This is a genomic window from uncultured Litoreibacter sp., from assembly GCF_947487515.1.
GTDB lineage: Bacteria > Pseudomonadota > Alphaproteobacteria > Rhodobacterales > Rhodobacteraceae > Litoreibacter.
Window position 1 is genome coordinate 112,274 of record NZ_CANKWO010000003.1, and the last position, 56,485, is coordinate 168,758.

Sequence of the window (56,485 nt, forward strand, 5' to 3'; positions counted from 1 at the left end):
GAAATTTTGCGCCCCGACGGGTCCGAGGCATTGAGCGATGCGGAGACGTCTTCTATCGAGGACGCCGCAGAGATGGGCCGCGCTGTTGCCGACCGGCTAACCGCCCGCGCGCCTGAGAATTTCTTTGACTGGCAGAGCTGAAGCGCGAGAGGTCTAGGTTAAATGTCCGCGTTTGAGTTCTGGCCCGAGTGGATGTCAGAATGCAGATTGCAGGAAGAGCGGGTAATCGTACGGGGACCTAAACCTTGGTCGCGTTGATCAGGTTCGCAAGCGTGACAAGGTAAATTGAGTCCTGCCAGAGCAGTGCTGCCGTCTCTCCTCTGGTTGCAATGACCGGTCGTTCGACTGGCTTACCGTCGACTGTCAATTCGACCAACAGCCCTTTCCTCGATCTGAAATCAAAGAGGTAGACGCCATCGCCGTCATAGCTCCCGAAGAAGGCGATATGACTGCCACCAACCAAGATTGCCTTGGCGCCTTTGACGGGACACCTTTCAACCACGACCTCTACGGCGCCACTCGAAATTCGCGCAAGATAAAAGTCTGTATACGGATAAACCCAAATATCGCCCTCTAGGTCCAAATGCATCGCGTAGAGATCGAAAATGTCATGACCAGACGAATTGTTGAAATCATATAGGAGGTCGCCAGTGTCGGAGAACTCACGCAATCCCAATGGGTTCTCATCAAAGTAACCGACCCAAATTCCACCCTTTGTATCGACAAGAACTTGCTCGATCGCGTCGTCCAATCGGAATTCGCGAAGGAGTTCCATGTCTTGCGAGAAAACTCGGGCGTTGTTTTCGGCTTCTCTACAGCGCTTATCAGCTATTAGCCATCGCCCATCTGTAAACCTTTGGACGGTGGGAAACTGGAAACCTAGGTGTTTGAATTCCGAAGGCTCAAGATGGCTTCCGACACAATCGACGAAGATTGACCCGCTTTTGTCCAACCATGACAAAAGCAGCTCTCCACGCGCATCAAAATTAAGGGAACGGTAGACCTCAGTGGGCAACGGCACGACGCCCGCTTGCTTCGTCAATTCCAGAGTTGATTTTTTCATGGTCATCCGTTCCTAGTCGTGCACCAGTCCACACCTAAATCATCTATGAAGGATACGTTAGCCTGTTGATTCCGAATGGACTAAAGCAGCCGTTGGAATACAAATGCCGAATTTCAGCTATGTCCGCACAGCGGACATTGGGCCTCGATACCTTCATGTCGCCGCCCCAAATGAAAAAGCCGCCCCCGAAGGAGCGGCTTTTGAATTTTAGCAAAACACCGAAGCGCTCTAGCTTAGCCCAAAGGATTAACCTTGGCGGGCTTTAAAGCGAGGCTGGGTTTTGTTGATCACGTAAACGCGGCCCTTGCGGCGCACGATCCGGCAATCCCGGTGGCGCGACTTCAGGGAGCGAAGTGAGTTCTTAACCTTCATGTCTCTTCTCCTATTCGTCCAGCGCGGTGGGGCGCCTTCAATTAAAACCGTTCAGATGGTGCGCACTACTGGGATCGAACCAGTGACCACTTCGATGTCAACGAAGTGCTCTACCGCTGAGCTAAGCGCGCATCTGACCTACAATTTCGACCGTTTCTCACAGTTAAGGAGCCGCAGCCGAAGCACGTTGGTCCGCGCTCTATAGAAGGAGTCGGAAAGCGGTTCAAGGGCTTTTGAAGTGACAAGTTTTCGCCCTATACTCTTTGCAACAGGAGCAGGCATGACGAATGACGCCTATACATTGACGCAACCGCAGGTGCAGACCAGCTGTATGGTTTTCGCCAGCCCCCATAGTGGCCGCCACTATTCGCGTGAATTCTTGCGACGCAGCATCTTGGATGACGTGCAGATTCGGTCCTCGGAGGACGCGTTTGTTGATAAATTAGTGGATTCTGCCCCACAGTTCGGGGCCCCTTTTTTGGCGGCACGCATGCCACGGGCCTATCTGGACCTGAACCGCGCCAACGACGAATTGGACCCCGCTGTGGTGAGCGGCATTCGGCGCCCCGCTCATAACCCGCGCATTACATCCGGCTTGGGGGTGATTCCCCGTGTTGTGGCGCATGGTCGGGCGATTTATTCGGGGAAGATGTCGCTGGCCGAGGCAAACATGCGCATAGAGAAATATTGGAATCCCTATCACCAGCAACTCGCCGCGCTTATGGAAAGCACGAAGCGCCGGTTTGGCCGCGCTGTTTTGGTGGATTTTCATTCCATGCCTCATGAGGCGGTTCGCTCGGTCGGGCGGTCCGGAAACATGCGGCCGGATGTGGTGCTTGGGGACAGATTTGGTGCAGCGGCCGCAGGCGACATCGTTGAGCGCATCGAGACGGTGTTTCTTGAGGCCGGGTTGCGCGTCAGCCGGAACTCGCCCTTTGCGGGGGCGTATATAACGCAAGCCTACGGGCGCCCGTCGCGCGGGCAGCACGCGCTGCAAATCGAAATTGACCGCGCGCTATATATGAACGAGCAACATATCCGCCCAAACGGCAACTTCGACAATTTTCGCAAGCTCATGACGCAAGTCGTGGCCGCAATTGCGGACGTGGGGCGAGACAACGTCAGGTTGGCTGCTGAATAACTAGCGCAAGGCACGACCCTTTTTGATCGCGTCACTGCCGAACTTCTCGCGGATTTTGTCGGTGGCGCGTTCTGCACTTGTGCGTTTGGCGGCGTCGGGGTCCAGCAAGTCCGGTGTGCGATCTGCATCGGCTTCGGGTGTGAGATCGGAAATGCCAACCCCCAGCAATCGGTAGGGCCCTTCGTTCACATTGGCCATCATGTCGCGCGCAGTTCGGTAGATGCGATCTGCCAGTTGCGTCGAATCGCGCAAGGACTGGCGTCGGGTGACCAACTTGAATTTCGCGGTTTTCAACTTCAACGTCACCACGCGCCCTGCAATCTGTTTGGCCTTGGCGCGGTCCGCGACTTTCTCCGCCATGCGCCACAAGTGGCCGTCCAGCAAATCGGCATCTGCGGTGTCGACGTTGAAGGTGGTCTCATTCGAGATGCCTTTGACCGGCTCATGGGCAGAGACGCGGCGGTGATCTTGCCCGCGTGCGAGGTGCCAAAGCCGTTCACCCAGAGTGCCAAAGCGGGCGTGCAGGTCTTGGCGGTCCCACCGCAGCAGGTCCTTGAACGTGCGAATGCCGGCTGTTTCCAAAGTTTCGCGCCCCACCGCGCCAACCCCCCAAATCATCGACACCGGTCGGTCGCGTAGGAAATCGTCGGTCTCTGCCTTGCCGATCACGGAAAACCCGCGGGGCTTGTCCAGATCAGATGCAACCTTGGCCAGAAACTTGTTGTGGCTTAGCCCGATGGAGCCGCTGATGCCGATCTCGCTTTCCATCCGGTTCACTAGTCGCGCCAACATGACCGCAGGTGGGGCGTGATGCAGTTTTGTGGTGCCTGTCAAATCAAGGAAGGCCTCGTCCAATGACAGGGGCTCAATGGCAGGGGTTAGTTCTTGCATAAGGGCGCGAATTTGGCGCGAAACGTCAACGTAGACATCCATGCGCCCGCGCACCACTTCGGCCTCTGGGCACAGCTTCAACGCCTGAAACATCGGCATGGCTGAACGCACGCCCTTTATGCGCGCGATGTAGCAGGCCGTCGACACAACGCCACGCCGCCCACCCCCAATGATCACCGGCTTATCGCGGAGCTCTGGGTTGTCGCGCTTTTCCACAGAAGCATAAAACGCGTCACAATCCATATGCGCGATGCTGAGATCGAATAGTTCCGGGTGTGACATCACGCGGGGTGAGCCGCAGTCAGGGCAGCGGGCTCCCTGATCGTATTGGTGGAAACATGTGCGGCACAGTGATGGCATAGGGGAAGTGATACGTTACCCCGCAGGTTGCGGCAATAATGTGCTAAGGAGAAGTATGGAATTTCACGGCGCAAAAGTTGCGATATTTATCGGGGATCAGTTGTTGGTCCTTCTGCGCGACGACTTCGATCATATCCCCTTTCCCGCATGTTGGGACTTCGCGGGCGGCGGTCGAGAGGCGGGAGAAACGCCCGAGCAATGCGCCCTTCGCGAGGTGAAGGAAGAATTCGGCCTCACGCTGGCCGCCTATCAGTTGGTTGGCAAAGTCGCATATGAGACGACCAACCCCAAAGGGCTCGCCGCCTTCTTTGCAGCGCATCTTCCCTTAGGGACCGAGGAGGGCATTTCCTTCGGAGAAGAAGGTCAGCGATGGGAGTTAATGTCGCCCGATGACTACCTGACACGCAACGATGCGATAGCGCATTTGCAGGGGTGTTTGCGGGTGTATCTGGAAAGACTCTCACAGCACGGATTGGCGGGATTTCGCGGTTTATCTCTTTAAAAATGGTTACTTGATCCCCATATAACCATCAGGACAGTAAAAGGAATTTGTTTATGGAAGACATAGTTTTAGGATTTTTAGGGAACAACGCGATCTTCTTGGTGTTGTTTGTCTTTCTGGTTGTTGTCGTCTTTGCAGGCGTGCGGATTGTGCCGCAAAGTGAAAAACATGTGGTCGAACGGTTTGGCCGCCTACGCTCGGTGCTTGGGCCAGGGATCAACTTCATTGTTCCGTTTTTGGACCGTGTTGCACATAGAATCTCCATTCTGGAGCGCCAGCTGCCAACCAACCGTCAAGACGCCATTACCTCTGACAACGTGTTGGTGCAGGTTGAAAGCAGCGTGTTCTACCGGATTACAGAACCGGAAAAGACGGTCTACCGTATTCGGGACATCGATGCCGCTATTACGACAACTGTTGTGGGTATTGTGCGGTCCGAGTTGGGAACGTTGGAGCTGGACCAAGTTCAATCCAATCGCGGCCAACTGATCGAGCGTATTCAGCAGTCACTTGAGAAAGTCGTGGATGACTGGGGCATCGAAGTAACCCGCGCAGAGATTTTGGACGTGAACCTTGATGACGCAACGCGCGCAGCAATGATGCAGCAGCTAAATGCGGAACGCGCACGTCGTGCGCAGGTCACGGAGGCCGAAGGGTCCAAACGGGCCGTAGAGCTGAACGCCGACGCGGAGCTCTACGCCGCCGAGCAATCCGCCAAAGCCCGCCGCATCGAAGCCGAAGCGGAAGCATATGCCACCGAAGTGGTCGCCGTTGCGATCAAAGAGAACGGTGTTGAGGCTGCACAATACCAAGTGGCGCTAAAGCAGGTCGAAGCCTTATCCGAAGTGGCAAAAGGATCCGGCAAGCAAACCGTTTTGCTTCCCTCTGCCGCGCTTGATGCCTTTGGTGACGCGTTTAAACTTCTTAAAGGGAGGACTTAATGGAGAGCTATATTCTATGGAACCAATATTGGGTTTGGTTCACCTTCGCGCTTGTTCTTGGGGTGCTTGAGGTCTTGATGCCCGGATACATCCTGCTGGGCTTTGCCCTTGGGGCCGCTGCCATCGGTGTGGTTTTTGCCTCGGGTGTTTGGCCCGCGGAGGCCATGATGCAGTCCTTGCCGGTCACCTTGGCAGTCTTTGGTGCGGCGTCCTTGCTGGTTTGGTTAGGGTTGCGCCAATTCTTTGGCCGCCGCAACGGGCAGGTGAAAGTTTGGGATAAGGACATCAACGAAAACTGACCCCTTCAAAAATGTTGAGTTGAACGAATCCCCGCATCGCAATGATGTGGGGATTTTTCGTTTCAGATGGAAATATTACAAAAACCAATTGCGCAAAGGCCCGTTCTCACGTGGCCGTGATGTGTAGGGCTATGGTGAAGGTCTTGTGTGCGTAATCGCACCAAATTTAGGTAATTTTGCGATATGTGAGCATTGAGGCGCAGATCAGTTGCCGTCATATTAGGTTCATCAACGGCAACACGCCGAACACAACATACATCTTACGGAGTACTAGAAATGAAAGCTGTAATCGCAACTTTGATCGCCCTGTCCGCAACCGCACCTGCATTTGCTGACGTATCTGACGCTCAGGCCTTCTTCGCATTGGGCAACGACTCTGCCGCCGAGCGCGTGGTTGGCGAAACATCCACAGGCGACGCAAATGCTGCACTGTGGTCCGGCGTTTCCGCAAACGAAAGCGCAGCCGAGCAGAACATCACCCTGCGGGGCAATGACGTTTCCCGCAACATTCACGCCTTCTTCGCACTGGGCAACGACTCCGCCGCTGAGCGTATCGTTAAGTAAAACACACAGGCTCTAACCTTTGCAGAGCTTAACGCGGGCCCTTCTGAAAAGAGGGGCCCGTTTTTATGGCAGCTCGTCCAAAATGGCCTGTGCAGCTTCCCGCGGGTTTGCGGCCTGCCAGATGGGGCGCCCAACAACGATGTGATCCGCCCCGTCCTCAATAGCGCGCGCAGGTGTTGCGACACGCTTTTGGTCGCCAAGTTCTGCTCCGGCAGGGCGCACGCCAGGGGTTACGATCAACCGGCCCGCCGCTTCGGGCAAGGCACGGATCATCGCGGCTTCTTGCGGCGACGCAATCACACCATCCGCACCGGCTTCAAGCGCTTTGGCCGCGCGTTCCAATGTGATGTCATGAATGTCACCGGCCTTGATGCAACCTGCATCCAAATCGGCGCGATCGAGGGACGTCAAAACCGTTACCCCAAGGATTTTCATGTCGGAACCCGAGGCTCCTTCCTTGGCAGCGCGTACAATATGCGGATCGCCGTGAACCGTCAAAAAGTCGTGCCCAAACTGCGCAAGCCCGCGCACGGCGGCTTCGACCGTCGCCCCAATGTCGAAAAGCTTCATGTCCAAAAAGATGCGCTTGCCATGCTCGTCTTTGAGTTCATTCGCCAAGGCCAGACCGCCTCCGGTCAACATCCCAAGGCCAATTTTATAGAACCCGACACTATCTCCTAGGTTTTGGGATAGCTGTAGCCCGCCAAGGGCATTCGGCAGGTCAATTGCAACGATCAGACGGTCATCAGACATGGGTTTAGGCCTTTGCAGCTAGAATTTGGCCTTAGCTGCCCGTCTGATGTGCTGCCGTCAAGCGGCGGAGTGGATATCTCCGAGGCCCATCGTGGTTTTGAACTCACGGATCATGTCGTTCAGGTGGACCAATTTGCCGGCTTTTTGCGCTGATGAACGCGCCATCAATAGCGCGCGCCCTTTGGCACGATGGGCCTTGGCACGAGCAACCAAAGTGGTTGAAACATCCTTAAAGTCGGCCGTGATCGGCAGCGGGGCAGAGATAGGGACTTTCCGCGTTTCACGACCCTCGTGAAACACCACCAAAGCTTGAAAGCTGCGGGTTGCGGCATTGTAGTTCAAATTTTGCACTTCTGTTCGATAACTGCTCATCGTTACCTCCTTTACGTTAACAATAACGTAGGGAGGCATGTGGTCCGTTGCCACTCAGGCTTTTTCACAAAGGGGTGAATCGCTGTAACCTGCGATTTTTACGGCGGCATGCCTTGAGGGAAGCACGCAGCCACCCCATTTAGGATTTGAGGTTTGTCAAAGTATGGTGCTGCCTAGCGGGCCATAATCAGGCAAAGGCTTTAGGAAAGGAACGTGACTATGGATTTGGAAAAATTCACCGAGCGCGCCCGCGGATTCATCCAGGCTGCGCAAACAATCGCAATGCGTGAGGACCACCAGCGCCTTGCACCAGAGCATCTTCTCAAAGCGATTATGGACGATGAGCAAGGGCTCGCGACCAATCTGATATCCGCCGCCGGTGGTGCACCCGCACGGGTCAAGGAGGCCGTTGAACTGGCCGTAGGGAAAATCCCCAAAGTCACAGGCTCTGGCGGGCAGGTCTATTTGGAATCGCAAACCGGAAAAGTTCTGGCCGAGGCGGAAAAGCTGGCGAAGAAAGCGGGCGACAGCTTTGTACCCGTGGAGCGTTTGCTCTGTGCCTTGGCGCTGGTCAAAAGCCCCGCAAAGGATGCACTGGATGCGGGCGCGGTCTCTGCCCAAAAACTGAACTCCGCGATCAATGACGTACGCAAGGGGCGCACCGCAGACAGCGCCAATGCCGAAGACGGCTATGACGCATTAAAGAAATACGCCCAAGACCTGACCGAAGCGGCCCGCGAGGGCAAGATTGACCCGATCATCGGCCGCGACGAGGAAATTCGCCGGACGATGCAGGTTTTGTCGCGCCGTACCAAAAACAACCCCGTTTTGATTGGGGAACCAGGTGTTGGTAAAACTGCGATTGCCGAGGGCCTCGCGCTGCGCATTGTGAACGGCGATGTGCCGGAATCGCTGCGGAATAAGCAACTGATGTCGTTGGACATGGGCGCGTTGATCGCGGGGGCCAAATATCGTGGCGAGTTCGAAGAACGGCTGAAAGCCATCTTATCCGAGGTCACCACCGCCGCCGGCGAGATCATCTTATTCATTGACGAGATGCACACATTGGTCGGCGCAGGTGCCAGCGAAGGATCGATGGATGCCTCCAACTTGCTGAAGCCCGCCTTGGCGCGGGGTGAATTGCACTGCGTCGGGGCCACAACCTTGGACGAGTACCGCAAACATGTCGAAAAAGACGCGGCTCTGGCGCGGCGCTTTCAGCCCGTGGTGGTGGCGGAACCCACCGTGGAAGACACGGTTTCCATTCTGCGCGGCATTAAAGAGAAATACGAACTGCACCACGGCGTGCGGATATCCGACAGCGCATTGGTAACGGCAGCAGAGCTGTCGCACCGCTACATCACCGACCGTTTCTTGCCCGACAAAGCCATCGACCTTGTGGATGAGGCCGCATCGCGGCTGCGGATGGAGGTCGATAGTAAGCCAGAAGAACTGGATGCACTGGATCGTCAGATTTTGCAGCTGCAGATTGAAGCCGTCGCCTTGGAAAAAGAGGATGACGCTGCCTCGGTAGATCGATTGGACAGCCTGCAAAAGGAGCTGTCTGACCTGCAAGAACGGTCACGCGAAATGACGACCACATGGCAGGCGGAACGTGACAAGTTGGAAGGGGCGCGTGACCTCAAAGAAAAGCTGGATCGCGCACGGGCTGAATTGGACATCGCCAAACGGGATGGCAACTTGGCCAAGGCGGGGGAGTTGTCCTACGGCGTGATCCCAGAGTTGCAAAAGGCCTTGGGCGAGGCGGAAAACCGCGAAGAAACCCAAATGGTAGAGGAAGCCGTGCGCCCAGAACAAATCGCCAGTGTGGTAGAGCGTTGGACCGGAATCCCGACCTCCAAAATGCTGGAAGGTGAGCGCGACAAGCTCCTGCGGATGGAAGATGAGTTGGGCAAACGGGTAATCGGCCAACGAAACGCTGTGCGCGCATTGTCCAACGCGGTGCGCCGCGCGCGTGCAGGCCTGAACGACGAGAACCGCCCGCTTGGCTCTTTCCTGTTTCTGGGTCCTACCGGCGTGGGCAAAACAGAGCTGACAAAAGCAGTGGCCGAGTTTTTGTTCGACGACGACGGCGCCATGGTGCGCATCGACATGTCGGAGTTCATGGAGAAACACGCGGTCGCACGTTTGATCGGTGCCCCTCCGGGGTATGTCGGATATGATGAGGGCGGGGTTCTCACCGAAGCCGTCAGGCGCAAGCCCTATCAGGTTGTGTTGTTCGACGAAGTTGAGAAGGCCCACCCAGATGTGTTCAACGTGCTGTTGCAGGTCCTAGATGACGGCGTGTTGACCGATGGGCAGGGGCGCACGGTGGACTTCAAGCAAACGCTGATTATCCTGACCTCGAACCTTGGGGCTCAGGCGCTTAGCCAACTGCCCGATGGTGCCGATGCGGCAAATGCCAAACGCGATGTGATGGACGCGGTGCGTGCGCATTTCCGCCCTGAGTTCCTGAACCGTCTGGACGAAACCGTGATCTTTGACCGCCTTGCCCGAGAGGACATGGACGCGATTGTGGATATTCAGCTTGCCCGTTTGGAAAAGCGCCTTATCGGCCGGAAAATTGCGCTGAAGCTGGACGACGATGCCAAGCAGTGGCTGGCGGATGAAGGCTATGATCCGGTCTTCGGGGCACGCCCTTTGAAGCGCGCGATCCAACGGGCGTTGCAAGACCCGCTGGCCGAGATGATCTTGGCTGGCGAAGTACTGGATGGCACATCTGTAGACGTGAGCGCGGGGCCGGACGGGCTATTGGTCGGCGGGCGTGTGAGCGCTTCGAACAGGCCTACACCTGATGATGCCGTCGTGCACTGACACCGAAAAGGGCGCTCACGGGCGCCCTTTTGTATGACGCTTCAGGCGCTGCGCAGGCACAGCTTGTAATGCCCCACAAAGATCGCGGCAGTGGCGATGTTGATGATGATCCACAGCAGCTTGAACAGATGGACGGGGATCAGCGGGTTGAACAATAACGCGATGAACCCAAAGGCCCAGACATAAGAGTTTGGGGCATTGTCGTTCAGCGTATATTCCTTCCACGCCAGAAAGGCCGCCGCCGCCGCTACGATCCATCGCATACCGATGTAGTAGACATAAGGAAGCGGAAGGATGGCAACCAAAAGGACCGCTGCGGGAAGAAACCATACCCACTTCGAAATATCGGTCTCCGGCCGCAAGCCTTCAGGGGTGATGCGCGGTGCGTTGGTCATATCATTATCCAGATTGTGCATCACATTGATATCAGCGCAAGGTTGGAGTGGGCAAGGCGCAAACAGATACTCACGGGGCTGTCACTTGCACCTTCACGGCCTACAGATGATTGTGGGGAAATAACAAACAGAGGGAACGGATATGTGGATGTTTGACTGGGCTGGATGGGTGATCGAAGTCATGGCACTTGCGTTTATTGGTGTCATTGGCGTGGTCGCGCTTTTGGTGGTTGTCATGTTCGTCGTTGATCGCTCTCAAACCGGTGACGCGATCCGGCGGAACTATCCGGTCATCGGACGGTTCCGGCATATCTTCACCGAGCTCGGCGAGTTCTTCCGCCAATATTTCTTCGCGATGGACCGCGAGGAGCTGCCGTTCAACCGTGCGCAGCGTGACTGGGTAAAGCGCGCGATCAGTGGCAAGGGAAACACGGTGGCCTTTGGCTCTACGCGCAATGTCGCGGTGGTGGGAACGCCCCTTTTTGTGAATGCCGCCTTTCCTCCGTTGGATGACCAATTCGCGAAGTCCGAACCGATGGTGATCGGTGCCGCCGCGCGCCACCCCTATGAAGCGCAATCCTTCTTTAACTTGTCGGGAATGTCATATGGGGCAATTTCAAAACCGGCCGTGACGGCGTTATCACGTGGGGCCAAAGAAGCAGGTATCTGGATGAACACCGGCGAGGGCGGGGTGAGCCCGTATCACTTGGAGGGTGGCGCCGACATCGTGTTCCAGATTGGCACAGCCAAATACGGGGTTCGCAACAAAGACGGCTCGTTGAACGACGACAAGCTGCGCGAAGTCGCGGCGCATCCACAGGTGAAGATGTTCGAGCTAAAACTCGCGCAAGGGGCCAAGCCGGGCAAAGGGGGGATACTTCCGGGTGCCAAGGTGACCGCAGAGATCGCAGCCATTCGCGGGATTGACGAGGGCGAGGACAGCATTTCCCCAAATCGGCACATAGAGGTGTCCAACTTTGACGAGCTGCTGGATCTGGTCGCCCATATCCGCGAAGTCACTGGCAAGCCTACGGGCATCAAGACGGTCTATGGCTCCGACGCGCCATTTCGCGAATTGTTCACCCTGATCTTGCAGCGTGACGAAGCCCCCGACTTTATTACCCTTGATGGCGGTGAAGGCGGGACGGGGGCGGCACCGCTACCGTTGATGGATTTGATGGGGGTTACGATCAAAGAAGCCCTTCCCGAAGTGGCGAACCTGTTGCGCGAATACGGGTTGAAACAGCGCATCCGCCTGATCGCGTCGGGCAAGCTGATGGTGCCAGGTGACGTGGCATGGGCGCTGGCTGCGGGGGCGGACTTTGTGACATCTGCGCGGGGCTTCATGTTTAGCCTTGGCTGCATTCAGGCGCTGAAATGCAACAAGAACACCTGCCCCACAGGGATCACCACACATAACCCTAGGTTCCAAAAAGGCTTGGTACCGGAGGACAAATACAAAAAGGTCGCGCGCTACGCCAAGGACATTGTCAAGGAGGTGGAACTCATTGCCCATTCCGTAGGCGTGCCCGAACCGCGCCAGTTGCGGCGTGAACATGTGCGATTGGTTCAAGACAGCGGCAAGTCGGTGCCGATGGATGTGCTGTATCCGCTGAGGGAGACGTAGAAAGCGCTATTGCTCAATGCGCCATGGCGGGAAGCGGCGCTCTGGGCCTGCGTGGTACAAGCACAACTTGTTTCCCGTAGGGTCTGACAGCCGTGCCTCGCGCCATCTCCAGTTTTGGTCGGTCGGGGGGCTGTCAAACTTTATGCCGCTTTCGCATAGTAAGTGGTGCCGCTGATCCACGTCATCTACTTCGAAATACACCACGGTGTTTCCGGGACACGGCGATTGGGCGACATGTAGGGAAAGCGTGCTCGCGCCAGAGCCCAATTCAAATCGTGCATATTCGTCTCTGGCCGATACGATAAGTTTCAGGCCAAGCTTGGTGTAGAACACCACGCCTTCATGGAAATCGCGCACTTCTAGTGTCACTTGGTTCATATCCACGGGCTGTCCCTTCCTTGGCTGGGCTGTTGGTTCACGATGTGATGACATTCACCCAACAGTTTCGTGAGGAGGCCTCATTTGGTTTTGAGCATAGTCGCAGGTAGGTCATAAGGGAAACACGCAAAGGCGAGGACACTATACTATGGCCAACCGGTTCAAATCTGATCTGACATGGGGCGACGTGACGCCTGAAAACATTTTCCTGAACCGGCGGGCCTTTATGGCAGGTGCCTCGGCTATGGCGGCGACCGGCATTGCGGGGCCCGCGTTGGCCGCGAAATATTCCACCGACGAAGAGCCGAACGCGTGGGAAGAAATCACCCAGTACAACAACTTTTATGAATTTGGCACGGGCAAATCCGACCCTGCGGAATATGCCTCCGAGATGACCACCGACCCTTGGGAAGTGGAGATTGGCGGCTTGGTCGACAAGCCAGGAACATATTCCTTCAAAGACATCATGGCCGCGATGACCGTAGAAGAGCGGATTTACCGCTTCCGCTGCGTGGAGGCTTGGTCGATGGTTATCCCGTGGAATGGCTTCGAGCTGGCGGATTTGCTGAATATGGCGGGCATTCAGTCCGGTGCGAAATATGTGGCGTTCGAGACGTTGCACCGCCCCGAAGAGATGTGGGGTCAAAAGCGCAATTTTGTCCCATGGCCTTACCGCGAGGGGCTGCGCTTGGATGAAGCGATGCACCCGCTGACCTTTATGGCGACAGGGATTTACGGAAAAACCATTCCGAACCAGAACGGCGCGCCGATGCGCTTGGTGGTTCCGTGGAAGTATGGCTTCAAGTCGATCAAGTCGATTGTGAAGATTACGCTGACTGATACTCAGCCCCCCACCAGCTGGAACATGATCAACGCACCTGAATATGGCTTCTATAGTAATGTGAACCCGCAGGTGGATCACCCGCGCTGGTCGCAGGCCTCCGAGCGCCGCGTGGGCGGCGGGCTTTTGGCCAAACGTATTCCGACACTGATGTTCAACGGATACGAGAAAGAGGTCGCAAGTCTTTATGAGGGCATGGACCTCAAGAAGAACTTTTAATACCACTTAGACATGTCTCACCCAATAACGCCTTCGGAGCGGATCAATGCCGTGCTTCGCCCCATACCCACTTGGTTGGTGTATTTGCTCGGCGCGCTTCCGGGGGTGTATATCGTTCTTGGGATTACGCTGGCGTTGACGGGCACCTATGACCTGTTTGGCCATAGCCTAGGTGTGGATCCGTCTCGTACAATTGAACGTTGGCTGGGGGAGCTGGCGCTTCAGTTCTTTATCGCGACTATGGCAATCTCGATCCTGCGCGACCGCTTTCGCTTGAAGCTGATCAAGTTCCGCCGGCCCTTAGGGCTGTTGTCGTTCTTCTATATCGTGTTGCATCTGGCTGTGTGGCTTGGCCTTGATCTTCAGTTTCGCTGGGGTGAGGTGTGGTCGGATATTCTCAAGCGCCCCTATATCACGATCGGGATGGCAGGTTTCTTGATGCTCATCCCTGTGGCTATCACCTCTAACAATGCCATGATCCGCAAGCTCGGCCCGATGAAGTGGCAAAAGCTGCACAAGCTGACCTATCCTGCGATCCTGTTAGGCGGGGTCCATTACGTCATGGTTCAAAAGATCTGGGAGGTAGAGTCCCTGACCTACCTAGGTGTCATCGTGGTTCTTTTGGCTTTCCGGTGGAAGCGCTTGCTGCCCTGATTGCCTCGGGCGCTACGAATGACGGCCTTTCAGCTACGCGCAACCAATGCGCTCTTCCGCAGGGGGCTGAGTCACGGAATGGAATCGAGTCGCGGTGATTCACAGGTGAGTCTTTGGATTCTGGGGGAATTCACGCGCAAATAACGTCTCATCTGTGGATAACCCGCTTTGAAGCCGCAAAAAGCCGGAACGTCTGAACCGCAAAAACCTGCAAAGGCGTGAAGTCGCTGCCCTCTCGTTAGTCTAACCTGTTGTTTTTGTTTGGTTTTGCGTTGATTGTGTAAGAAAGTTTGGAAAAGATGAAAAAAGGTGTTGCGGGTGTCGTTGAGTAGGCCTAGAACCCACTTCACCGGCGGCGCAGAGATGCACCAAGGGGACGCGGGACGGTTCGCAAGGACAAGAAAGCGGTTAAAAAACAGAGACTTATGCAGGCAGTTGCGCCCGACGATTTAGGCGCTACGGTTTGTTTTTGTCTCTACGCTCTTTGAAATTGATAGAATAAACATGAAGAGATATGTGGGCGGTTTGGCCATTTCGATGGATCAACCTCTTACATATCCACCAACCTAGGCTTCGGCCGATTATGGTTGGGTCAGCTTCACTGTTTGGACGGCCTTCGGTTATCTTTGATAACTGAAAGCACAACAAACAGAGAATGGTCATTAGGTTTCAGTAAGGCCTAATGATTGATATGTGCAGAGGTTCGACGTCAAGGTTAAGCAAGCAATTGCTTTTCAACTTGAGAGTTTGATCCTGGCTCAGAACGAACGCTGGCGGCAGGCCTAACACATGCAAGTCGAGCGCACCTTCGGGTGAGCGGCGGACGGGTTAGTAACGCGTGGGAATATACCCAAAGGTACGGAATAGCCTCTGGAAACGGAGAGTAATACCGTATGTGCCCTTCGGGGGAAAGATTTATCGCCTTTGGATTAGCCCGCGTAAGATTAGATAGTTGGTGGGGTAATGGCCTACCAAGTCTACGATCTTTAGCTGGTTTGAGAGGATGATCAGCAACACTGGGACTGAGACACGGCCCAGACTCCTACGGGAGGCAGCAGTGGGGAATCTTAGACAATGGGCGCAAGCCTGATCTAGCCATGCCGCGTGAGTGACGAAGGCCTTAGGGTCGTAAAGCTCTTTCGCCAGAGATGATAATGACAGTATCTGGTAAAGAAACCCCGGCTAACTCCGTGCCAGCAGCCGCGGTAATACGGAGGGGGTTAGCGTTGTTCGGAATTACTGGGCGTAAAGCGTACGTAGGCGGATTAATCAGTCAGAGGTGAAATCCCAGGGCTCAACCCTGGAACTGCCTTTGATACTGTTAGTCTTGAGTTCGAGAGAGGTGAGTGGAATTCCAAGTGTAGAGGTGAAATTCGTAGATATTTGGAGGAACACCAGTGGCGAAGGCGGCTCACTGGCTCGATACTGACGCTGAGGTACGAAAGTGTGGGGAGCAAACAGGATTAGATACCCTGGTAGTCCACACCGTAAACGATGAATGCCAGACGTCGGGGGGCTTGCCCTTCGGTGTCACACCTAACGGATTAAGCATTCCGCCTGGGGAGTACGGTCGCAAGATTAAAACTCAAAGGAATTGACGGGGGCCCGCACAAGCGGTGGAGCATGTGGTTTAATTCGAAGCAACGCGCAGAACCTTACCAACCCTTGACATGTGTATCGAGATTTCTGGAGACAGATTTCGTCAGTTCGGCTGGATACAACACAGGTGCTGCATGGCTGTCGTCAGCTCGTGTCGTGAGATGTTCGGTTAAGTCCGGCAACGAGCGCAACCCACATCCTTAGTTGCCAGCAGGTTAAGCTGGGCACTCTAGGGAAACTGCCCGTGATAAGCGGGAGGAAGGTGTGGATGACGTCAAGTCCTCATGGCCCTTACGGGTTGGGCTACACACGTGCTACAATGGCAGTGACAATGGGTTAATCCCAAAAAGCTGTCTCAGTTCGGATTGGGGTCTGCAACTCGACCCCATGAAGTCGGAATCGCTAGTAATCGCGTAACAGCATGACGCGGTGAATACGTTCCCGGGCCTTGTACACACCGCCCGTCACACCATGGGAGTTGGTTCTACCCGACGACGCTGCGCTAACCTTCGGGAGGCAGGCGGCCACGGTAGGATCAGCGACTGGGGTGAAGTCGTAACAAGGTAGCCGTAGGGGAACCTGCGGCTGGATCACCTCCTTTCTAAGGATGATCTTAGCAGCTAGAACTTGTTCTAACTCGTAGATCACTTAGCAGTGCTTTAAGCACATAAGTCGGCACTCTTCGGAGTGACTGACATTCGGTTCAAGCCGTCCTCATATCTCTTCATGTAAGTGTAGCGCCGAAGGCGATGCACGTAAGTCGCGGCAGTCGTTTGCATCGCAAACGATGAGAGCGGCCTACAACAGTAGCGAGCCACCGGCTCGTGACATCGCGGCCCTTTCGGCAGGTTTTGCACGCAAAACCGCCTGTCGGGCAACGTCGATCTTGCTTTGCAAGATCAACTGGGTCGGTAGCTCAGGTGGTTAGAGCGCACGCCTGATAAGCGTGAGGTCGGAGGTTCAAGTCCTCCTCGACCCACCATATCCCTTCGGGATAAAACGGGGCGTTAGCTCAGCTGGGAGAGCACCTGCTTTGCAAGCAGGGGGTCATCGGTTCGATCCCGATACGCTCCACCATATCCCAGCCCTGCTCGATTGCACCGGCAAGCACTAGTTTAGTGTTTGCCCGTCCAATCGGACGAATTGACATCGTATAGAGAGATACAAACATCAGTTTTTAACACTGATCTGGCGCGTAAGTCAGGTCGATCAGCTTCGAGCTGAAAGGTGTTAAGAATTATATAGTGTTCGTATGATTTGGGAGCCTTCCCGGCACCCTTATCTTGGGCTTTGAGCCCGAAGTACGAACACAATCCAAGTCAAGTAAACTAACCAAAGATATAAGCCCAACAAGCTTTGAACCAGATTGTTGGGTTTGGGAAAATTTACTCTTTTGATTAAGAGGTTCCTGAAAAGGGCCTCACCCCGAGAGCTTACAAAAGGGCTTTTGGGGCGCGGAAGAAGTCTGACTTCTTCTGGATCAAATCAAGCGCGAGAAGGGCGATTGGTGGATGCCTTGGCAGTAAGAGGCGATGAAGGACGTGATACTCTGCGATAAGTCGTGGTGAGCCGAGAATAGGCTTTGACCCACGAATTTCCGAATGGGGCAACCCACCTGATACTTTGTTATTGTTATCCCTTCGGGGAGTTCAATAATGAGGTTAACCAGGTATTTTTAACCTGAATACATAGGGTTAAAAAGGCAAACCCGGGGAACTGAAACATCTAAGTACCCGGAGGAAAGGAAATCAACAGATACTCCCCTAGTAGCGGCGAGCGAACGGGGACCAGCCGAGCTGTGAATGTGATTAGAATGGTCTGGAATGGCCAACCATAGTGGGTGACAGTCCCGTATAAGAAGCATGATCGGACGTATTAAGTAGGGCGGAACACGTGAAATTCTGTCTGAACATGGGGGGACCACCCTCTAAGGCTAAGTACTCCTTACTGACCGATAGTGAACCAGTACCGTGAGGGAAAGGTGAAAAGCACCCCGACAAGGGGAGTGAAACAGTTTCTGAAACCGGTCGCCTACAAACAGTTGGAGCCCCCTTGAGGGGTGACAGCGTACCTTTTGTATAATGGGTCATCGACTTGGTCTATCTAGCAAGCTTAAGCCGTTAGGTGTAGGCGCAGCGAAAGCGAGTCTTAATAGGGCGCATGAGTTAGATGGATCAGACCCGAAACCGAGTGATCTAGGCATGATCAGGATGAAGGTTAGGTAACACTAACTGGAGGTCCGAACCCACACCTGTTGAAAAAGGTCGGGATGAATTGTGCCTAGGGGTGAAAGGCCAATCAAACTCGGAGATAGCTGGTTCTCCGCGAAATCTATTTAGGTAGAGCGTCAGACGAATACCCCGGGGGGTAGAGCACTGGATGGGTAATGGGGACTCACCGTCTTACTGATCCTAACCAAACTCCGAATACCCGGGAGTAATATCTGGCAGACACACGGCGGGTGCTAACGTCCGTCGTGAAGAGGGAAACAACCCTGACCTACAGCTAAGGCCCCTAATTCATGGCTAAGTGGGAAAGCAGGTGGGACGACCAAAACAACCAGGAGGTTGGCTTAGAAGCAGCCATCCTTTAAAGATAGCGTAACAGCTCACTGGTCTAATTTAAGTTGTCCTGCGGCGAAGATGTAACGGGGCTCAAGCCATGAGCCGAAGCTTAGGATGCCGTAAGGCATGGTAGCGGAGCGTAGTGTGACATAACTCTACGCCTCTTTTGCACTGTTCGCAGTGTGTAGGAGGCATTGAGTTTTCTGTGAAGCCGGGGCGTGAGCCATCCGGTGGAGAGATCACTAGCGAGAATGATGACATGAGTAGCGACAAACAGGGTGAGAGACCCTGTCGCCGAAAATCCAAGGGTTCCTGCTTAAAGCTAATCTGAGCAGGGTAAGCCGACCCCTAAGGCGAGGCCGAAAGGCGTAGTCGATGGGAACCAGGTTAATATTCCTGGGCCGTGAGGTGGTGACGGATCTCGAAGGTAGTTCATCCTTATCGGATTGAATGGGCTGCTTAGAGGTTCCTGGAAATAGCCCCTCTATAAGATCGTACCCTAAACCGACACAGGTGGATAGGTAGAGAATACCAAGGCGCTTGAGAGAACGATGTTGAAGGAACTCGGCAAAATACCTCCGTAAGTTCGCGAGAAGGAGGCCCAGTTTCTACGCAAGTATTGACTGGGGGCACAAACCAGGGGGTGGCGACTGTTTACTAAAAACACAGGGCTCTGCGAAGTCGTAAGACGACGTATAGGGTCTGACGCCTGCCCGGTGCCTGAAGGTTAAAAGGAGGAGTGCAAGCTCCGAATTGAAGCCCAGGTAAACGGCGGCCGTAACTATAACGGTCCTAAGGTAGCGAAATTCCTTGTCGGGTAAGTTCCGACCTGCACGAATGGCGTAACGACTTCCCCGCTGTCTCCAACATCGACTCAGCGAAATTGAATTGCCTGTCAAGATGCAGGCTTCCCGCGGTTAGACGGAAAGACCCCGTGCACCTTTACTACAGCTTCACACTGGCATCAGGCACAACATGTGCAGAATAGGTGGTAGGCTTTGAACCAGGAACGCCAGTTTCTGGGGAGCCTCCTTTGAGATACCACCCCTGTTCTGCTTGATGTCTAACCGCGGTCCGTTATCCGGATCCGGGACCCTGTGTGGCGGGTAGTTTGACTGGGGCGGTCGCCTCCTAAACAGTAACGGAGGCGCGCGAAGGTTGGCTCAGACCGGTCGGAAATCGGTCGTTGAGTGCAATGGCAGAAGCCAGCCTGACTGCGAGACTGACAAGTCGAGCAGAGTCGAAAGACGGCCATAGTGATCCGGTGGTCCCGAGTGGAAGGGCCATCGCTCAACGGATAAAAGGTACGCCGGGGATAACAGGCTGATGGTGCCCAAGAGTCCATATCGACGGCACCGTTTGGCACCTCGATGTCGGCTCATCTCATCCTGGGGCTGGAGCAGGTCCCAAGGGTACGGCTGTTCGCCGTTTAAAGAGGTACGTGAGCTGGGTTTAGAACGTCGTGAGACAGTTCGGTCCCTATCTGCCGTGGGTGTAGGATACTTGAGAGGAGTTGCCCCTAGTACGAGAGGACCGGGGTGAACGATCCACTGGTGGACCAGTTGTCATGCCAATGGCAGTGCTGGGTAGCTATGATCGGAAAGGATAACCGCTGAAGGCATCTAAGCGGGAAGCCCCCCTCAAAACAAGGTATCCCTGAGAACCGAGGTAGACCACCTCGTCGATAGGCCAGAGATGTAAGCGCGGCAACGCGTTCAGTTGACTGGTACTAATTGTTCGATAGGCTTGATTTGATCCAGTAGAAGCTGGACTTCAAAAGCTACACATATGTGTAAGTGACTTGGATAGGATGTTGTTTGTTTGGTTTGGTGGTCATAGCGCGAGCAAAACACCCGATCCCATCCCGAACTCGGCCGTTAAGTGCCGTCGCGCCGATGGTACTGCGTCTTAAGACGTGGGAGAGTAGGTCACCGCCAAACCTAACAAGCAACATCCGTATCTCTCTAAACGATGAAACAAAACAACGGCCGCTGATCCCATATGGGACAGCGGCCGTCGTCGTTTAATAGACAAAAATCACCACAAACAATCGATGCTGAAGAAAACATAACCAGAGCTTGCGTAAGAAGTAAGCGTGATCAAGTCGAACAAAGCGAAAGGCACGCCGTTTTACGGGCGGGCCTTCGGGACCGTTGGTTGCGGGAGTAGGATTGTAAGCGCTGCACCTGGGGCCCGTTTTCGGTGCTAATCGCTATCGCTCGAAAGTGATATCCATTGTCAGTAAGCGTTGCATCTGACCCTTTCAGCAGACCTTCCAGATACCGTTGCAGAAGGCTAAAGTGGCGCTACGCGCCACCGCGAAAGCCTAATATATGGCACTTTGCGGCCCAAAGCCGACCTTCACGACGATCTCAAATACTGCGGCGCAGCCCGTTAAAGCGGACTTTGTTACATTGCCGCAGCATTATCAGGGCGCTAAGGTCAGCTATGGTCTTGTCAAAACTCCCGCGAAGATCGGTTATCAGCAGACGAAATGGCGTTACAGGAGATCGACCGTGGAATGCGCGCCTATATTTTGCACAAAGAGATTATTGGTTCGAACCTGGCGGGGGGGCGATCAACCCAAACTGCTGGAGTTGTATGGATTGGCCAAAGTAATCAAATGGGTTGACGATGGATCTCCTCTCACCGAACAGGAAGCTGTGGCTTGGATGGCAAAAACACGCTCAAACTATTTGAGCCGAGGCTATGGGATGTTTGCGATCGATGATCGAAAAGGAGGCGAACTGCTGGGTTTCGGTGGCCTCGTTCATCCAAACGATCAAGTCGAAGCTGAAGTAAAGTACGCCTTTTTTCCAAACGTTTGGGGGAGCGGGGTTGCGACGGAGTTTGTCTCTGGACTCTTAAGCTATGCCCAAGAGGAGTATAGATTGAACCGCGTGATCGCGACAGTTGCCGAAGAAAACTTTGCTTCAAAGCGCGTTCTTCTCAAGTCTGGATTTGGACATTGTGAAACCCGAGCGGAATTAGATGGAAGTCTTACCGATCTCTTTGCGATCGACATTGGGACAGGGGTTAGTCACCCGATACGGCCCTTTGCGGACATTGGCCGGTGATCTGGAATGCTGCAGTGCGGCCCGTCGAACCAGCCATTCGCTGCGACCGCAAAATCTCAGCGTAGGCGAACTAGCAGTCTGCGGACAGAACTGACATTCGATTTTCGCGCTTTGCCTACGCAGCATTTGTTTGAAGTCGCGGCACATGTGTTGTTGCAACGCGGCGAGTGTCGTCACTCCGGTCATTCATTCGCCTTGTGCTAGCTGGAACCGAGACCGAGCTTTCGCTGCATGCCGTTCAGACAAACCGGTCGCGGGATGGGGTGGATGGCTCCTGCTTCACCCGGCGTCGCAATGCGCCATAGTGCAGTTGTCATGAACTGCTTATGAAAGGAGCCACCCAATGCAAGTTACCACAATCGGCCTGGATCACTGACCGGCAGTTGATTGCAAAGCAATCAATGAGAGGGATGGCCAAGAACGTCTTTCAGGTTCACGGGATCACGGCAGATGGAACGGTTGCATTTAACCGCTCTTTGCGGCGCGCTCAGATGTTTACCTTTTTCCAGAAACTTGAGCCTTGCCTGATTGGCATGGAGGCGTGTGGGTCCAGTCATTATTGGGCACGTGAACTGAGTAAACTTGGCCACGTCGTGAAGCTGATCGCGCCGGTTTATGTGAAGCCGTACGTCAAGCGCGGAAAGTCCGACGCGGCAGATGCAGAGGCGATTTGCGAAGCTGTCACCCGCCCAACAATGCGTTTCGTTGAGGTCAAGTCACCTAAGCAACAAGCTATTCTATCGATTCATCGCGCGCGGGATTTGATTGTCCGGCAAAGGACCCAAACGATTAACATGCTGCGTGGTTTGTTGGCAGAGTTTGGGATCATCTTCGCTCAAGGTGTGGGACATGCAGTCCGGTTCGCAAAGCGTGCCCATGAGGGGTATATGCCAGACCTGCCACAAGCTGCGTGTGATGTCATTGTTGACCTGAGCGAGCAAGTGTTGACTCTTCATGCGCGGGTCAATTGGTACGGGCGTCGGACGGCAGTAGCCGCAAGGTCGGAACCGCGCATGGCTTTACTTGAGACGATACCGGGCATTGGCCCGATCACCGCATCTGCAATCGTGGCGACCGTCGGAAGTGGAGAACAGTTCCGAAGTGGAAGAGATTTGTCGGCCTGGCTGGGGCTAACGCCAATCAATAAATCGACAGGCGGAAAAGAGCGCTTGGGACGCATATCAAAGATGGGCGACCTATACATTCGACGGCTTATGGTCGTTGGCATGACATCCCGCATGAAACAAATCAGAGAAAATCCTGAGCGATTTGATCCTTGGTTCGCCGACATCCTACAGCGCAAGCCTGCCAAGCTGGCGGCCATTGCCATGGCGAACAAAACCGCGCGCATAATCTGGGCTGTGCTCTCGCGAAATGAACCCTACATGGAACGAACAGTTTGAAACGAACGCGAAGAACAAGGAGACAGCAAGACCAATGAAGTGATGGCGGAAAAGTCAGCCGCAACATCAAGACACCACGGGCTTTGTCCAGGACGACCACTGTCCGTCTGCGAGAATGGGGGCTTGATCAGCGGAAACCATCCACTGCCCGGCAGTCGCTGCTTGCAGCGATGAGAGGGAGGGCCAGCGGGCTTGAACTCCGCGCGAATAGGCCGGACACAAGACCGTATCTGACAAATTGCCAATGGCTTCAAAAATGTCTTGCTTTGCAGGAGATATCCACACAGGACAAAGCCGCCATTTGCCGAAGTCTTGCGAATGGCCACTTTCATAAATTGATCAAACTGTTAACTTGAACGCGCCATTGACAGACCCTCGCGCATTCGCTCAGCTTCGTTTTTCTCCATCGCCAGATCGCGATCCTATTTCCGGATTTCCTTGGCCAAGAGCGCCCCGTTCTCTTCGAGTTGCTTGGCGATCTGGCGTTTGGCCGTGCCCACGGTTAGGCACTCCCGCGCGGGTGGGCCGTTTAGTGCGGCGTCTGGCGCCAAGGCGGGTCCAAAGAGTTCAGTCAGGGCTTGGCGCTCGGCGGATGACAGCCCGTTCACGACCATCGGTCCGAGCAGAAGCGATTCCGACAGGCAGCCATTGGCCGTGACAACCTCATGCCGGTCACAGGCGAAATGAATCCAGTTGATTTCCTTTTTGCCCTTCATGTGGCGGATGCCCGGCACGGCGATCAGGGATTTCGCGGACGCGAACGCCTCGCTGGCGAAGACCCGCTGCAATTGCCCGGCGCCGCCGACAAGGATGCGGTGTTGCGGCGAGACGATCAGGTCCTGGGTCGGCCACCCCCGGCCAAGTGCACCTGCTTTGATCAACACGGGCTTGGCATCGGTCTCGGCGTATTCCAAAGGCTGCTCGCCGCTGCGGGTCCAACGTATCGGTTGCGGGCCATGATCCAGCGTCACCACCAGATCGCCGGGTTGCAGCGTTTCCACCGCGCGCGGGCCATCAGATGTGTCAATCATCGTGCCGAGAGCGTAGCAGGGGATGGTGCCGGAATTTGGCGTGGACTGGGTATAGTAGCTGGACCCGCCGTCGTCGGATTGCAGCGATTCGCCTACACCCGATGCGGTCCCGACCTCGGTACTGGTCATTCCAGCGGCAGCACCCTCAGTCGCTGTGACGGTGTTTCCCCAATGCGAGACGAATTGCAGAACGGTCCCGGTGTCATCCACCAGCGCTATGCCATCATCGGCCCAAATCTCACCCGAGTCGGACATTGCATCGAACCCGGGCGTATTGTTGTCGATGACATAGACATCCTGACCGTCAATGGTGGTTTGCAACGTCCCCAGTGAAAAGGTTGAAACCACAGTGCCATCAGATTGGTAGATGACAACCGTATACGAGGATACATCCGTACCGATCGGCACCGCGATTTCGATGAATTCCTCATCGGATAACCCGTAATACTTATATTCAGAAATATATCCTGACATAGCCGTCGGTCTCCGGATTTCGTTTCCGGTAGTTGGCCTGGAAATGCCTAATATGTTCCTACAAAGGCGTGGATAATAGCGCGGTACTGGGCGTTAAATGTATAAAATGTTACGATCATCAGGTTCATTCATATGAACTGGTCAATGCGACAGAAGCAATACCCTGACACGCAGCTTCATTGCGTTCACCAGTCGGGCCGCTTTGGACACTCCCCGGTTTGAACAGCTTTGAACAACCACTCTGAAAAAACCGCCGCGCGGCCGAATTTACATCGCCGCAATTGCGAGCGTCTCTTTTGGCATTCTGCACCTGCATTTGCGTCGATGGCAAAATGGCGCTTTGTCCGCGACCTGCAAATTCGCCGCCTGCTCCATGCTGCGAGCCTCACCAATGGCCGTTTCTCCCGCTGCGTGGCGGCATGCAGTTCCTCGCTCACGCAGCATTTTTCAAGCTGCGCGCGCTCGCAGCACAAATTTTCTAGGTCTCCTGTGGGCTCATAGCAGCCATTCGCCGCATCCTGCATCAACGACCGCTTTCGAGTTAACCCGTTGTTTGGGCTCTCAGTCCTTTAGGATGGTACGTCGTCACCGGTCATGGTTTTGTAAGGCGATTGAAAGCATCAGTTGATATCAACACAAACCGTTCTCCCTGTTCATCCGCCATGAAGAGATCTTGTCGTACAGCCAATCTGAAATACGCTTCCATATTGGCTTAGAGCTGCGCAATTGTGATGTCTTTACCGCCCTCAACACTTTGAACGGCAGCCGCATCGTAGATGAGGCGTCTGGCAAATTCCTGGACCTCAATGCCTTCTTCTGAAGCTAATGATGATAGCTGTAGGGAGACGGTTTCTGGAATAACTTTGATCACGATGTCAGGCATAGTAGGATCTCATCTTGGTAGATTGGGAAAAGGTGTTGATTTGAATGAATGCCATCACACGGCAGCGGGTTTACGCACATGGCGTGGGACAACGCGCTTCCAATCCAACCCCTCGAACAGTGCCTCAAATTGAGATCTGTTGATGGTAATGACGCCGTCGCTCATGCGGGGCCAGACAAAACCAGCGCCTTCGATACGCTTGTAAGTCATCACAAGACCGGTCCCGTCCCATACAATGATCTTCATTCTATCTGCGCGTTTCGATCTGAAGATGAAGATGGCACCGCCGAGCGGATCCAGGTCGAATTCATTCATGACAATGGCAGCAAGGCCATCCATTCCCTTCCGAAAATCTACGGGCTTTGAGGCCAGATAGAGTTTGAAATTTCCGGACGGCGAAATCATGCATGCCCCTCGATTGCTAAGATGACTTTGACTAAGTCTTCCACAGGATAGGCCGCTGGAAGTGACAAGTTGAACGCACGCCCGCAGATTTGAATTTGATCGTGCTGAATTGGACCGCTATCACTTGTGGCTCCTTCTTCGCCCACGACAATTTCCGCGAAAAAGGCGTCGTCGGTTACAGTGGCTGTCCTATTCCGAGATGCTTTGACGTCGGCGCGCCATTTGTAGACGAGGGATTGGGAGACGTTACACGTCTTCATGACTTCGCCGACGTATAGTTCGCCGCTGTCCATTTTTTCATTTATGAAGCGCTTGAAGCTGGGTGGCTAGACGCGGCGCCCCCCAACATGCACTTCGATTTTGAAACCGTAGACTTCGAATGATCTGACTTCTAAACTCACTTGACCTCGCCTTTTCTGTTTAGCGTCAGTATCTCATGAGGAGCTTGAAATCGTCAGATGGTATTTAGGGGGTCAGATGCAACGCTTACGAAGTAAGCGTGATCAAGTCGAACAAAGCGAAAGGCCCGCCGTTTTACGGGCGGGCCTTCGGGACCGTTGGTTGCGGGAGTAGGATTTGAACCTACGACCTTCAGGTTATGAGCCTGACGAGCTACCGGGCTGCTCCATCCCGCGCCAATTCGGTTTTGATGATCTATGCCCGCTGATACACATGTTCAAGCGAAATCGACCGCCTTGATTGCGAAAACAATTTGGGCGTTTTCGATAACGGCCTTGTTTGCATGGGGAGGGGGCTCTACATGGCAAGGCATGAAACGTTTTATCCCATTTTTAAAGTCGCCGCCTTTGGTGAATGTTGTGGCTATGAGCGGTGTAATCGCCGCGGGTGGTCGTGGCGCCAACCTCAACGATGCTGGGGTGGCCTTGATGCTGCATAAGGCGTTCACCAAGGGCAAACCTGCTGCGGTGGCTTTGCAGCTCAATTCGCCTGGCGGGTCTCCGGTGCAAAGCTCGTTGATGGGCGCGCGCATCCGGCGTCTGGCTGAAGAGAACGACGTGCCGGTTTTTGCATTCGTCGAAGACGTGGCGGCGTCAGGCGGATATTGGTTGGCAGCTAGTGCGGATCATATCTATGTCGATGAAAGCTCCATTGTGGGCTCTATTGGGGTGATTTCTGCCAGCTTCGGGTTTCACGACCTGATGCAGCGCCATGGGGTCGAACGGCGGGTGCACACGGCTGGTAAAGACAAGTCGATGCTGGATCCTTTCCGCCCTGAACGCCCCGCCGACATCAAGCGCTTGAAGGCGTTGCAGGCACAGATTCACGAAACCTTCATTGCGCATGTCCAATCCCGCCGGACATCGAAACTGGCGGAGAACAGCGATCTGTTTTCGGGCGAAATTTGGGTCGGGTCGAAAGCCATTGACGTTGGCCTTGCCGATGAGATTGGCCACCTAGTGCCAGTGATGAAAGAGCGCTTTGGCGACAAGGTGCGGTTTAACACATTTGGCCCCAAGCGGTCGCTGTTCCAACGTTTTGGCGCACGGATTTTGACCGACACGATGGATCAGCTTGATGAGAAAGCGCTTTGGGCGCAATACGGGCTGTAGTCTGATGATTTTCAAAATCATCACGCTGTTTCTTGTCGGGATGGCAATCTTGGCCATGTTCGGAAAGCTGCGTGTCCCCAAGATCGGGCAGAAGCTGGGTAAGAAAACTGCGCATAAATGCGCCAAATGCGGAAGCTACAAAATCGGCAAAGGTCCATGTGCCTGCCGCAAAAAGGGCTAGGTCATGCTTGAAATCTTTGGGGCCCTCGGCGGGCTGGTAATCTTGCTGCTGGCAGGCGATGCGCTGGTGCGTGGTGCGGTAAATCTGTCTCTTCGGTTGGGCATTCCCGCTTTGATCGTCAGTCTGACAGTTGTTGCCTTTGGTACCTCCGCGCCGGAGCTGCTGATCGCGGTGCAATCCGTCATCGACGGGGTGCCTGGGTTGGCGTTAGGGAATGTTGTTGGCTCCAACACCGCAAATGTTTTGCTGGTTTTGGGGGTTCCGGCCCTTTTTGCGGGCCTGCCGACAAGCCAGTCGGAAACTCAGAAAAGCTACCTACAGATGATTGCAGCTACCTTGCTGTTTATCGCGGTCAACTTCTTCGGGCCGATTACATGGGTGCATGCCTTGGTGTTGCTGGCCGGTATGGCTTTGATCCTAACAGATCAGTTTCGCGACGCGCTCAGTGGGCGGGTGGACAAAGGCGACGAGGAACCTGAAGGGGCGGACCCGACCATGAAGGGCTGGAAGATCGCAGCGTTCTTGATCGCCGGTTTGATTGGCCTGCCCTTGGGCGCCAGTTTGCTGGTGGACAACGCAAGCGCAATCGCCATGCGCATGGGTGTGTCGGAAACGGTCATCGGGCTTACGCTTGTGGCAATCGGGACGTCCTTGCCTGAACTGGCCACGACCGTGGTTGCAGCTATGCGTAAACATGCGGATGTTGCCTTGGGTAACGTCATTGGATCAAACCTGTTTAACCTGTTGGTTATCGTCGGCGTTGCCGGACTGGTTGGCCCGATACCCGTGCCCGAAGCGTTCTTGCGGTTTGACCTTTGGGTGATGTTAGGGGCCTCGCTGATCCTGATCCCGATTGTCTTCATGCGCAAAGATCTAGGGAAACGTTGGGGCTTCACATTATGTGCGCTATACGTGACCTATATTTTCATTGTGCTGAACACTGGGGGCTGAAGTTGATCCAAGGGCGAGCGTTAGTAACAGGAGCGGCAGACAGGCTGGGACGTGCGCTGGCCCTCCAGTTGGCCGACATGGGGTTCGATGTGGCTGTGCACTACGGCACCTCTGAGGACGCAGCCCTTGAGACAGTGGCAATGATCGAAGCCAAGGGCCGCAAAGCAGCGGCTCTGCAAGCGGACTTACTGGATATGGACGCGGCGGAGGCCTTGGTTCCTGCCGCAGCACAGGCGCTCAATGGCCCGCTTTCTGTGCTGGTCAACAACGCCTCGATCTTTGAGTATGATACCCTCGCATCAGCCACCCGCGAAAACTGGGATCGGCACATGGGGTCCAATTTTCAGGCCCCGTTCTTACTGACGCAGGCCTTTGCTCGCCAAGCGCCGGATGTAGCGGCTGACGAGAATGCAGAGCCGGTCGCGCAAGCGGCGATCATCAACATGATAGATCAACGCGTGCGCAAACTCACACCAGAATTCATGACCTACACGCTCGCAAAAATGGGGCTATGGGCACTGACCCAAACCTCTGCGCAGGCCTTGGCGCCTGCGGTTCGCGTCAATGCAATTGGCCCCGGTCCGACGGTGCAGGGTATTCGCCAATCAGGCTCTCATTTCACCAAACAACGTGCGGCGACGGTTCTGGGGCGTGGTTCAAACCCGCAAGATGTAACTGCCGCGTTGGAATATATCCTCAAGTCACCTGCATTAACTGGTCAGCTTTTGTGCATTGATGGGGGGCAGCATTTAGGATGGCAGACACCTGACGTGATTGGTGTCGAGTAGAAGAAAAGTCCCGTTTTTTGCTTTTCATGCATTGACTTGTCCACGGCAACCAAGATCGTCACGATTCTGTTACCAAAAAGTTAATGTTTTCAGTCGTTTGGAAAGAGGGCATAAAAATATAATCTAAAATCAAAGACTTGAGCGACTGCCTAATTTTTAGGCAGTGCGCTTTTGACCCCATAAACTAAGGATAAATCCACGCTCAGAGGATTTCTCCCACAAGGTTATCCACAAGAACGGTGGAAACCTTTTATCTTGATCCCAATTGCGGGACAGTGCAGCGAAGTAAGGAATCACACCACTCCAATGACTGACGCTATGCCCCCCTCGAATGATACCAGCGAAGATGCAGAAGCGATCACCGGCCACGCTTGTGTGCATTCGTATCTGAAGACGCTCGACAATTCGCCCGGGGTCTACCGGATGCTCGATGCGCAGCAGCGTGTGCTCTATGTGGGCAAGGCGCGGGCGCTGAAAAAGCGGGTTTCCAACTACGCCAACCCCAATGGCCACGTCCCAAGAATATCACGGATGATTTCCGAGACGACATCGATGATGTTTCTCACCACCAAGACCGAAACAGAGGCGCTGCTTCTAGAGCAAAACCTGATCAAGCAGCTTAAGCCAAAGTATAATGTGTTGTTGCGAGACGACAAAAGCTTCCCAAATATTCTGGTGACAACCCAGCACGGGTTCCCACAGATCAAGAAGCATCGCGGCGCAAAGCGCGAGAAGGGCAGCTACTACGGACCCTTCGCGTCGGCAGGGGCTGTGAACCGGACGTTGAACCAGCTGCAAAGGGCCTTCTTGCTGCGCAATTGCTCTGACAGTGACTTTGAGACCCGCTCTCGCCCGTGTTTGCAATATCAGATCAAGCGCTGTGCGGCGCCCTGTGTGGGAAAGATCAGCGATAAGGAATACTCCAAACTGGTGAAGGATGCGCAAAACTTCTTGTCTGGGCGTTCCACCAATATGCAAGAAAAGCTGGCGGAACAGATGCAACAAGCCTCTGACGAGATGGAATTTGAGCGTGCCGCCGCCCTGCGCGATCGCATCCGTGCGCTGACCCAAGTGCAAACCGCCCAAGGGATCAATCCGCACACCGTGTCCGAGGCGGATATCATCGCGCTGCATCTGGAACATGGTCAGGCCTGCGTGCAGGTCTTCTTCATCCGCGCAAACCAAAATTGGGGAAACCGCGACTTCTACCCAAAAACGGCAAACGCGGCCGAGGCTGAAATTTTGCAAGCCTTCATGGGGCAATTCTACGGGGACAAAGAGCCCCCACGCCAAATCATCCTGTCGCATGCGATCGAGGATCCCGATTTGATGGCGGATGCTTTGGGGCAGAAGATCAACCGCAAAGTCGAAATTCTGACACCGCAACGTGGTGAAAAGCAGGAGTTGGTCACCGGAGCCCTGCGGAACGCCCGCGAAAGTCTGGCCCGCAAAATGTCTGAAACGGCGACGCAGGCGAAACTTCTGCAAGGCGTGGCGGATGCATTTAACTTGGACGCCCCGCCCAAGCGGATCGAGGTCTACGACAACTCTCATATTTCCGGCACAAACGCTGTAGGCGGGATGATTGTTGCAGGGCCGGAAGGCTTCATGCGCAACCAGTACCGCAAATTCAACATCAAGGGCGAGGACCTCGTTCCCGGGGATGACTTCGGGATGATGAAAGAGGTGCTGGGGCGGCGCTTCAAGCGGTTGCAAAAAGAAGACCCAGACCGAAAGACAGACATGTGGCCCGACCTGCTGCTGATTGACGGCGGGGCGGGGCAGGTGTCCGCCGTACGCCAGATTATGCGCGAGATGAACGTCGAAGATATCGCTATGGTTGGGGTGGCCAAAGGCGAGGACCGCGATGCGGGCAAGGAAGAGTTCCACCGCACAGGCAAGCGCCCCTTTTCGCTTCGGCACAATGATCCGGTGCTGTATTTCATCCAACGCATGCGCGACGAAGTCCACCGCTTTGCCATCGGCACCCATCGCGCCAAACGCGCCAAGTCACAAATGAAGAACCCGTTGGACGAAATCGAAGGCGTAGGCCCGAAACGCAAAAGGGCGCTCTTGTTGCACTTTGGGTCTGCCAAGGCGGTATCACGCGCAAACCTATCCGATTTGATGAGTGTCGAAGGCGTGTCCGAAGCCATGGCGCAAACGATCTACGACCACTTCCACGAAAAGGGATGATGACGTTCCTTGCGGGCACAATGGCCTCTTGGAGATGTGGCATGTTCGCCTTAGCGTAGCGGGCATGAGTGATAATATCGCCTTAGGGGCCCGTATAGACAGCAAGCGCGACGACCTGATCGCGTTGACGCAGGATTTGGTGCGCATTCCGACATTGAACCCTCCGGGTGAAAACTACCGCGAGATTTGCGAGTACCTTTTGCGGCGCTTTGAGGCGCGCGGATTTACCTGCGAGTTGGTCCGAGCACTCGACACCCCCGGCGACTGCGAAAAATTCCCGCGTTGGAACATCGTTGCGCGGTACGACGGCAAGACCACGGGTGACTGCGTTCATTTCAACAGCCACACCGATGTGGTCGAGGTCGGCGCCGGATGGACAACAGATCCGTTCGGCGGGGAACTAAAAGACGGCAAAATCTACGGGCGCGGCACTTGCGACATGAAAGGGGGGCTTGCGGCCTCCATCATTGCCGCTGAAGCGTTCATCGAACATCACCCCGACTTCGGCGGCAGCATAGAAATCAGCGGCACCGCAGACGAGGAAACCGGCGGCTACGGCGGTGTGGCCTATTTGGCGGAACAGGGGCGCTACAAACACGTCCAGCACGTCATCATCCCCGAACCCTTGCAGAAGGATCGCATCTGCCTCGGCCATCGCGGCGTTTGGTGGGCAGAGCTGGAAACCCACGGCGAAATTGCTCACGGCTCCATGCCATTCTTGGGGGATTGCGCGCTGCGCCACATGGGCGCGGTGCTGCACGAAATGGAGGAAACCCTGTTTCCAGCCTTGGCGCAGAAAAGAACCGCAATGCCGGTGGTGCCCGTCGGGGCGCGGTCGTCGACCTTGAACATCAACTCGCTGCATGGCGGGCAGGCCGAACCGGAGCCTGACTTCACCGGCTTGCCCTCGGCTTGCGTTCCGGATCATGCGAAAATGATCATCGATCGCCGCTACCTTATGGAAGAAAGCAAATCCGAGGTCGAAGCCGAGGTGCGCGCGGTTTTGGAAAAGGTAAAGGCCACGCGCGAAAACTTCCGCTATGATCTCAACGAGATTTGGTCGGTAGAGCCAACGATGGCCAGAAAAGACGCGCCGGTGGTTACCTCCGTCGCCAAGGCGATTGGTGACGTTCTGGGGAAAGAGGCGGAATATGTCGTCTCCCCTGGAACCTATGATCAAAAGCACATCGACCGTATCGGCAAGCTGAAGAACTGTATCGCTTACGGGCCGGGGCTGTTGGAGCTGGCGCATAAGCCGGATGAATACGTGGGGGTCGATGACATGCTCGACAGCGCGAAAGTGATGGGCGCGGTTCTGGTGGACCTGCTCACCCAAAAGGGGGCGCAGGGGTGACCGACGGCCACCCTTCAGTGAAATGGCTCAGCTCGTTTTGTGCCATTGCACATAGCGGCTCTATTCAAACAGCCGCGGATCAGACGCGTTTATCGATCAGCACTGTGTCGCATCGTTTGAAATGCCTCGAAGACCATCTGGGCGTGGCGTTGGTCGATCATTCCAGCCGCCCGATGGTGCTGACCGCAAATGGTGCGGTGTACCTGCGATACGCCGAAGAAGTGCTGGAGCTGTTGACGCAGGCGCAGGGGGACATCTCCTCGCTGGTGCCGCATGACCTGCGCCGCTTGCGCTTTGCGATGATCGAAGATTTCGAGAGCGACATCGGGCCGGAAATCACGCGGCTGCTGGCTGGGGCGCTCCCGAAGTGTCACTTCACCCAATACACCCGCATGAGCCATGAAATTCTTAGCCTCCTACGGGACCGCGAGGTTGATATCGGGATCGCGACCCATCCGCCTACCCCGCTGCCCAATGTCCATGAATACCCTTTGCTGCGGGATCCGTTCGTTCTGGCGGTGCCCGCCACAGCGACCGAGCCCGCTGAAGATTTTGTCGAAGGGCGAAGCGACCTGCCGTTTTTGCGCTATATGCGCGGTCAGATTATGGGTGACATGATCGAGGCACAGCTGACCCGCATGCGCTTGAAGCTGGAGAACCGGTTCGAGCTGGACAGTACATCTTCGATCATGAAGCTGATTTCGCAAAATGGCGGCTGGGCGATCACCACACCCAGCAACTACGCACGCAGCAAACGGTTTCACACGCAGGTCCGGTTGTTGCCATTCCCACGCAAAAGCTTTGCGCGCACCATCTCTATGTTTGTGGCCGAAAATCACCTGTCCGAGGTGGCCAAGGTGGTCTCTACGGCGCTGCGTAGCCAGCTTGCCACGCAAACCATCGGCCCAATCGTCGAGGCAGAGCCTTGGCTGGTCGACAGCTACCGGCTGATCAACGACTGACGTCAGGTGAGGATGTTGAACTCGGCGCGAATTGCCGCGTCCGCCTCTGCGGACAGGTAATTGGGGTGATGCGTCTCAAGGACATTGCGCGCCTTGGCTTTCGCCCGCGCCCACGCATCCAACCCGCCCGCATCTTCCCACGCCCGAGGCTGGCTGCGGTCGGCAAGCTTGGGGTAGTAGTAGTCCCGTTCCATCGCCTGATAAGTGAAATCGGCACCAAGGAAATGACCGTCCCCCAGTATGGCGTCGCACATATTGTCGAAGCCCAAATTTTCCCTCGACACCTCTATCCCGCGTAGGGCGCGGTAGGTCATTGCGTGCATTTCGTCGTCCAGAATGAAGGCCTCGAAGCTGGCCCCCAATAGGGCCGCTGTCATGCCCGAGCTTTCATAGATCAGGTTCCCCCCCGCAAGGGCTGCGGCCAAGCTTGTCATGCCTTTCTCGACCCCATATTGCGCGTCGATTGCCTTGGAATCCGTCATGGAGCAGGCGACGCCCGACGGCAGCCCCAGCCAGTTGGACAATTGTGCCGAGGCCGCGTTCAAGACGGTTGTCTCACCCCCGCCCCCAGCGAAGGCGCCCGTGCGCAGATCGACCACCAATGGCCAGTTTGAGAACACCATCGGAAAACCAGGCGAGATGACATTGACCATCACTAGGCTGGCCAGCGTTTCTGCCAAAGATTGGGCAAGAAATCCCGCCAGCGTGGCAGGTGCCGTTGCACCGGCTTGAGCGGCGGTAATGCAAGACATGGGGATGTTGTGCTCGATACATTTGTACACCACATCGACGGCATCCTCGCCGTAGCGCATGGGGGAGATTACGGGGCTGATATGGGCCTTGGCAAAGGGGCGTTTGGCAAATTCCCCGGTCCCGCCGGCGGCGATGTCGAACATGCGCACGATGGGATCGACATGGGCGGCCACGGTAAAGGCGGTGGCGACGGGTTTCTCGGTGTTGCGCAGTAGCGCATAGGCGGTGTTCACATCCAGATCGAACATGTCCGGCACATCTGTGGCGATGCAGCAGCGGGTAAACCACGCGACGTTGTCCAACGTATCTTGCAGGCGGGTGAAATTATGCAGGTCTTCGAGGGTGGAGGGGCGATAGCCCCCCGTTTCCAAATCAAGCGTGTTCACCGCGGCGCCGCCGGTCCCGAAATACACACGGTCGTCGCCCACAGTGATGTCACGGGCGGTGTCGCGGCCATAAAGGGTGAAGCTCTTGGCTGCGCTTTCTATTGAACGTTGCACCAGTGCATTGGGGAACCCGATGCGGCCGCCTCCAAGGTCGCGAGCACCTGCCGCGATCAAGTCGTGGCGCAATCTGTCCGGCACCTCGCCCATCCCAAGGTCGGCCAGAAGTCGCAGCGCGGTGTCGTAGATCGCCTGCAGTTCGCTGTCTGCCAAGGGGCGATACATCCCGCCCCGTTGCCCTGACGGGGCGGGGTTGACCGGCAGTGGAGCGGCACGCGCCTTAAGACGTGCTTGGCGTCCCGAGCGTCGTTGTGCTTTTGTGTCCCGAGGCATTTCGAGGTCCCTTCAGAAATGGCCTCAACATCCAAATCCCGCGGCCCTTTCGTTGCAATGGGCATTTCTTTTCTCCAATTTTATGCGAACAAGTTTTCGAATTTTTGGGAATTGCGACCCCAACATTGACCCCAAAGGGAAATTTCAAGTGAGATGGCGTGTCACCAAATGAGGCCGCCAACATGAAAACCCACACCCGTGTCGTCGTTATCGGAGGGGGCATCGCCGGATGCTCCACGCTGTATCACCTGACCCAAGAGGGCTGGACAGATGTCGTTCTTGTGGAACGCAATGAACTGACCTCAGGCACCACGTGGCATTCGGCGGCGCAAGTCACCAACTTTGGGATGAATCAAACGATGGTGGGGCTGAAAACGCACTCCATCAACCTGTATAAAGACCTGCGCGACGATCCCGATTATCCGGTCAGCTACAACCACGGCGATGGCGGCATCCGGTTGGCCAACACCGAGGCCCAGATGGACGGATACCGTCACTTCGCCTCCATGGCCCGTGGTATGGGGGTAGAATTCGAGGTGCTCGATGCCAAGGAATGCGCCCGCCGTCACCCGTTGATCTCGACCGACAATCTGTTGGGGGGATTATGGGACGGCAATGACGGTGACATAGATCCCGCGCAGCTGTGCCAAGCCTTAGCGCGTCGGGCCCGAAATGCGGGGGCGCAGGTGTACCGAAACACGCCCGTTACGGCTCTCACACAGCACAAAGACCACAGCTGGACCGTACATACAGAACATGGCGACATTGCCTGCGAGATCGTGGTGAATGCCTGCGGCTACCGTGTAAACGAGGTCGGGGCGATGATGGGGGTTCACCATCCTGTCGCCTCGATGGAACATCAGTATTTCGTCACCGATGAAATTCCCGCAATCCGCGATGCGGGACACAGAATGCCGCTGCTGAGGTGCCCGATCAGCGATTATTACAGCCGTCAGGAAAAGAACGGGTTGCTCGTGGGTTTTTATGAGCAAGATTGCAAAACATGGGGGATGGACGGGATCGACCCGCATTTCGTCAATGCGCTTTGCCCCGATGATCTGGACCGCATCACCGATGTGCTGGAAGGCGCGTTCGAGCGGATGCCGGCCTTGGCCGAGGTTGGCATCAAAACAGTGGTGAACGGTCCGATTACCTACACAATTGACGGCGCCCCTTTGGTTGGCCCGATCCCGAACAAGCGCAACGCTTTTTGCATCATCGGCCTGCGCGCAGGTCTTGGCGAGGGGGGAGGTCACGGCTGGCTTCTGGCGCAGCAAATCGTTCATGGGGAGGCCCAGTATGACACGTGGTGCATCGACCCGCGCCGCTTTACCGGCCATGCAAATGTAGAATTCACCTCACTCAAGGCCATCGAGGACTACCAAAACGAGTTCCGTTTCCACTTCCCCAATGAACACCGCCCCGCAGGGCGTATGGCCAAAACCACGGCCCTGACACCGGTGCTGGCCGCCGAAGGGGCCGAGTTCACTGTGGTAAACGGTTGGGAGCGGGCCGAATACTTCAAGCCAAGCCCAGATTTTCACGTCACCCACGGGTTTCACTTCGACGAATCCCACGCTGTCGTGGCAGCAGAAGTTGAGGCGGTACAAAACGCAGCAGGCCTATGCGAGGTCAACGGCTTCAACCGATTTGAGATCACAGGCGCAGATGCGCAGGGCTTTCTTGACCGTATGGTCTGCGGTCGCTTGCCGCGCCATGAGGGGCGCGTCGGTTTGGTCTATCTGCTCAATCATCACGGCAGGCTGAAGGCCGAAGCCACCATCGCTAACCTACCCGCCACGGATCGCGGGCCATCGCGCATTTGGTATGGCTCGGCTGCGGCGGCTGAATATCACGACATGGATTGGTTGCGGCAGCACATCGGCGCGCAAGAGGACGTCGAAATCAGGTCTCTTACCAATGATCAAACGATCCTTGTGCTGGCCGGACCAAAGGCGCGAGCAATCATGCAGGCCGTCAGCCGCGACGATTGGACCGCCGAAGGCTTCCCTTGGTTGTCGGTGCGCGAATGCTTCATCGGGGTCGCACCGGCCACGGTTATGTCAGTGAGTTTCTCTGGCGAACTGGCCTATGAAATCCACATCCCCAATGCCTCTCTTTATGCGGCCTACCTTGCCTTGCGCGAGGCAGGTAAGGCGCATGAGTTGCGCTTGTTCGGCGCTTTGGCCGTCGATTCCATGCGTATGGAGAAGGGGTATCTGCATTGGAAGGCCGACATCCTCACTGAATTCGACCCCTTCGAGACGGGGTTGGACCGCTTTGTAAATATGAAGAAGAAGGCCTTTGTCGGGAAAGACGCGCTGCTAAGGCGACAGGCCGAGCCAGCAAAAATGCGCCTGAGAACCCTGACCTTGGATACCGATAAAACCCCCGCGCATGGCGGCGCATCGGTGATGCTGGGCGATACAGTCGTCGGGACGGTGTCGTCAGGTGACTACGGACACCGCATCAAACAGAACCTCGCCTATGCGTTTATCGCGGCGGATGTGCCTTTGGATTGCGCGGCTCTGAAAGTCGACGTGCTGGGGGAACTCATCGACGCCAAAATAGTGAGCCGCGCGCTCTATGATCCACAAATGACACTCGTGCGCGGATAGGGGAAGGCTCGTGGCGCGCCTGTCCGCTGCGGGCTACCCGACTGCGATATTGTCGATCAAACGGACCCCCGCCAGCCAAGCGGCAGCCAGCAGACGGGCTGGGCGGGTAGGGGCGTCCAGTTCTTCCAAGGTGTCGCAGGCCCGCAGGTCTAGGTATTCCACTTCCGTGAAACCTGCTCGCTCAATCCGCGCCACGGCTTTGGCACGCAGTTCGGCAACGTCCCCACCGGCCAAAATGCCGTCCGCCATGTCCTGCATAGCGGCGTTCAATTCCGGAGCCCAAACGCGGGCGCGATCTGATAGCAGCAGGTTGCGCGACGACATGGCAAGCCCGTCTTCCTCCCGAATGGTGGGGCATCCCACAACCTCTATCGGAATGTTCAAATCAGCCGCCAAGCGGGTGACGACCTGCAACTGCTGGAAGTCCTTTTCGCCAAAATAGGCGCGGTCAGCCTGAGACTGCAAAAACAGCTTGCTCACAATTGTGGCGACCCCGTCGAAATGTCCTGGACGATGCGCGCCACATAAAACATCCGTCATGCCACCTACCGAAACGGTGGTGGCGAAGCCCTCGGGGTACATCGTCGGGCCATCGGGGACATAAATTGCATCAACGTTGAGCGGCCCCAGCTTGACGGCGTCCTCTTCCTCGGTACGCGGGTATTTTTCGTAGTCCTCAGGGTTGTTGAACTGCTTGGGGTTGATGAAAATGGTGACGATAACGCGGTCACATCCCTCTTTGGCAGCCCGCGCAAGGCTGAGGTGGCCTTGGTGCAATGCCCCCATGGTAGGGACCACACCGACGGTTTCGCCATTTGCCTTCCACTCGAAGACCATCGCGCGCAGCTCTGTCAGCGAGCGAACGATAGGCGCGGTCATTTGGACGATCCGGCGAGGGTTTCAGCGAATGTGTGCTCCGGTGAAGGGAAGCTACGCGCGTGGACCTCATCGGCATAGGCTTGGATCGCCCCGCGTGCGTCATCCCCCAAATGGGCAAAGCGTTTGACGAATTTTGCTTTGAAGGCGGTAAACAGGCCCAGCATGTCGTCGACAACCAGAATTTGGCCGTCACAATTTGCAGATGCTCCGATTCCGATCGTGGGGATCGCGATTTCTGCGGTGATTTCATCCGCCAGAACCGCAGGGACTTTTTCCAGCACCACCGCAAAGGCTCCGGCGTCGGCGACGGCTTTCGCGTCTGCCATCAACGCGGCGGCCTCTTCGCCACGGCCTTGGACTTTGTAGCCGCCCAGCGTGTTGATCGACTGTGGGGTCAAACCAATGTGCGCCATCACAGGGATGCCGCGCGCCACGAGGAAGCGGATCGTGTCGGCCATGCCAACCCCACCTTCCAGCTTCACGGCGCCCGCGTCGGTCTCGGCCATGAGGCGGGCAGCATTGCGAAACGCCTGTTCGCGGCTTTCCTCGTAAGTCCCGAAGGGCATGTCCATCACCAGCATGCTGGCGGTCAATCCGCGCCGCACAGCCTTGCCGTGCATGATCATCATCTCCATCGTCACCCCAACCGTGGAGGGCAGCCCGTGCAAGACCATACCAACCGAATCCCCGACCAGAACAAAGTCGCAAACGCCGTCCATCATCTCGGCCATTGGTGTGGTGTATGCTGTTAAGCTAACGATCGGTGTGCCCCCTTTGCGGGCAAGAATATCTTGCGGCATCGGGGCGGTCTTACGGGCAGTGGCGCTCATGAGGATAGAACCTTCTCGCAATAATGTTGCGCAGGGCCTACCAATTTCGCGACTGCGTTACCAGAGCTACCGCAGATTTTGAGCCGAAATCCGGTGCCAAACGCTGCGGCATAGACGCGAATTCCAGAAGGTCGGCGCAGCTCCCCCCTTGTTCAAAGTGCCGTCTCCTCCCTACACTCCGGTCTTGATCGCAGTCGCGTCAGAGCGTCTCAACCTATCGCAAGGATCACCGCAATGAGCATTCAAGACCTTTGGTTCGACCCCTCTCTTTGTTTCATCGGTGGCGGTTGGGTCGATCCGGCGTCGGGGCAAACGCTTGATCTGATTGATCCTTCCAACGGAGAGCTCATATGTCAGGTCGCACGCGGGGACGCGGATGACATTGATCAGGCGGTGTCAGCGGCCCAAGCCGCGCTGGGTGGTCCTTGGGGGCGGATGACCGCCGCCGAGCGGGGGCGCGTTTTAGCCAAAATCGGCCAGCTGGTGCAAAGCAATGCCGAAGTTCTGGCCCGTCTGGAGGCGTTGGATGTCGGGAAGCCGTTGACGCAGGCGCGGGCTGATGTGGCCGCCTTGGCGCGCTATTTGGAATTCTATGGCGGTGCTGCAGACAAGCTGCACGGGCAAACGATTCCCTATCTGGACGGCTATACCGTCTACACTCTGCGCGAGCCGCATGGCGTGACGGGGCATATCATCCCGTGGAATTATCCCATGCAGATCATCGGGCGCTCGGTGGGGGCGGCACTTGCGATGGGGAACGCGGCTGTTCTGAAGCCCGCAGAAGAGGCCTGTTTGACGGCGCTGGCATTTGCCGATCTGGCCCGTCAGGCGGGTCTTCCCGAAGGCGTGTTGAATGTGGTTACCGGCCTTGGGGCTGAGGCCGGTGCGGCGTTATCCGGACATGCGGGGGTCAACCATGTGTCCTTCACCGGCTCGGTCGGGGTGGGGAAACTGGTTCAGCGGCAAGCCTCCGAAAATATCGTGCCCGTGACGCTGGAGCTGGGGGGAAAGTCCCCGCAGTTGGTGTTTGACGACGCCGACATCGATGCGGCACTGCCGTTTCTTGTGAATGCGGGGGTGCAAAATGCAGGGCAAACCTGTTCGGCCTCGTCGCGCATCCTTGTGCAGCGCGGGGTGTTTGACGAAGTGTTGGACCGTATGGCGGCGCGCTATGGCGACTTGCAAGTCGGCCCCGCCCTGCAGGACTTGGATGTCGGCCCGTTGATCTCGGCGCGGCAGAAAAAGACAGTCGAGAATTTTTTGTCCCAAGGGGCCTCTCTTGAGAAGGCGGCCGAAGGTCAAATCATCGCTGATGCGCCTGCGGGGGGGCATTACGTGGCCCCGACGTTGTTCGCAGGGGTAAGCCCCAACCACGTTTTGGCCCAAGACGAAATATTTGGCCCCGTCCAAGTGGTGATCCCTTTTGACGATGAGGCCGAGGCCCTGTCGATCGCGAATGGCACCAAATTCGGCCTTGTGGCCTCGGTTTGGTCCAGCAATGGAGCGCGACAAATGCGGTTGGCTAAGGCCCTGCGTTCGGGGCAGGTGTTTTTGAACAATTACGGCGCGGGCGGCGGGGTAGAGCTGCCATTCGGGGGAACAGGGCAATCGGGTCATGGGCGCGAGAAGGGGTTCGAAGCCCTCTACGGGTTCTCCACACTCAAGACTGTGGCCGCGCTGCATGGGTGATGCCAACCCGCGCAATGGAGCGTTCTGGCAAAGCCACGGAAAATCGGTGCAAAACGGCGATCACTTGCGTCATGGTCTGAAACTACAACTTAAGGGAAATGCGGATGCGTCTTGAGGGGAAAACAGCGATTGTAACGGGGGGCGCGTCGGGGTTCGGCGCTGGGATCGCGCGTAAGTTTGTGGCTGAGGGCGCAAATGTGATGATTGCCGACTTGAACGCGGCTACGGATTTACTGGCAGAGATCGGCAGCTCCGCGCGGGCGGTGGAGGCAAATGTCGCCAAGGATGCCAGCGTCAAAGCCATGGTTCAGGCCACATTGGACGCCTTCGGGCGCATCGATATTTTGGTCAACAACGCCGGCACCACCCATCTGCCCACCGCGATGGAGGACGTGTCCGAGGACGATTTCGACAAGGTATTCGCTGTGAACTGCAAGTCGGTCTACCTGACCGCAAGGCACCTCGTTCCGGTTCTGAAAGCCCAAGGCAGCGGAGCAATATTGAACGTCGCCTCGACCGCTGGCGTCAGCCCGCGCCCGCGTCTGAACTGGTACAACGCCTCCAAGGGCTGGATGAACACCGCGACCAAAGCCATGGCGGTGGAACTCGCGCCAGATGGCATTCGCGTCAATGCAATCAACCCTGTGGCAGGGGAAACTCCGTTGCTGAAAAGCTTTATGGGCGAGGATACCCCGCAGATCCGCGCACAGTTTTTGTCGACCATTCCGTTGGGCCGGTTTTCCACCCCCGAGGACATGGCAAATGCTGCGTGTTTTTTATGCTCCGAGGAGGCAGCGATGATCACTGGGGTCTGTATGGAAGTCGATGGCGGGCGGTGCATCTGATGAAACAAGGAACACGAAACAGCATTACGGATGTGGCGGGGCTTCGGGTCGGGAATGCGCAAGATGACACGCTGAAGTCCGGTGTGACGGTTCTGACCGCGGATGCTCCGTTCACGGCATCGGTGCATATCATGGGCGGCGCACCCGGCACGCGGGAGATCGCCTTGCTGGAGCCGGATAAATCTGTGGAGGCTGTCGATGCGCTGGTGCTGTCGGGGGGCTCGGCCTTTGGGCTGGATGCGGCGTCCGGCGTGGTGTCCGGTTTGCGAAACATCGGCCGAGGTTTCGCGGTAGGCGACATCCGCGTGCCAATCGTGCCCGCCGCGATTATCTTTGATCTACTCAATGGCGGGCGCAAAGATTGGGTGGAAAACCCCTATGCGGCGCTGGGGGCAGAGGCCTTGATGAATGCCGCGCAGGAGTTCGATCTTGGCAGTCATGGGGCTGGCACCGGCGCAACCACGGCGACCTTGAAGGGCGGGCTTGGCACGGCGTCACTTGTGCTGGACGACGGGGTGACGGTTGCGGCTTTGGTTGTGGCGAACCCGATTGGTACGGTGGTGACGCCGGCAGGGCAGTTCTGGGCGGCGCAGGCTGAGTTCGGCACAGAGTTTGGCGGGCTGGGTGGTGACCCTGCATCTTATGGTGCGGTTAGGTTGCCGTTGAAAACCGATGCGCACGAAAGGGCGAATACCACAATCGCGATTGTGGCAACGGACGCCAAACTGACCAAGCCGCAATGCAAACGTTTGGCGGTTTCGGCTCATGACGGGATGGCGCGCGCAATTGTGCCGTCTCACACGCCGATGGACGGGGACTTGGCCTTCGCGGTTTCCGCCGGTGAAAAGCAGGGCGATCCGCTCATGATCGGCCATGCCGCGGCCACCTGTCTGGCCCGTGCCATCGCGCGCGCAGTATATGAGGCCACGCCCGCCGCGGGCGATACTGTGCCGTGTTTTTCCTCATTGCGGTAGGCAAGGATATGCGGGGGCGGGGAAGGATTTGGTGCGGGCGCTCACAGTTGCCCTGCGCGCTCTTGCGAAGTCCTGACTTCCCACTGACGCGGTGCTCGGCTACACAAGGCGCATGACGTGGAATATTCCCAATATCCTGACGCTGTTGCGTCTGTTGGCGGCCCCGGGTGTGGCGGTCATGTTTTTGTATTTTCAACGTCCTTGGGCGGATTGGTTCGCATTGGTTCTTTTTGTGACCGCCGCGCTTACGGATTGGCTGGACGGCTATCTGGCAAGGGCTTGGAAGCAGGAAAGCAAATTTGGTGCGATGCTGGATCCGATTGCCGATAAGGCGATGGTGATCATTGCCTTGTTGGTGATTACCGGCTTTTCAGGGATGAACCCTTGGGTGCTGTTGCCTTCAACCCTGATCATGTTCCGCGAGGTCTTTGTCTCTGGGTTGCGCGAGTTTCTGGGCGACACCGCTGGTCTGTTGAAGGTTACCAATCTCGCCAAGTGGAAAACCACGGCGCAGATGACGGCCATTGCGGTGCTTTTCGCCACCGGATTGTTCGAACATGAGTTCCTCGACCGCACCGCTGGCATGGATGAAATCGTGGTGGCAGAAATCATGTCTGGGGCCAGTGAGGATCCTTTGGGGCTTCAGTGGTTTTCTGTTGCGGCAAATGTGACCTTTAAGGTCGGTGTGGCGCTTTTGTGGGCGGCGGCATTGCTGACGATCGTGACGGGTTGGGACTACCTGAACAAGGCGATGCCATTTCTGCGTGACGAGCAAAACTCATGATCAACGTGCTGTATTTCGCGTGGGTGCGGGAACGCATCGGGCTGCCCAAAGAAATGGTAGAGACAAACGCGACCACGGTTTTGCAGCTTGTTGAAGAGCTGCGCGCGCGCGAGGAACGCTATGCCTTGGCATTCTCCGACCTTACCGCGCTGAGGGTGGCATTGGATCAGGACCTGTCCGATTTCGACGCGAAGCTGGACGGCGTGCGTGAAGTGGCCTTCTTCCCCCCGATGACAGGCGGCTAAATGCCATGCGTGTCATTGTTCAAGAAGCCCCTTTTGACCCTGGCGCAGAGCTGAACGCCTTCGCCAAAGGAGATACCGACATTGGTGCAGTGGTGAGTTTCACCGGTGTCACCCGTGACGTATCCGGCGGGCTCAGCCAGATGCAAATCGAGCATTATTCCGGTATGACAGAGCGCGCGTTGACGCAGATATGCGAAGAGGCGCAGCATCGTTGGTCTCTGGTCGATGTGCTGGTTATCCACCGGTTTGGGGTGATGAAGGCCGGTGACAACATCATGATGGTTGCCACGGCATCGCGTCACCGCGCGGATGCCTTCGCGGCCGCCGACTTTTTGATGGATTACTTGAAGTCACGGGCGCCCTTCTGGAAGAAAGAGGTCACCGCAGACGGGTCGGAATGGGTTGCGGCAAAGGACAGCGACGAAGACGCGTTGGATCGCTGGTCTTAGGCATTAGCCGCCTTGGTTTGCCCGCTCAATGTAGCCGCGCAATTCTTCGGCCTCATGGCGCGCGTCGCGCAACCCATCCATGGCAGCACGCAATTCGGCTTCGGTTTGGGACAGCTGGTTGGTCAGCTCTGCTTCGCGTTGCTGCAGGTAGGTGATCGCTTGATCGCGCGTTTCCTCGGCGTCATGCAAGGCCTTCGCCATGTCGTCCAGTTCCGCCACATCTGCGGTTGTTACGCGGCTAAAGCGTTGTACCAGCCAACAGGTGAACCAGCCGACGCAAAACGCCAAAAACAGGATGAATGCGGTGGCGATGATGAATTCGGATCTATTCACTTGGTGTCTCGGCTTCTGCTTCTGGGGTGTCAGTGGCGGCGGCGCGGGCGTCTGTCAACAGTTTGAACTCGATCCGACGGTTGGCCTCTCGGCCCTCGGCGGTGTCATTATCCGCAATCGGGTCCGCTTCGCCGTAACCTTTCGCGGTGATGTTGCCCACCAAAACGCGGCGCGCCAAAAGTGCCGAGCGCACGGCGTCAGCCCGTTGCTGGCTTAGGGCGGCGTTCATCTCTTCGCGGCCTTGGCTGTCGGTGTAGCCGCCGATTTCCATCTGTACGCGTTCGCACTGCTTGGCGATCTGGGCAATGCGGTCAACGGTTTGGCCGGCTGCTTCGGTGATGTCGCTGGAGGACGGCTCAAACACAATCTTGGAGGCATTCAGCATGGAGTTAATCTTCGATACGCATTCCTTGGGGGAAGGAAGCGCCAAGGTCGTGTCCAGAAGTTCGTCATAGCGGACGCTGACCTCGAAGTTTTCTGCTTCACCCAATTTGTCCGCCAAGCTGCGCGAAATTGTGTCCGATGCGGTTTTGTTGCCGCTGACGCCGCGAATTTCAACATAGTCGGTTTGCACCACAGCGCTGCCGTTTTCCAAGCTGGCCAAAGCCTCAAGTGCTGCCAAAACGCGAACCGGCCAGTTTTGCGGCAGATTGGCGTCGTCGCGGGTCGCCAGATATACTTTGTCACTGCCAAATTGCGCACGCGCAAAGGAGCCTACGATCTGCTCGGCGCTGTCATCTGGAAGGCGACCACGCAGCTGCACCAAACCTTCGGGGCTGCGGGTGGCGACGAATTCAATGGCGGCTTCTGCCCCAGTGCCGTCAACGATCACCTTTTCGGGCAGAACGGCATGCATGGAAAATACGTCGGGCAGGGCGGCGTCCACTTCGCCCACGACGCGGTCAAAGGTGCCTTGGCTGGTGGTGTCTAAGGCCACCATGGTGATGTCAGCGTCCGAGAAGGTCAACGATCCGCCGCCTAGGTCCTTGAGCCCCGCGATAGAGACCTCAACAGCCTTCGCCCAATTTGGGGACGGAACCCCGAGGCCAATGGCACATTCCGGCTTTTCGATGCGGCCGGCCTCGCTGGCTGCACGCAAGATCGCGGATTTGCTGGCTTCGTCATAGGCAGAGCAGGCGTCAAAGGCGGCGTTGCCCTCTGCGTCCAGTGTGAAGCGCAACGTAAAGGGCGATATAACTGGGCGGGGGGCGGAAATGTTCAACACCAAGCGCACGCCGTTCGGGGCGCTTCGGGCCAGTTGCGATTCTATGCGGCGCTTGTTTTCGGGGCTGTCGGAAATGGCGGTTACTTCGATCACATCCGCCGAGACGGAAATCTTGGATCGCTCCAGATCACGCAGGGCTTTGATCGAAAAATCCAGCACTTGTTCCCAGTTAGAGGGCACAGGATAGCTGGCGGTTTCCAGCAGGTCGGTAATCCGCGAGCCTTCGACAATGTCGCTCAATTGGTCAACGATGCCGTTGCCTTCTTCAGCAGGGGGGATCAGGCCGATTAACGACACCCCTTCGCCATTGCGCAGCATTTCCACCGAGAAACGCGGGGCCTCGATCTCTTCGCGGGCCTTGACGTCCATGTTGTCGACGATGCGGTCGGGATCGACCACGGCGCCGACGGCCGACACCACACGAAAGCGGGTCGCCTCGTCGGGCGCTTCGCCGCCAAGGGCCACCAGCAAACCGTCTGTGGTGACAGACGTCCAATCATGCTTCCCGTCGATCAATTTTGAGGTAACAACTTCCGCCGAACGGGCCTCAACCCAACCAGCCGCGAGCCATGCGCCGCCAACGGACAGCGCAGCAGCGGAACAAAAAGCGGCAATTGTCTTTAGTCTCATACAGTTCGTCTACCAGTGTCGGTGCGGCAAGGCGCTTGCACCCTCCTAACGGGCGCGGCGCGAATGTTCAATCACAGCAAGGCCGCAACGGCAAGAAACAGCGCACAAATGAGGCCCGCATCGCGGTTCGAGCGGAACAAACGCATGCAGGCTTCCCAATCCTCCGTGTCCAAACGACGCAACTGCCAAACCATGTGCCAGCCAAAGGCCCACACCCCCGAAAGGGCCACGGTCAACACCATGACATTCGCGTCAGGCACCAAGGCCACAATGACCGCCGAGGCCATCAGCAACACCGAAACAATCATGAATAGCCGCAACCACCAAAGCGAGTCGTCTCCAAACAACCGTGCGGTGGATTTGATGCCGATCAGCGCATCGTCTTCTTTGTCTTGATGCGCGTAGATGGTGTCATAAAACAGCGTCCACGCAATTCCGGCGAGATACAACATCACCGGTGCCAAACCTAGCGACCCCGTATGCGCCGCCCAAGCCAGCAAAGCCCCCCAGTTGAAAGCGACACCCAAGAAGACCTGCGGCCACCATGTGAAGCGCTTGGCAAACGGGTAGATCGCCACCGGAAGAAGGGCCAGCACCCCCAAGGCAATTGCCACCCCGTTGAAGGTCAGCAAAACCGCCAAAGACACCAACGCTTGCAGGCCCATCCAGATCACAGCGCCTTTGACACCCACCTGTCCTGACGGCAATGGTCGCGACTTTGTGCGGGCCACTTGGGCGTCCAGTTTGCGGTCCGAGATGTCATTCCATGTGCACCCCGCCCCCCGCATCAAAAACGCCCCTATGGCGCAGCCGACGATGATCCAAAGGTCCAACCAGCCCAACCCCGCGGGATCCGCCGCCGCCGCAAGAAGCACGCCCCACCAGCAGGGCAGCAGCAAAAGCCATGTGCCCACGGGCCGATCTGCACGGCTGAGGCGCAGATACGGGCGCGTGACCGCAGGGGCCCAGCTGTCGACCCAGTTCTTTTCCACCGCGTCAATGACTTGGCCCTCTGGCAATTGGCTCGTCTCGCTCATATGTTCTGCCTCATGGAACGCGCAAAAATCAGGTTGTTTGTAGAGCACCCGTTGGGACAGGGCAATTCCGTCCCAATGACGCAGCCGCAGGCAAATTATCTTTTCAACGTTATGCGCCTTGGCGTGGGCGATATGGTCGCCTTGTTCAACGGGGCGGATGGCGAATGGACCTGCCGTGTGGTGGACGCCGCCAAGCGTCGCGGCATGGTGATCTGCGAGGAACAAACCTTGCCCCTGCAGATGCCCCCAGACCTGTGGCTGGTCTTCGCCCCGATCAAAAAGGCCCGCACGGATTTCATCGTCGAGAAGGCCGCAGAAATGGGCGCGGCCAAGATTTTTCCGGTGCAAACGGAATACACCAACTCCGACCGCATCCGCCAAGACAAGCTGCAGGCCCATGCCATTGAGGCCGCCGAGCAATGCGGCGGCACCTATGTGCCCGAGGTGGCGAATATCCAAAAGCTTGCTGCCATGTTGGACAGCTGGCCCGAGGATCGCCAGATCCTGTTCTGCGACGAATCTATGGTCGGGCAGCCATCATCGCTTGCTGATTTGCCAAAAGGCCCTTGGGCCATTGTGATCGGCCCCGAAGGCGGGTTCTCGCCCCGCGAACGCGCGGCCTTGAAGGCTCACCCTAGCGCGCATGCGATTAGCCTTGGCCCACGGATATTGCGTGCTGATACCGCCGCGGTTGCGGCTTTGGCCTTGTGGCAAACCGCGCTTGGGGATTGGGGATGATCCGGCCGGAAGTGGAGGCGCTCTTCTGGCGCTACGCCGAGGTGCTGATCGGCTTGGCAATCGCTGTGTTTGGGGTGCTGATCTTCAATCAGATAGGGCTTTTGTGGCAGGGCTTGGGGGCGCTGTTTATCCTTGCTGGTGTGGCGATCGCTTGGACGGGCTGGCGTCGGGCGCGCTTGACCGCCACCTCCCACGATGGCCCCGGCGTGGTCGAGGTGGACGAACGCCAGATCACCTATTTTGCCCCTATGGGCGGCGGCGCGGTGTCGATCAACGACTTGGCCCGCGTGACCATTCTAACCAGCGACAAAGGCCCGATAGAGGACGACGTGCATTGGCTGTTGGAGGAAAACGGAGGCAGCCGCTTGTTGATCCCGAATTCCGCAGAAGGGGCGGCGCAACTGTTCGACGCGCTGTCGCCCCTGAAAGGCGTTGATTTTGAGGCGGCAATTCGCGCGATGGGATCGACGACGAATGACAGCTTTGTGATATGGACCAAAGAGCCCGTCCAGTTGCATTGACATCCCCCGCAAATCATCTCAACGCTAGACGCTCAAACAGCCAGACGGAGCCAGCACAATGTCCATTCCTCAATCCGGCGGCGGACTGATCACCGACCATTCCCAACTTGCACAATTGCTGGCAGACGGCTGCAAGCCCAAGGACCAATGGCGCATCGGAACCGAGCACGAAAAATTCGGGTATTGCCAAGATAGCCACCAGCCATTGCCCTACGAGGGGGATCGCTCGATCCATGCTGTTTTGTCCGGCCTGCGCGACCGCTTTGGCTGGTATCCGGTGGAGGAAGGCGGGCACCTGATCGGGTTGAACAAAGACGGCGCGAATGTCTCGCTGGAACCTGGCGGCGCGTTGGAGCTGTCTGGCGCACCGTTGGAAACCGTCCACCAAACCTGCGACGAGGTGAATACGCATCTGGCCGAGGTCAAAGCCGTCTCGGACGAGATCGGCGTGAAGTTTATCGGCCTAGGCGCCGCGCCAGAATGGAGCCATGAGGAAATGCCCCTCATGCCCAAGGGGCGCTACAAGCTGATGAACAACTATATGGAAAAAGTTGGCACCATGGGCACCGCCATGATGCGTCGGACCTGCACTGTGCAGGTGAACCTCGACTTCGGGTCCGAGGCCGACATGGTCCAAAAGATGCGCGTCGCTTTGGCCTTGCAGCCTGTCGCCACGGCACTTTTTGCGAACTCGCCGTTCTTTGAGGGCAAGATCAACAATCACAAATCTTGGCGCTCGCGGATCTGGCGTGATCTGGATGCGGACCGCACGGGCATGCTGCCCTTCGTGTTCGACGAAGGTATGGGCTTTGAGGCTTGGGCCGAATGGGTGCTGGATGTGCCGATGTACTTCGTCTACCGCGACGGCAAATACATCGATGCGCTTGGCCAGTCCTTCCGCGACTTCCTCAAGGGTGAACTGCCAGCCTTGCCAGGTGAAAAGCCGCTGTTGTCCGATTGGGCGGATCACTTAACAACCGTATTCCCCGAAGCCCGCATCAAGCAGTTCATGGAAATGCGCGGTGCGGATGGTGGTCCATGGCGTCGCCTATGTGCGCTGCCTGCATTCTGGGTTGGCCTTTGCTATGATCAAACCGCATTGGATGCCGCGTGGGATGTTGCCAAGGGCTGGGACGCAGACACCCGCGAGGCGTGGCGCGTCGCGGCCTCCGTGGATGGACTGGCGGCCGAAGTAAATGGCATGAAGATGGTCGATCTCGCGCGGGAGGTGGTCAATATTTCCGAGGCGGGCCTAAAGGCGCGCGCCAAGCCGGGCGCCGGGGGCTTGGTGCCCGACGAGACCCACTTCCTCAATGCATTGCAAGAAAGCATCGAAACAGGCCAAACCCCTGCCGATGAGTTGCTGGCCAAGTACCGTGGTGAATGGGGTGGTGACCTAAGCCGCATCTACGACGAATACAGCTACTAGTCGTCGTCACGCACCAACGGCACGCGAGAGCTGCCGTAGGTGATCCCCTCGGGCTTTGAGCGCCCCAACGGGTCGTCCCCGTATCCGTTTGGGCCGATGTCGCCAGGCAGAAGGGCTAAAATCAGCAAGGCTAGCTGCCCAAACGGCACCACCCCCAAGATCAACAAAAAGCCAGTCAGCCCCTTGTCGTGCAGGCGTCTGACCATAACTGCGATGAGCGGGAAGAACATCACGCAGACATAGATCACCACGGGCAAAATGGTGGTCTCGTTGATGACCACTGAAGAAAATGCGGCGTAGATCACATAGGCGATGAAGCCGCCGGTGTAGATCAAAAAGAACCACCAAAATTCGGAGCGCGACGCACGACCACGCCACCGAAAGGACTGGGAAATGCAGCTTCCAAGTGCCCGAACCGGTCCCATTCATTTATCCCTTTTTGAATTGAATCTTCTTTTCGGTGCCATTCAGTATGCGACGAATATTGCCAGCATGGCGCATCCAGATCAATGCACCCAACAAGGCCGACAAGACGATGTAGCTCGGAAGTCCGATGACATTGAGCACAAGCGGCATGAGCGCGGCCGTCGCCAGCGCGGCCAGCGACGAAATGCGAAACAGTAGCGCAAAGGCCAGCCATGTCATGCACGAGGCAAAGCCCGCAACGAAAGACAGCCCCAAAAGGGTGCCCAGATAGGTCGCCACCCCCTTGCCGCCATTAAAGTTCAACCACACAGGGAAGATATGGCCAAGGAAGGCCATAAGCCCAGCCAGCTGCGCCGCGTCCTCGCCGATGAAGATCCGCGCCAGTATAACCGCGATACCCCCTTTTCCGGCGTCCAGCAGTAAGGTCGCCAAAGCTGCGGGTTTCGATCCGGTGCGCAATACATTGGTGGCCCCAATGTTGCCCGACCCGATTTTGCGCAAGTCGCCCAGCCCCATCAGCTTGGCAATGACCAAGCCGAAGGGGATCGAGCCCAGCAAATACGAAGAGACGGCAATGAAACACAAAAGATAAGGTGCGGTGACGATCTCAGGCATTGGTGAAGACCTCCTTGCCGCCCACAAAGGTGCGCAACACGCGGCCCTGCATACGTTGGCCGTCAAACGGGGTGTTCTTGGACTTGGAACGCAGAGTTTCGCGGTCCATCACAAAGGGCGCATTCGGGTCAAACACCACCAGATCGGCGGGCGCGCCTACGCTCAGGCGGCCGCCGTCGAGCCCCAACCGCTTCGCGGGGTTCAGGGAAAGGGCACGCCACAGGGTTGGCAGATCAACGGCATCGGCATGAAGCAACCGCATCGCGGCAGGAAGCAAGGTTTCCAACGCAACTGCGCCGGAAGCGGCCTCTTCAAACGGCAGGCGTTTGCTTTCCTCATCTTGTGGGGTGTGCATGGAGCAGATCACGTCGATCAACCCGCTGGCCACGGCCTCGACCATGGCCAAACGGTCGTCTTCAGACCGCAGCGGCGGCTTCACCTTAAAGAAGGTGCGGTAGTCGCCCACGTCCAATTCGTTCAGTGTCAGGTGGTGGATGGAAACACCTGCGGTCACGTCCAACCCCTGCGCCTTGGCGCGTTCCAGAACTGGCAGGGACTTCGCGGTGGAGATTTGGTCAGCGTGGTAGCGCACGCCGGTCATCTCGACCAAGGCCACGTCGCGCTCCAACCCCATGCGCTCGGCCATGGGGGACACTGCGGGCAGGCCGCGAAGCGATGCGAATTTGCCCGATGTCACCGCGCTTCCCTTCGACAGGATCGGGTCTTGCGGGTGGCCCATGACCAACGCCCCAAGGGAGCGCGCATAGGTCATCGCGCGGCCCAGCACCTTGTTGTCGGTCACCACGTTGTCACCATCCGTAAAGGCGACCGCACCGGCGTCCATCAAAAAGCCCATCTCAACCATTTCGCGCCCCGCGCGGTCTTTGGTCAGCGACGCCATGGGTGCGATACGCACAGGTGCCATTTCCGCCCCGCGTCTTTTGGTGAACTCCAAGGTTTCGGGGGTGTCGACGGTGGGGATGGTGTCGGGGCGGGTGACCATGGTGGTGACCCCACCTGCCGCCGCCGCCAAACCTGCGGTGCGGAAGCTTTCCTTGTGCCGCTCGCCAGGCTCGCAGACCTTCACGCCGATGTCGATGATGCCGGGGGCAAGATACTTCCCGCCGCAATCCACCACGTTCCCCGTGGGGAACCTTTTGTCATTCAGATCAACATCTTGCGGTAAGATTTCGTTAATCCGCCCGTCCTTGATGTGCAAACCCCCAAGGGTTTCGGTTCCCGCCTCAGGATCGATCAGCCGTGCGTTGGTAAGAAGCAAGTCAGACATCAAAAACCTATGTAGTAAGAGTAGACCCATACGCCGGATGCGATGAGTGCAATGAGCGCGATCCAAGCTAAGCGCTGGCCAAAGCTGCGTTCAAGCTTGGCATCGGAGGCGGGGCCGGTCAGCACGCCTTTGGCGGCGTCGCTTTCCAGCGGGGTAAACTTAGGAGCAGGGGCTTTGCCTTCGGTGAATGTGGCGACCAATTTGGCGTTGCTATTCAGTTTCAGCGTCGCGGGTTTCTGATCGAAGGCAGCACTGCGGATGAATATGAGGGCGGAAGTGGCAAATGGAATATCTGACATGTTGATGCTCTGCGGAGCAATGTCGTAGCCCTCGAGTAGAAGTGTCTTCACCTCGGCCTCAGAAAGTTCGTTGGCGGAAATGCTTTGCATCTCCTGCGGGTTTAAAGAAACGCCCCCCAAGGCTTGTTCCAAATACTCGCCATCGCCCTTTAACGAATAGGGGATCGACACATAGTCAGTGATCTGGAACACGCGTAGCACGCCGGTCTCGCGTTTTGTTACCTGTAGGGGGTCATCCATACCGTCAGCTCCCCAACCAAATCATCAGGCCCGTGAAGGCAAAAATGCCAAGCAGTGCGTAGGTCGCGATCTTGCCGGACATGCGAGGGTCTTTGGGTTCGTTCATTTCACGTTTCCCGTGTCGCTTGCTGCATGTCACGCATTTTGCGAAAAACGTCGCGCCCGTTTTTAAGCAATTCAAATCCAATCTGTTCCGATACGGTAACGTTTTGGGTCCGGTGCTCAACGGTGTCGAAGTATATGGAAGACAAATCGCCATCGACAAATTGCAGCGGCTTTTCTGAAGTGAGAGGATAACTGTCGAGCTTTCGAGACCCAAAGAAAGACTTGGTCGCGATAAAGGCGCGTTTGTTGGTCAACGTATAGAAACAATTCCGACGCTCCCAAGCCCTCCAGAAAGGTTTGCCGATAAGGTTGAAAGAACCAACCCCGAAAAAGAGCAATCCGAACATCCAAAAAGGTCCAGGAGCTTGTGACGCCATCACCATCCAAAAAACCGAGAACCCAGTGAAGAACATGTAGAAAAATGGTTCAAATGGTGATTTGAATTCGAAGCGAATTTTGGGCTCAGGGTGGCCCTGCCAGATGATTTCTTCTCCATCATCCAAGATACCTCGCCATTTGGATAATTCGCTCAAACCATTACCCCTTGATTTGCCGCGGCTTCGCGGCGGGTGCGCACCAGCAGCTCCATCGCGGCCATGCGCACGGCGACGCCCATCTCGACCTGCTCTTGGATCACGCTTCGGTTGATGTCGTCGGCCAACACGCCATCGATCTCCACGCCGCGGTTCATTGGGCCGGGATGCATGATGATCGCGTCGTCTTTGGCGTAAGCCATCTTTTCAGGGTCCAGCCCGTAGCGGTGGTAGTATTCGCGCTCTGACGGGATGAAGCCACCGTCCATGCGTTCTTTCTGGAGGCGCAGCATCATCACCACATCGACGTCTTGCAGGCCTTCGCGCATGTCCTCGAACACCTCAACGCCGAATTCCTCCATGCCCGTGGGCATCAAGGTTGGCGGCCCGATCAGGCGCACGCGGTTTTCCATTTTACCCAGCAGCATGATGTTGGAGCGCGCCACGCGGCTATGCGCAATATCGCCGCAAATGGCGATAGACAGGCGGTGAAGCCGCCCTTTGACGCGACGAATGGTCAGCGCATCCAGCAAGGCCTGCGTAGGGTGCTCGTGCTTGCCGTCGCCTGCGTTCAGCACTGCGCAATTCACCTTCTGGGCCAGCAAGTCCACCGCCCCAGAATGAGGGTGGCGCACGACCAACAAATCGGGGTGCATGGCGTTCAGGGTCAGGGCCGTGTCGATCAGCGTCTCGCCCTTTTTGACGGAGCTGGCCTGCATGGCCATGTTCATTACATCCGCCCCAAGGCGTTTGCCCGCAATCTCGAAGCTGGCTTGGGTGCGGGTGGAGTTCTCAAAGAACATGTTGATCTGGGTCAGCCCCGCCAGCGCATCAGAATGCTTCACATCGCGGCGGTTCAAGTCGACATATTGGTCGGCCAGATCAAGAAGAGTGGTGATTTCATCGGGGCCGAGATGCTCTATCCCCAGCAGATGCTTCGCGCGGAATGTCATGACGACCCTCATCGTGATTTTGTCGGGTTATAGGGGCGCGCGTCCAGTCGGGCAAGCCACGCCTTCGGACGATAGGCCATTGTCGTACCTGTGTGGCCGGACTAGGTTTAGCCCCATGGAATCGGGACTGGACTTTCACACGGCCAAAGCGCTGTTGGACTGGCATGTAGACCTTGGCGCGGATGAAGCGATCGGGGACGCGCCGATTAACCGCTATGAGGTGCCCAAAGAAGCCCCCAAAATGGCGAAGCCCAAGCCCGCCGAGGCGCCCCCTGTCGCCTTGCAGACGGGCCCCGATCCGGTCGCAGTCGCCCGCGAGTTGGCGCAAGGCGCGCAAGATTTGGGCGCGCTGCGGGCCGCGATGGCGTCCTTTCCCCATTGCGACTTGAAGAATGGCGCTCGCAATCTGGTGTTTAGCAACGGGGTGGCGGGGGCCAAGGTCATGGTGATTAGCGACGCCCCGACCCGCGAGGAAGACCGTGAAGGGCAGCCGCTAATTGGCCCTGCGGGTCTCTTGCTGGACGCGATGTTTGGCGCGATTGATCACGGGCGCGACCATGCGGAAAACCCGATATATGTGGCCAGCGTGCTGCCTTGGCGCCCGCAAACCCGCGAGCCAAACCCAAAAGACATCGCGATGATGCTGCCTTTCCTGACGCGCCACATTGCATTGGCCAACCCCGATATCTTGGTGCTGATGGGCAACCAAGCCTGCGAGGCTCTGTTGGGCCGCAAGGGCATCTCCAAGCTGCGCGGCACTTGGGCGGAAGCCTTGGGCAAACCCGCGCTTCCGATGCTGCATCCAGCCTATTTGATGCGCACCCCGCAAGCCAAACGCGAAACTTGGGCGGATTTGCTAAGCCTTCAAGCCAAGCTGCGCGGATGAAGTGGCTTGCGGCCTTGATGATGCTCAGCGTGCCCGCGATGGGGCAATCTGCACTGGATATTGATTTCAACGCGTTGTTTGAAGGGGGGGCTGGGCAAGATCAGATCACAACCCACGGCGTGACTTTGATGCGGCGGACCGAGCCCAACGGATCGGTGAGCTATCAGGGAACCGACGCCACAGAGCAAGGCGCCGTCGGATGCTGGATGATGATCGCCGTACATGCTGCCGCGATGGATCGAAAATGCGACCTGCCGATCAACCCAAGCGAGCGCCATGCGTTGGACAATTTGCTGGGGGGAATTGCCCGATTTTACGCAAAGAACAATTTCCCCGTGCTGCCTGAGGGGCGCGATTTGCCATCGGTGCGCGCGGCGATTGAGGTGTTGATCCGCAGCGAGCGCTCCTCCATCCCTGCGGCTGTTTGCACAGGAGAGGCCGCCGATTTTGTGGTCAGTTTTATCGACGGATTAAGAGTAGATGCCGCCGAGCAAGACTTCCTTGATGTGCTTGGCCCTGCGCGACTTCCCGTTGCTAACCCCTGCTTTTAAAGGACCCTTTGGATGACAACGATCGACGCCTCAAAAGACTTCATCCCCGTGCGTATTGCCGTGATGACTGTGTCGGACACCCGCACGCCCGAGGACGACAAATCCGGCAACACATTGGTGGACCGTTTGCAAGCAGCGGGGCATATATTGGCAGACCGGATGATCCTGCGCGATGAACGCTCGGCGAT

At 56.7% G+C, this 56,485-nt stretch carries 54 protein-coding genes, 4 tRNA genes and 3 rRNA genes (2 of these 61 cut by a window edge); 37 read left to right on the plus strand and 24 right to left on the minus strand.

The genetic code is table 11. The features are described from left to right. Positions 1–141, plus strand: the final stretch of a protein-coding gene (locus tag Q0746_RS10415; RefSeq protein ID WP_298259971.1) for a hypothetical protein. 162 nt of this gene lie to the left of the window's left edge; the window shows 141 of its 303 coding nt (coding positions 163–303); its start codon lies beyond the left edge, outside the window; its stop codon occupies positions 139–141. Between the two features lie 97 nt (positions 142–238). Here Q0746_RS10415 and Q0746_RS10420 read toward each other — a convergent pair whose 3' ends face one another. The 3 genes from Q0746_RS10420 to Q0746_RS10430 form a co-directional block, all read right to left on the minus strand. Continuing rightward, complete coding sequence (locus tag Q0746_RS10420) at positions 239–1,063, minus strand: hypothetical protein (RefSeq protein ID WP_298259973.1); 825 nt, start codon at positions 1,061–1,063, stop codon at positions 239–241. 246 nt (positions 1,064–1,309) lie between these two features. Further along, positions 1,310–1,435: a type B 50S ribosomal protein L36 gene (ykgO, locus tag Q0746_RS10425; RefSeq protein WP_009828855.1), complete on the minus strand. Its 126-nt coding sequence runs from the start codon at positions 1,433–1,435 to the stop codon at positions 1,310–1,312. Positions 1,436–1,491: 56 nt separating this feature from the next. Next, positions 1,492–1,566 (minus strand) — tRNA-Val (locus Q0746_RS10430). A 149-nt stretch (positions 1,567–1,715) separates the two neighbouring features. Here Q0746_RS10430 and Q0746_RS10435 point away from each other — a divergent pair. Then, a complete protein-coding gene (locus Q0746_RS10435; protein ID WP_298259979.1) occupies positions 1,716–2,576 on the plus strand; it encodes an N-formylglutamate amidohydrolase in 861 nt (286 codons plus the stop codon). Here the strand turns inward: Q0746_RS10435 and Q0746_RS10440 are convergent, their stop codons facing one another. Next, positions 2,577–3,827, minus strand: a complete 1,251-nt coding sequence (locus Q0746_RS10440) for a DNA polymerase IV (RefSeq protein ID WP_298259981.1) — start codon at positions 3,825–3,827, stop codon at positions 2,577–2,579. It abuts the gene before it with no gap. A 55-nt stretch (positions 3,828–3,882) separates the two neighbouring features. Between Q0746_RS10440 and Q0746_RS10445 the strand changes: the two genes are divergently transcribed. The 4 genes from Q0746_RS10445 (at position 3,883) to Q0746_RS10460 (ending at position 6,133) form a co-directional block, all read left to right on the plus strand. Beyond that, on the plus strand, positions 3,883–4,329 hold the full coding sequence (locus Q0746_RS10445; RefSeq protein WP_298259983.1) for an NUDIX hydrolase: 447 nt from the start codon (positions 3,883–3,885) through the stop codon (positions 4,327–4,329). A 53-nt stretch (positions 4,330–4,382) separates the two neighbouring features. After that, positions 4,383–5,270: an SPFH domain-containing protein gene (locus tag Q0746_RS10450; RefSeq protein ID WP_298259984.1), complete on the plus strand. Its 888-nt coding sequence runs from the start codon at positions 4,383–4,385 to the stop codon at positions 5,268–5,270. Further along, positions 5,270–5,569: a hypothetical protein gene (locus tag Q0746_RS10455; protein ID WP_298259986.1), complete on the plus strand. Its 300-nt coding sequence runs from the start codon at positions 5,270–5,272 to the stop codon at positions 5,567–5,569. The genes Q0746_RS10450 and Q0746_RS10455 overlap by 1 nt, the downstream gene beginning before the upstream one ends. Positions 5,570–5,845: 276 nt before the next feature. Then, positions 5,846–6,133 carry a hypothetical protein gene (locus Q0746_RS10460; RefSeq protein ID WP_298259988.1) on the plus strand — a complete coding sequence of 96 codons (288 nt, stop codon included), beginning with the start codon at positions 5,846–5,848 and terminating at the stop codon, positions 6,131–6,133. Positions 6,134–6,196: 63 nt separating this feature from the next. Here Q0746_RS10460 and pyrF read toward each other — a convergent pair whose 3' ends face one another. Together pyrF and Q0746_RS10470 are read right to left on the minus strand one after the other, a co-directional pair. Further along, positions 6,197–6,886 carry an orotidine-5'-phosphate decarboxylase gene (pyrF, locus tag Q0746_RS10465; protein ID WP_298259990.1) on the minus strand — a complete coding sequence of 230 codons (690 nt, stop codon included), beginning with the start codon at positions 6,884–6,886 and terminating at the stop codon, positions 6,197–6,199. Positions 6,887–6,943: 57 nt separating this feature from the next. Then, positions 6,944–7,258, minus strand: coding sequence for a hypothetical protein (locus tag Q0746_RS10470; protein ID WP_298259992.1), 315 nt, complete (start codon positions 7,256–7,258; stop codon positions 6,944–6,946). 219 nt (positions 7,259–7,477) lie between these two features. Here Q0746_RS10470 and clpB point away from each other — a divergent pair, with 219 nt between their 5' ends. Beyond that, the gene (gene clpB, locus Q0746_RS10475; RefSeq protein ID WP_298259994.1) at positions 7,478–10,093 is read left to right on the plus strand and encodes an ATP-dependent chaperone ClpB; all 2,616 of its coding nucleotides are present in this window, start codon (positions 7,478–7,480) and stop codon (positions 10,091–10,093) included. Positions 10,094–10,134: 41 nt separating this feature from the next. Here clpB and Q0746_RS10480 read toward each other — a convergent pair whose 3' ends face one another. Continuing rightward, entirely contained in the window at positions 10,135–10,488 is a 354-nt protein-coding gene (locus Q0746_RS10480) for a DUF6804 family protein (protein ID WP_298259996.1), read from the minus strand. 142 nt (positions 10,489–10,630) lie between these two features. Between Q0746_RS10480 and Q0746_RS10485 the strand changes: the two genes are divergently transcribed. Beyond that, positions 10,631–12,115: an FMN-binding glutamate synthase family protein gene (locus Q0746_RS10485; protein ID WP_363322757.1), complete on the plus strand. Its 1,485-nt coding sequence runs from the start codon at positions 10,631–10,633 to the stop codon at positions 12,113–12,115. A 6-nt stretch (positions 12,116–12,121) separates the two neighbouring features. On the opposite strand, the gene Q0746_RS10490 is transcribed toward Q0746_RS10485, so the two are convergent. Continuing rightward, positions 12,122–12,493, minus strand: coding sequence for a VOC family protein (locus Q0746_RS10490; protein WP_298260000.1), 372 nt, complete (start codon positions 12,491–12,493; stop codon positions 12,122–12,124). A 148-nt stretch (positions 12,494–12,641) separates the two neighbouring features. On the opposite strand from Q0746_RS10490, the gene msrP reads away from it, so the two are divergent. The 9 genes from msrP (at position 12,642) to Q0746_RS10535 (ending at position 22,850) form a co-directional block, all read left to right on the plus strand. Beyond that, positions 12,642–13,553, plus strand: a complete 912-nt coding sequence (msrP, locus tag Q0746_RS10495; protein WP_298260002.1) for a protein-methionine-sulfoxide reductase catalytic subunit MsrP — start codon at positions 12,642–12,644, stop codon at positions 13,551–13,553. Positions 13,554–13,565: 12 nt separating this feature from the next. Next, positions 13,566–14,207 carry a protein-methionine-sulfoxide reductase heme-binding subunit MsrQ gene (gene msrQ, locus Q0746_RS10500; RefSeq protein WP_298260004.1) on the plus strand — a complete coding sequence of 214 codons (642 nt, stop codon included), beginning with the start codon at positions 13,566–13,568 and terminating at the stop codon, positions 14,205–14,207. Between the two features lie 735 nt (positions 14,208–14,942). Further along, positions 14,943–16,407: ribosomal RNA gene (locus tag Q0746_RS10505) — 16S ribosomal RNA — on the plus strand. 304 nt (positions 16,408–16,711) lie between these two features. After that, positions 16,712–16,788: transfer RNA gene (locus Q0746_RS10510), tRNA-Ile, on the plus strand. A gap of 19 nt (positions 16,789–16,807) precedes the next feature. Beyond that, positions 16,808–16,883: transfer RNA gene (locus tag Q0746_RS10515), tRNA-Ala, on the plus strand. A gap of 406 nt (positions 16,884–17,289) precedes the next feature. Beyond that, positions 17,290–20,124, plus strand: a 23S ribosomal RNA gene (locus Q0746_RS10520). 71 nt (positions 20,125–20,195) lie between these two features. Beyond that, positions 20,196–20,310: ribosomal RNA gene (gene rrf, locus Q0746_RS10525) — 5S ribosomal RNA — on the plus strand. Together the 16S, 23S and 5S rRNA genes with 2 tRNA genes alongside form the textbook arrangement of a ribosomal RNA operon. Positions 20,311–20,703: 393 nt before the next feature. Then, a complete protein-coding gene (locus tag Q0746_RS10530; RefSeq protein ID WP_298260006.1) occupies positions 20,704–21,447 on the plus strand; it encodes a GNAT family N-acetyltransferase in 744 nt (247 codons plus the stop codon). A 401-nt stretch (positions 21,448–21,848) separates the two neighbouring features. Beyond that, complete coding sequence (locus Q0746_RS10535) at positions 21,849–22,850, plus strand: IS110 family transposase (RefSeq protein WP_298261248.1); 1,002 nt, start codon at positions 21,849–21,851, stop codon at positions 22,848–22,850. Between the two features lie 422 nt (positions 22,851–23,272). Here Q0746_RS10535 and Q0746_RS10540 read toward each other — a convergent pair whose 3' ends face one another. The 4 genes from Q0746_RS10540 to Q0746_RS10555 form a co-directional block, all read right to left on the minus strand. Beyond that, complete coding sequence (locus Q0746_RS10540; RefSeq protein WP_298260008.1) at positions 23,273–24,355, minus strand: Hint domain-containing protein; 1,083 nt, start codon at positions 24,353–24,355, stop codon at positions 23,273–23,275. Positions 24,356–25,067: 712 nt separating this feature from the next. Further along, positions 25,068–25,238 (minus strand): hypothetical protein, encoded by a 171-nt coding sequence (locus Q0746_RS10545; RefSeq protein WP_298260010.1) that lies wholly within the window; start codon positions 25,236–25,238, stop codon positions 25,068–25,070. A 54-nt stretch (positions 25,239–25,292) separates the two neighbouring features. Then, entirely contained in the window at positions 25,293–25,643 is a 351-nt protein-coding gene (gene tnpB, locus Q0746_RS10550; protein WP_298260012.1) for an IS66 family insertion sequence element accessory protein TnpB, read from the minus strand. A 558-nt stretch (positions 25,644–26,201) separates the two neighbouring features. Then, positions 26,202–26,278: transfer RNA gene (locus tag Q0746_RS10555), tRNA-Met, on the minus strand. A 135-nt stretch (positions 26,279–26,413) separates the two neighbouring features. Here Q0746_RS10555 and Q0746_RS10560 point away from each other — a divergent pair. From Q0746_RS10560 to Q0746_RS10590, 7 genes are all read left to right on the plus strand, one after another. Then, on the plus strand, positions 26,414–27,214 hold the full coding sequence (locus Q0746_RS10560) for a S49 family peptidase (RefSeq protein WP_298260013.1): 801 nt from the start codon (positions 26,414–26,416) through the stop codon (positions 27,212–27,214). A 4-nt stretch (positions 27,215–27,218) separates the two neighbouring features. Further along, positions 27,219–27,395, plus strand: coding sequence for a hypothetical protein (locus Q0746_RS10565; protein WP_298260015.1), 177 nt, complete (start codon positions 27,219–27,221; stop codon positions 27,393–27,395). 3 nt (positions 27,396–27,398) lie between these two features. After that, entirely contained in the window at positions 27,399–28,346 is a 948-nt protein-coding gene (locus Q0746_RS10570) for a calcium/sodium antiporter (RefSeq protein WP_298260017.1), read from the plus strand. 2 nt (positions 28,347–28,348) lie between these two features. Then, entirely contained in the window at positions 28,349–29,134 is a 786-nt protein-coding gene (locus Q0746_RS10575) for an SDR family oxidoreductase (protein WP_298260019.1), read from the plus strand. Between the two features lie 306 nt (positions 29,135–29,440). Next, positions 29,441–31,330, plus strand: a complete 1,890-nt coding sequence (uvrC, locus tag Q0746_RS10580) for an excinuclease ABC subunit UvrC (protein WP_298260021.1) — start codon at positions 29,441–29,443, stop codon at positions 31,328–31,330. 64 nt (positions 31,331–31,394) lie between these two features. Next, positions 31,395–32,684 carry an acetylornithine deacetylase/succinyl-diaminopimelate desuccinylase family protein gene (locus Q0746_RS10585; RefSeq protein ID WP_298260023.1) on the plus strand — a complete coding sequence of 430 codons (1,290 nt, stop codon included), beginning with the start codon at positions 31,395–31,397 and terminating at the stop codon, positions 32,682–32,684. Then, positions 32,681–33,646 (plus strand): LysR family transcriptional regulator, encoded by a 966-nt coding sequence (locus tag Q0746_RS10590; RefSeq protein WP_298260026.1) that lies wholly within the window; start codon positions 32,681–32,683, stop codon positions 33,644–33,646. Before Q0746_RS10585 ends, Q0746_RS10590 begins: the two co-directional genes overlap by 4 nt. A gap of 2 nt (positions 33,647–33,648) precedes the next feature. On the opposite strand, the gene Q0746_RS10595 is transcribed toward Q0746_RS10590, so the two are convergent. Beyond that, positions 33,649–35,175, minus strand: a complete 1,527-nt coding sequence (locus Q0746_RS10595; RefSeq protein WP_298260028.1) for a trimethylamine methyltransferase family protein — start codon at positions 35,173–35,175, stop codon at positions 33,649–33,651. A gap of 182 nt (positions 35,176–35,357) precedes the next feature. Between Q0746_RS10595 and Q0746_RS10600 the strand changes: the two genes are divergently transcribed. After that, positions 35,358–37,793, plus strand: coding sequence for an FAD-dependent oxidoreductase (locus Q0746_RS10600; RefSeq protein ID WP_298260030.1), 2,436 nt, complete (start codon positions 35,358–35,360; stop codon positions 37,791–37,793). Positions 37,794–37,826: 33 nt separating this feature from the next. On the opposite strand, the gene panC is transcribed toward Q0746_RS10600, so the two are convergent. After that, positions 37,827–38,672, minus strand: a complete 846-nt coding sequence (panC, locus tag Q0746_RS10605) for a pantoate--beta-alanine ligase (RefSeq protein WP_298260032.1) — start codon at positions 38,670–38,672, stop codon at positions 37,827–37,829. Continuing rightward, positions 38,669–39,502 carry a 3-methyl-2-oxobutanoate hydroxymethyltransferase gene (gene panB / locus Q0746_RS10610; RefSeq protein ID WP_298260034.1) on the minus strand — a complete coding sequence of 278 codons (834 nt, stop codon included), beginning with the start codon at positions 39,500–39,502 and terminating at the stop codon, positions 38,669–38,671. The genes panC and panB overlap by 4 nt, the downstream gene beginning before the upstream one ends. Before the next feature lie 234 nt (positions 39,503–39,736). Between panB and Q0746_RS10615 the strand changes: the two genes are divergently transcribed. From Q0746_RS10615 to Q0746_RS10640, 6 genes are all read left to right on the plus strand, one after another. Then, complete coding sequence (locus tag Q0746_RS10615; protein WP_298260036.1) at positions 39,737–41,191, plus strand: aldehyde dehydrogenase family protein; 1,455 nt, start codon at positions 39,737–39,739, stop codon at positions 41,189–41,191. Between the two features lie 104 nt (positions 41,192–41,295). Further along, positions 41,296–42,036, plus strand: a complete 741-nt coding sequence (locus tag Q0746_RS10620) for an SDR family oxidoreductase (protein WP_298260038.1) — start codon at positions 41,296–41,298, stop codon at positions 42,034–42,036. Further along, entirely contained in the window at positions 42,036–43,010 is a 975-nt protein-coding gene (locus tag Q0746_RS10625) for a P1 family peptidase (protein ID WP_298260040.1), read from the plus strand. Before Q0746_RS10620 ends, Q0746_RS10625 begins: the two co-directional genes overlap by 1 nt. Before the next feature lie 112 nt (positions 43,011–43,122). Next, positions 43,123–43,794 carry a CDP-diacylglycerol--glycerol-3-phosphate 3-phosphatidyltransferase gene (pgsA, locus tag Q0746_RS10630; protein WP_298260042.1) on the plus strand — a complete coding sequence of 224 codons (672 nt, stop codon included), beginning with the start codon at positions 43,123–43,125 and terminating at the stop codon, positions 43,792–43,794. After that, complete coding sequence (gene moaD / locus Q0746_RS10635) at positions 43,791–44,039, plus strand: molybdopterin converting factor subunit 1 (protein WP_298260044.1); 249 nt, start codon at positions 43,791–43,793, stop codon at positions 44,037–44,039. The genes pgsA and moaD overlap by 4 nt, the downstream gene beginning before the upstream one ends. A gap of 5 nt (positions 44,040–44,044) precedes the next feature. Next, positions 44,045–44,488, plus strand: coding sequence for a molybdenum cofactor biosynthesis protein MoaE (locus Q0746_RS10640; protein WP_298260046.1), 444 nt, complete (start codon positions 44,045–44,047; stop codon positions 44,486–44,488). A gap of 3 nt (positions 44,489–44,491) precedes the next feature. Here Q0746_RS10640 and Q0746_RS10645 read toward each other — a convergent pair whose 3' ends face one another. From Q0746_RS10645 to ubiA, 3 genes are all read right to left on the minus strand, one after another. After that, positions 44,492–44,821: a hypothetical protein gene (locus Q0746_RS10645; protein ID WP_298260048.1), complete on the minus strand. Its 330-nt coding sequence runs from the start codon at positions 44,819–44,821 to the stop codon at positions 44,492–44,494. Next, the gene (locus Q0746_RS10650; protein ID WP_298260050.1) at positions 44,814–46,676 is read right to left on the minus strand and encodes an OmpA family protein; all 1,863 of its coding nucleotides are present in this window, start codon (positions 46,674–46,676) and stop codon (positions 44,814–44,816) included. Before Q0746_RS10650 ends, Q0746_RS10645 begins: the two co-directional genes overlap by 8 nt. Before the next feature lie 71 nt (positions 46,677–46,747). Next, positions 46,748–47,713: a 4-hydroxybenzoate octaprenyltransferase gene (ubiA, locus tag Q0746_RS10655; RefSeq protein ID WP_298260052.1), complete on the minus strand. Its 966-nt coding sequence runs from the start codon at positions 47,711–47,713 to the stop codon at positions 46,748–46,750. Positions 47,714–47,725: 12 nt separating this feature from the next. On the opposite strand from ubiA, the gene Q0746_RS10660 reads away from it, so the two are divergent. The 3 genes from Q0746_RS10660 to Q0746_RS10670 are packed head-to-tail and all read left to right on the plus strand — an operon-like array spanning position 47,726 to position 50,401. Further along, positions 47,726–48,451 carry a 16S rRNA (uracil(1498)-N(3))-methyltransferase gene (locus Q0746_RS10660; RefSeq protein ID WP_298260054.1) on the plus strand — a complete coding sequence of 242 codons (726 nt, stop codon included), beginning with the start codon at positions 47,726–47,728 and terminating at the stop codon, positions 48,449–48,451. Further along, entirely contained in the window at positions 48,448–48,972 is a 525-nt protein-coding gene (locus Q0746_RS10665) for a hypothetical protein (RefSeq protein WP_298260056.1), read from the plus strand. The genes Q0746_RS10660 and Q0746_RS10665 overlap by 4 nt, the downstream gene beginning before the upstream one ends. Before the next feature lie 58 nt (positions 48,973–49,030). Then, the gene (locus Q0746_RS10670) at positions 49,031–50,401 is read left to right on the plus strand and encodes a glutamate--cysteine ligase (RefSeq protein WP_298260058.1); all 1,371 of its coding nucleotides are present in this window, start codon (positions 49,031–49,033) and stop codon (positions 50,399–50,401) included. Here Q0746_RS10670 and Q0746_RS10675 read toward each other — a convergent pair. From Q0746_RS10675 to Q0746_RS10700, 6 genes are all read right to left on the minus strand, one after another. Then, complete coding sequence (locus Q0746_RS10675) at positions 50,398–50,826, minus strand: DUF805 domain-containing protein (protein WP_298260060.1); 429 nt, start codon at positions 50,824–50,826, stop codon at positions 50,398–50,400. The genes Q0746_RS10670 and Q0746_RS10675 overlap by 4 nt on opposite strands. A gap of 4 nt (positions 50,827–50,830) precedes the next feature. Continuing rightward, entirely contained in the window at positions 50,831–51,442 is a 612-nt protein-coding gene (gene plsY / locus Q0746_RS10680; protein WP_298260063.1) for a glycerol-3-phosphate 1-O-acyltransferase PlsY, read from the minus strand. Beyond that, the gene (gene pyrC / locus Q0746_RS10685) at positions 51,435–52,730 is read right to left on the minus strand and encodes a dihydroorotase (RefSeq protein WP_298260065.1); all 1,296 of its coding nucleotides are present in this window, start codon (positions 52,728–52,730) and stop codon (positions 51,435–51,437) included. The genes plsY and pyrC overlap by 8 nt, the downstream gene beginning before the upstream one ends. Next, entirely contained in the window at positions 52,730–53,269 is a 540-nt protein-coding gene (locus tag Q0746_RS10690) for a hypothetical protein (protein WP_298260067.1), read from the minus strand. The genes pyrC and Q0746_RS10690 overlap by 1 nt, the downstream gene beginning before the upstream one ends. A 107-nt stretch (positions 53,270–53,376) precedes the next feature. Further along, complete coding sequence (locus tag Q0746_RS10695; protein WP_298260069.1) at positions 53,377–53,907, minus strand: aspartate carbamoyltransferase catalytic subunit; 531 nt, start codon at positions 53,905–53,907, stop codon at positions 53,377–53,379. Next, positions 53,904–54,860 carry an aspartate carbamoyltransferase catalytic subunit gene (locus tag Q0746_RS10700; RefSeq protein ID WP_298260071.1) on the minus strand — a complete coding sequence of 319 codons (957 nt, stop codon included), beginning with the start codon at positions 54,858–54,860 and terminating at the stop codon, positions 53,904–53,906. Before Q0746_RS10700 ends, Q0746_RS10695 begins: the two co-directional genes overlap by 4 nt. A 115-nt stretch (positions 54,861–54,975) precedes the next feature. Between Q0746_RS10700 and Q0746_RS10705 the strand changes: the two genes are divergently transcribed. The 3 genes in view from Q0746_RS10705 to moaB are tightly spaced (at most 12 nt apart) and all read left to right on the plus strand, a layout consistent with a single transcriptional unit that may run on beyond the window. Next, a complete protein-coding gene (locus Q0746_RS10705) occupies positions 54,976–55,746 on the plus strand; it encodes a uracil-DNA glycosylase (protein ID WP_298260073.1) in 771 nt (256 codons plus the stop codon). Beyond that, positions 55,743–56,297 (plus strand): hypothetical protein, encoded by a 555-nt coding sequence (locus Q0746_RS10710; protein ID WP_298260075.1) that lies wholly within the window; start codon positions 55,743–55,745, stop codon positions 56,295–56,297. The genes Q0746_RS10705 and Q0746_RS10710 overlap by 4 nt, the downstream gene beginning before the upstream one ends. A 12-nt stretch (positions 56,298–56,309) precedes the next feature. Beyond that, positions 56,310–56,485 carry the start of a molybdenum cofactor biosynthesis protein B gene (moaB, locus tag Q0746_RS10715; RefSeq protein WP_298260077.1) on the plus strand. 367 nt of this gene lie beyond the right edge of the window, so the window shows 176 of its 543 coding nt (coding positions 1–176); it begins with the start codon at positions 56,310–56,312; its stop codon lies off the right edge, out of view.

Bases quoted from the DNA above. Each gene is read 5' to 3' on its own strand.
- Q0746_RS10420 (WP_298259973.1), bottom strand. From the start codon at position 1,063: ATGAAAAAATCAACTCTGGAATTGACGAAGCAAGCGGGCGTCGTGCCG.
- ykgO (WP_009828855.1), bottom strand. From the start codon at position 1,435: ATGAAGGTTAAGAACTCACTTCGCTCCCTGAAGTCGCGCCACCGGGAT.
- Q0746_RS10435 (WP_298259979.1), top strand. From the start codon at position 1,716: ATGACGAATGACGCCTATACATTGACGCAACCGCAGGTGCAGACCAGC.
- Q0746_RS10440 (WP_298259981.1), bottom strand. From the start codon at position 3,827: ATGCCATCACTGTGCCGCACATGTTTCCACCAATACGATCAGGGAGCC.
- Q0746_RS10445 (WP_298259983.1), top strand. From the start codon at position 3,883: ATGGAATTTCACGGCGCAAAAGTTGCGATATTTATCGGGGATCAGTTG.
- Q0746_RS10450 (WP_298259984.1), top strand. From the start codon at position 4,383: ATGGAAGACATAGTTTTAGGATTTTTAGGGAACAACGCGATCTTCTTG.
- Q0746_RS10455 (WP_298259986.1), top strand. From the start codon at position 5,270: ATGGAGAGCTATATTCTATGGAACCAATATTGGGTTTGGTTCACCTTC.
- Q0746_RS10460 (WP_298259988.1), top strand. From the start codon at position 5,846: ATGAAAGCTGTAATCGCAACTTTGATCGCCCTGTCCGCAACCGCACCT.
- pyrF (WP_298259990.1), bottom strand. From the start codon at position 6,886: ATGTCTGATGACCGTCTGATCGTTGCAATTGACCTGCCGAATGCCCTT.
- Q0746_RS10470 (WP_298259992.1), bottom strand. From the start codon at position 7,258: ATGAGCAGTTATCGAACAGAAGTGCAAAATTTGAACTACAATGCCGCA.
- clpB (WP_298259994.1), top strand. From the start codon at position 7,478: ATGGATTTGGAAAAATTCACCGAGCGCGCCCGCGGATTCATCCAGGCT.
- Q0746_RS10480 (WP_298259996.1), bottom strand. From the start codon at position 10,488: ATGACCAACGCACCGCGCATCACCCCTGAAGGCTTGCGGCCGGAGACC.
- Q0746_RS10485 (WP_363322757.1), top strand. From the start codon at position 10,631: ATGTGGATGTTTGACTGGGCTGGATGGGTGATCGAAGTCATGGCACTT.
- Q0746_RS10490 (WP_298260000.1), bottom strand. From the start codon at position 12,493: ATGAACCAAGTGACACTAGAAGTGCGCGATTTCCATGAAGGCGTGGTG.
- msrP (WP_298260002.1), top strand. From the start codon at position 12,642: ATGGCCAACCGGTTCAAATCTGATCTGACATGGGGCGACGTGACGCCT.
- msrQ (WP_298260004.1), top strand. From the start codon at position 13,566: ATGTCTCACCCAATAACGCCTTCGGAGCGGATCAATGCCGTGCTTCGC.
- Q0746_RS10530 (WP_298260006.1), top strand. From the start codon at position 20,704: ATGGCACTTTGCGGCCCAAAGCCGACCTTCACGACGATCTCAAATACT.
- Q0746_RS10535 (WP_298261248.1), top strand. From the start codon at position 21,849: ATGAGAGGGATGGCCAAGAACGTCTTTCAGGTTCACGGGATCACGGCA.
- Q0746_RS10540 (WP_298260008.1), bottom strand. From the start codon at position 24,355: ATGTCAGGATATATTTCTGAATATAAGTATTACGGGTTATCCGATGAG.
- Q0746_RS10545 (WP_298260010.1), bottom strand. From the start codon at position 25,238: ATGCCTGACATCGTGATCAAAGTTATTCCAGAAACCGTCTCCCTACAG.
- tnpB (WP_298260012.1), bottom strand. From the start codon at position 25,643: ATGATTTCGCCGTCCGGAAATTTCAAACTCTATCTGGCCTCAAAGCCC.
- Q0746_RS10560 (WP_298260013.1), top strand. From the start codon at position 26,414: ATGAAACGTTTTATCCCATTTTTAAAGTCGCCGCCTTTGGTGAATGTT.
- Q0746_RS10565 (WP_298260015.1), top strand. From the start codon at position 27,219: ATGATTTTCAAAATCATCACGCTGTTTCTTGTCGGGATGGCAATCTTG.
- Q0746_RS10570 (WP_298260017.1), top strand. From the start codon at position 27,399: ATGCTTGAAATCTTTGGGGCCCTCGGCGGGCTGGTAATCTTGCTGCTG.
- uvrC (WP_298260021.1), top strand. From the start codon at position 29,441: ATGACTGACGCTATGCCCCCCTCGAATGATACCAGCGAAGATGCAGAA.
- Q0746_RS10585 (WP_298260023.1), top strand. From the start codon at position 31,395: ATGAGTGATAATATCGCCTTAGGGGCCCGTATAGACAGCAAGCGCGAC.
- Q0746_RS10595 (WP_298260028.1), bottom strand. From the start codon at position 35,175: ATGCCTCGGGACACAAAAGCACAACGACGCTCGGGACGCCAAGCACGT.
- Q0746_RS10600 (WP_298260030.1), top strand. From the start codon at position 35,358: ATGAAAACCCACACCCGTGTCGTCGTTATCGGAGGGGGCATCGCCGGA.
- panC (WP_298260032.1), bottom strand. From the start codon at position 38,672: ATGACCGCGCCTATCGTTCGCTCGCTGACAGAGCTGCGCGCGATGGTC.
- panB (WP_298260034.1), bottom strand. From the start codon at position 39,502: ATGAGCGCCACTGCCCGTAAGACCGCCCCGATGCCGCAAGATATTCTT.
- Q0746_RS10615 (WP_298260036.1), top strand. From the start codon at position 39,737: ATGAGCATTCAAGACCTTTGGTTCGACCCCTCTCTTTGTTTCATCGGT.
- Q0746_RS10620 (WP_298260038.1), top strand. From the start codon at position 41,296: ATGCGTCTTGAGGGGAAAACAGCGATTGTAACGGGGGGCGCGTCGGGG.
- Q0746_RS10625 (WP_298260040.1), top strand. From the start codon at position 42,036: ATGAAACAAGGAACACGAAACAGCATTACGGATGTGGCGGGGCTTCGG.
- pgsA (WP_298260042.1), top strand. From the start codon at position 43,123: ATGACGTGGAATATTCCCAATATCCTGACGCTGTTGCGTCTGTTGGCG.
- moaD (WP_298260044.1), top strand. From the start codon at position 43,791: ATGATCAACGTGCTGTATTTCGCGTGGGTGCGGGAACGCATCGGGCTG.
- Q0746_RS10640 (WP_298260046.1), top strand. From the start codon at position 44,045: ATGCGTGTCATTGTTCAAGAAGCCCCTTTTGACCCTGGCGCAGAGCTG.
- Q0746_RS10650 (WP_298260050.1), bottom strand. From the start codon at position 46,676: ATGAGACTAAAGACAATTGCCGCTTTTTGTTCCGCTGCTGCGCTGTCC.
- ubiA (WP_298260052.1), bottom strand. From the start codon at position 47,713: ATGAGCGAGACGAGCCAATTGCCAGAGGGCCAAGTCATTGACGCGGTG.
- Q0746_RS10660 (WP_298260054.1), top strand. From the start codon at position 47,726: ATGGAACGCGCAAAAATCAGGTTGTTTGTAGAGCACCCGTTGGGACAG.
- Q0746_RS10665 (WP_298260056.1), top strand. From the start codon at position 48,448: ATGATCCGGCCGGAAGTGGAGGCGCTCTTCTGGCGCTACGCCGAGGTG.
- Q0746_RS10670 (WP_298260058.1), top strand. From the start codon at position 49,031: ATGTCCATTCCTCAATCCGGCGGCGGACTGATCACCGACCATTCCCAA.
- Q0746_RS10675 (WP_298260060.1), bottom strand. From the start codon at position 50,826: ATGGGACCGGTTCGGGCACTTGGAAGCTGCATTTCCCAGTCCTTTCGG.
- plsY (WP_298260063.1), bottom strand. From the start codon at position 51,442: ATGCCTGAGATCGTCACCGCACCTTATCTTTTGTGTTTCATTGCCGTC.
- pyrC (WP_298260065.1), bottom strand. From the start codon at position 52,730: ATGTCTGACTTGCTTCTTACCAACGCACGGCTGATCGATCCTGAGGCG.
- Q0746_RS10690 (WP_298260067.1), bottom strand. From the start codon at position 53,269: ATGGATGACCCCCTACAGGTAACAAAACGCGAGACCGGCGTGCTACGC.
- Q0746_RS10700 (WP_298260071.1), bottom strand. From the start codon at position 54,860: ATGACATTCCGCGCGAAGCATCTGCTGGGGATAGAGCATCTCGGCCCC.
- Q0746_RS10705 (WP_298260073.1), top strand. From the start codon at position 54,976: ATGGAATCGGGACTGGACTTTCACACGGCCAAAGCGCTGTTGGACTGG.
- Q0746_RS10710 (WP_298260075.1), top strand. From the start codon at position 55,743: ATGAAGTGGCTTGCGGCCTTGATGATGCTCAGCGTGCCCGCGATGGGG.